Origin of the sequence: Streptomyces sp. CA-146814 (genome assembly GCF_050942385.1) — a bacterium.
Taxonomy (GTDB): domain Bacteria; phylum Actinomycetota; class Actinomycetes; order Streptomycetales; family Streptomycetaceae; genus Streptomyces.
In genome coordinates this window covers 6,049,699-6,105,160 of sequence record NZ_CP192068.1, presented here as the reverse complement: position 1 = coordinate 6,105,160, position 55,462 = coordinate 6,049,699, and the positions used below count along the sequence as shown (strand labels likewise).

The following is a 55,462-nucleotide window of genomic DNA, read 5'->3' as shown; positions in this document are numbered from 1 at the left end:
GGACTGCTTGGCGCCGCCGTACGGCATCTGGTCGGCGCGGTACGAGGGGACGTCGCCGATGATCACGCCCCCCACCTCCAGGGCGCGGTGCGCGCGGAAGGCCGTCTGGAGGTCATGGGTGAAGACGCCTGCCTGGAGGCCGTACTTGGAGGAGTTGACGGCGGCGAACGCCTCCGCCTCGCCGTTCACCTTCTGGAGGGACATGACCGGGCCGAAGACCTCTTCGCAGGCGAGCTGCACGTCGTCCGGGAGGCCCGCCAGGACCGTCGGGGCGTAGGTGGCGCCGTCGCGCTTGCCGCCGGTGAGGAGTTCGGCGCCGCCCTGGACCGCCTCGTCGACCCAGGACTCCACGCGCTTGGCCGCGTCCTCGCTGACCAGGGGGCCGACGTCCGTCGTCGCGTCGGCCGGGTCGCCGGTGGCCAGGGCCTCGACGGCGGCGACGATCTTGGGGACCAGCCGGTCGTAGACCGAGGCGTCGGCGATGACCCGCTGCACCGAGATGCAGGACTGGCCGCCCTGGTAGTTGGAGAACGTGGCGATCCGGGTCGCCGCCCAGTCCAGGTCCTCGTCGGAGGCGTAGTCGGACAGGACGACCGCCGCGCCGTTGCCGCCCAGCTCCAGGGTGCAGTGCTTGCGCGGCACCGACTCCATGATCGCGTAGCCGACCGGGCCCGAGCCGGTGAAGGAGATGACCGGCAGCCGCTCGTCCTGGACCAGGGCGGGCATCTTGTCGTTCGGGACCGTCAGGACGGACCAGGAGCCCGCCGGGAGGTCGGTCTCGGCCAGCAGCTCGCCGAGGATGAGCGAGGAGATCGGGGTCGCCGGGGCCGGCTTCAGGATGATCGGGGCGCCCACGGCGATGGCCGGGGCCACCTTGTGCGCGCTGAGGTTGAGGGGGAAGTTGAAAGGCGCGATGCCCAGGACCGCTCCGCGCGGGAAGCGGCGGGTCAGGCCGAGGCGGCCCGTTCCGCCGAGGTCGGTGTCCAGGCGCTGCGCCTCGCCGCCGTTGAAGCGGCGGGCCTCCTCGGCCGCGAACCGGAACACCGAGACCGCCCGGCCGACCTCGCCGCGCGCCCACTTGATCGGCTTGCCGTTCTCCGCCGAGATCAGCTGCGCGATCTCCTCGGTGCGCTCCCCCAGCCGCCGTACGACGTGGTCGAGCGCGGCCGCCCGTACGTGCGCCGGGGTCGCCGCGAACTCGTCGCGTACCGCGTGGGCGGCGGCGACGGCCTCCTCCACCTGGGCGTCGGTCGGGACGCTGACGGTGCCGACGAGGCGTCCGTCGTACGGGTTGGTGACGTCGAAGCTGTCGGCACCGGTGGCCTGGCGGCCGGCCACCCAGAAGGCGTGGGGCGAAGTCATGGAGGTTCCGGCCCTTCGGAGGTCGTGAGGAGGTCTTTGACCAGGAGGTCGTGTCGTAGGTCGTGGGTGCCCCTGAGGCTCCCCAACCGACTTCCACGGTAGGGCGAGGCTGCCGCGATCGCGTTTAGCCGGGGTGGAGTGGGATCGGCCTCCGCTGCTACGGATTGGCGAAGGAGGCCGCGGAAGCCAAGGAGGCCGAGGTAGCCAAGGAGGCCGCGGCCTACTCCTCCGGCGGGGTCGCCGCCTCCGTCGCCTTCAGCGCCAGCCACAGCTCCATCCGCACGTCCGGGTCGTCCAGCGAGCGGCCCAGGATCTCCTCCACCCGGCGCATCCGGTAGCGCAGGGTGTGCCGGTGTACGCCGAGGTCGGCGGCGGCCGCGTCCCACTGGCCGTGGCGGGAGAGCCAGGCGCGCAGGGAGGCCACGAGGTCGCCGCGGCCCTTGGCGTCGTGCTCGTACAGGGCGCGGAGCATGCCGTCGGCGAAGGCCCGTACGGCGTCGTCCGCGAGCAGCGGCAGCACCGAGCCGGCCGCCAGCTCCTCGTGCTCGACCAGGGCCCTGCCCCGGCGGCGGGCGACCGAGAGGGCCTGTTCGGCCTGCTTGTACGCGGCGGAGACGGCGATCGGGCCGCACGGGGCGGAGAGGCCCACGATCACGTCGCCGTCCTCGGCGGCTCCCTCGCGCGGCGCGCGGTCGTCCTGGGCCTCCGCGTAGGCCGCGCAGGCGGCGACCGCCGTGCCGCCGTCGGCCGCCAGGACCACCACGCGCTCGCCCTCGGGGACCATGAGCAGCGCCTCGCCGGAGCGGGCGGCGGCGGCCTCCATGGTCTCGGTGAGCAGTTCGTACGCGGCGGGCGCGGCCGTCTCCGCGATGATCAGCCGGAAAGGCGCGTCGAGCAGTTCGCCGTACAGGTCTCCGGCGACCGCGCGGGCGTGGTCGGGCTGGCCGGCCAGCAGCATGCGCAGGACGGCGGCGCCCAGGCGCTGTTCGGCGCCCTGGAGCGCGCCGGAGCGGGCGGTGGTGAGGGTGAGGAGGGCGACGGCGGAGTGGACCGCGTACCGCTCGGCGGTCCCGAGCGCCGCTCCCGTGCCGACGGCCAGCGCCCCGCGCGCCCGGCGGCCGGTGCCGAGCGACTGGAGTTCGACCCGGTCCTCGCTGTCGCCGACGACGACGCTGGCGGGCGCGGGTCTGTCCCGGAGGCGTTCGACGTCCGGCGTGAGGCGGGCGGCCCGGCGTGCGGCCCAGTCCGGGGCGGCGGCGAGCACCGCGCCGGAGGTGTCGTACAGCGCGGCCCACCCGTCGATGTGGGCGGCGAGGCGGGCGAGGAGGTCGGCGGGGCCGTCCCCGGCGAGCGCGGCCTTCGTCAGCTCGCGCTGGGCCTCGAAGCCGGCGGTGACCGCGCGGTACTGGTCGGCGGCGATGGCGCCGGATACGGCCTTGCTGATGGCGAGGAACGGCGTACGGCGCGGCACTTCGAGGAGGGGCAGGCCCGCTTCCTCGGCGGCGTCGAGGAGGGCGGTGGGGATGTCGTCGTAGTTGACCCCGACCGCGAAGCCGACGCCCGCGACGCCCGCTCCGGCCAGCCGCCGTACGTACCGGCGCATGGACTCCGCGTTCTCGGCGTCCAGGTTGGTGGCGGTCACCAGGAGCAGTTCGCCGCCGTCCATGTACGGGACGGGGTCGGCGAGCTCGCTGGCGTGGGCCCAGCGCACCGGGGTGTCGAGCCGGTCCGCGCCCGCCCGCACCGTGAGCTTGAGCGCCGAGTGCTGGACGAGCGAGGCGAGCGTGGGGGGCATGGGAGCGGGAACCCTCGGTGTCGGAGACGCGTGGCCGGCGAGGGGCTTCCCTGCCGGATCGGTGGTGGCTATCGGCGGTGGCTATTACGCCGTCCCGTATGAACGGCTGTCACCGATTCTGCCAGGGCGGCAGAGTTCCTGTAACCGCTCTCAGCCCTCAGGGGCCTTTCTCAGCCGCCCAGCTCCACCAGCAGCGGCGGTGCGTGCTCACCGTCGACCGTGGTCAGCCGGATCACCGCGTGGCCGGCCGGGACCGCGTACGCCAGCTCCGAGGCCGACCAGCGCTCCTTCTCCACCTGCCGTACGGTCACCGCGTCCGTCGTCACCGCCTTGCCGGTCACCAGCTTGCGCAGCGCGTGCAGGGCGCGGGTGAACGGCTGGTCGGCGAAGACGGTGTGCTGGGCGACCTCGCGGGTCTCCACCCACTCCTTGCCCCAGGCCTCGGCGAACCGCTTGCCGTCCCACGTGGTGATCCCGGAGAGGGCGGCCGTGCAGCCGACCGCGCCGAGGAGCGGGGTGTGCAGGGGTTCGGGGACGTCGTCGACGGTACGGAGGGTGAGGACGGCCCCCGCGTTGACGGAGCGCAGCCGGCGGATGCCGCGTACGGTCTCGGCGGTCACCGCGTGGGTCGCGTCGTCCAGGACCAGGCCGACGAAGAGCGTGGTGTCGGTGCGGGCGGCGGTGATCGCGGTGAACTGGGCGAGGAGAAGCCGGGTGAGGAGGCGGGAGGCCTCCGCGTGGCCGCGCTCCGGCAGGTCGACGCGGACCCGCAGCGGGTACTGGCCGAGCGAGCGCAGCGCGAACGGGCGGGCGTCGGGGCCGGTGGCGAAGAACCCGGCGAACGCGGGCCGGTCCAGCAGCGCGACCCGGTCGGCGAGGGCCGGTGCGGGGTCGCCGGGGCCGCCCGCCTGACGGGTCCGGGCCTCCAGCTCGCGGAGCATCGCGTGGTGACCGGCGGCTTCCAGCGTGGTACGCAGGGCGGTGAGCGCGGCCGGGGTCCCGTCGAGGAGTTCGCGCAGCTCCGGTACGGAGGGGAAGTGGCCGTGGGCCGTCCGGTACGGGCCGAGCAGCTGGGCCAGGACGGTGGCCGCGCGGCGGCTGTCCAGGCTGCCGACATCGCCGACGAGCCCCTCGGCGAGGACGGCGGCGGCCTCGTCGGGGTCGCTGGTCCCGCCGTAGAGGTCGAGGTCGTGGGCGGAGGCGGGGTTGCCGACGCGTACCACGACGTCGAAGGCCTCGTCCGGGCCGAGCGGTGCACCGGCGCCGCCGACGGCGAGGACGGCCGCCTGTCCGGCGAGGGCCCGCAGGCCGAGGGCCTCCACGACGGGGCGCACGAGGCGGGCGGACTTGCCGGAGCCGGGCGGGCCGACGGCCAGCAGCGAGGTGCCGAGCAGGGTGGGGTCCAGGGCGAGGCCGGTGGACCGGCGGGCGTAGGGGTTGTGCGGGTCCTCGGCGCAGCGGCCGATGCGGACCTGGCCGGTGAGCACGTCGTGGCGGGCGGTGCGGCGGGGCAGGTCGCGGTCGCCGGAGGGGTGCAGGGCGGCGGCTCCTCCGGTGCGCAGGACGGCCTCGGCGAGAGGCGCGAGGCGGTCGGGGCTGCGGGTGGCCTGCGTCCAGGCGTGGCGGAGGCGGGCCACGTCCACGTCGTTCATGCGGCCGGTGCGGACCTCTGCGGTGAGGGTCTCCGCCGCGTCGGTCCAGCCGGCCGCGCGCAGCTCGGGCCACTGGTCGGCGGAGGTCGCGGTGGCGGGGGCCGGGGCGGTGTCGGCCGGGGTGGGGGTGTCTTTGCGGGCGGCGAGAAGTTCGCGCCAGCGGCCGAGGCGGGCGAAGGGGTACAGGACGGCGGCGGCGATCAGCGCGTAGATGACGTTGACGACGGTCTGGCTCTGGTAGATCTCGCCGCCCGCGACGGCGGCGACCAGCACCAGGACCGGGCGGACGACCGGCAGGGTCTCCTTCCAGACCAGCAGCTGGGTGAGGCCCGCCGCCACGGCCGCCGCGAGGGCGAGGAAGGGCTGCCCGCGCTTGACGACATGGCGGCGGAAGAGCTCGGAGAAGTTGCCGATCCGGCCGCACCCGTAGGCGAGGAGCCCGAAGAGCAGTGCCTCGTACACGGTGAGCGCGTCGGAGCCCTCGATGGTGCGGGGGCCGCCGGAGGTGCCCGGGTTCCACCACTCGCCGGGGGTGAAGAGCTTGAGGGGGACGAGGCGGTACGGGAGGTAGCCGTTGCGCCAGAGCGACCAGAGGAGGAGGGCGGAGAGGAGGGCGATGACGGCGCCCACGAGGAGGGAGCGGTCGGAGACCTCCTCGCCCTGCTCGGCCGGGCGCGGTGTGAACCCGAACCGCCAGACGCCGGGGGCCTGGGGTGGGCGGGGCGTACGCAGCCAGGCGTCGAGGGCCGGGGCGCCGGCGGCGGGCTGGTCGACGGGGGGCGGTGGGGTGGTCGGGCGGCCGGGGGGCGGTCCGGGCGGGGGAGGCGGAGAGGTCCACGCGGAGGGTGGGCCGGTCGGCGGCCGGCCGGCCGAGGGCTGGTCGGCCGAGGGCTGGCCGGCCGAGGGCTGGCCCGTCCCCGGTGCCGGAAGCCTCCCAGGCTGCCCGGCCGGAGGCTGCCCGGACTGCGGGGCCGGAGGCCAGCCGGACTGCGGGGCCGGAGGCTGCCCGGGCGCCGACGCCCAAGGCTCTGCGGAAGGCCGCCCGGGCCGCGGTGCCGGAGGCCGGCCCGGCGACGGCACCGGCGACGGGCCGTCGGGCGTCCGGTCACCCCACGACTCCCCCGACGCGGGCTGCCCGAACCGCGGCGCACCGGGCTCCCCGGGCACGGGCTGCCCAGGCACGGACTCCCCGGACTCGGGCTGCCAGAACTGCGCCGCACCGGACTCCCCGGCCACGGGCTGCCCGGCCCACGGCTCCGGCGGCGCCCCCGCCGGAGGCAAGGGCACCGCCGGCCCGGGCACCCTGTCCGCGTTCGTGCCCCGTACGCCCCGCGTGCCCTCGTCGTCCATGAACCACTGCCCCCTTGACCTGCCGGTCCGTCCGCTGCCCCGGTCAATCTAGTGCGCGCACACGGGGAGTTCAGCAACCCGCCCGAAGAGTGACCGTCCCCGGGCCGCCCCGGACCGGCCCGTGTCCGCATCGCACCAGGTCGGCAGGGCCGTACACCGTCTTCTGTCCGCGACGGACAACGACACGCACCCACCACTCCCGATCGGAGCATGCCCGGGTCCGCCACCCACCCCTAGCCTGCGATGAGAAGAGCGTCCGAAACACCCCCAGGAGCCCCTCATGACCGCAATCCCGCAGGAGCGCCGCGTCGTCACTGCCATCCCCGGCCCGAAGTCCGTCGAGCTCCAGGCTCGCCGGCTCGCCGCCGTCGCCGCAGGTGTGGGCTCCACCCTGCCGGTGTTCACCGCCCGCGCGGGCGGCGGGATCATCGAGGACGTGGACGGCAACCGGCTGATCGACTTCGGCTCCGGCATCGCCGTGACCTCGGTCGGCGCCTCCGCCGAGGCCGTCGTACGCCGGGCCACCGCGCAGCTCGCGGACTTCACCCACACCTGTTTCATGGTCACGCCGTACGAGGGGTACGTCGAGGTCTGCGAGCAGCTCGCCGAGCTGACGCCGGGCGACCACGCGAAGAAGTCGGCGCTGTTCAACTCGGGTGCCGAGGCCGTCGAGAACGCGGTGAAGATCGCCCGCGCCTACACCAAGCGCACCGCCGTCGTCGTCTTCGACCACGGCTACCACGGCCGGACGAACCTCACCATGGGCATGACGGCGAAGAACATGCCGTACAAGCAGGGCTTCGGTCCGTTCGCGCCCGAGGTCTACCGTGTCCCGGTCGCCTACGGCTACCGCTGGCCGACCGGTGCCGAGAACGCCGGTGCCGAGGCGTCCGCGCAGGCCGTCGACGCGATCACCAAGCAGATCGGCGCGGAGAACGTCGCCGCCATCATCATCGAGCCGGTGCTCGGCGAGGGCGGCTTCATCGAGCCGGCCAAGGGCTTCCTCCCGGCGATCGCGCAGTTCGCCAAGGACAACGGCATCGTCTTCGTCGCGGACGAGATCCAGTCCGGCTTCTGCCGCACCGGCCAGTGGTTCGCCTGCGAGGACGAGGGCATCGTCCCGGACCTGATCACCACCGCCAAGGGCATCGCGGGCGGTCTGCCGCTCTCTGCCGTGACCGGCCGCGCCGAGATCATGGACGCCGCGCACGCGGGCGGTCTGGGCGGTACGTACGGTGGCAACCCGGTCGCCTGCGCGGGTGCGCTCGGCGCGATCGAGACGATGCGTGAGCTGGACCTGAACGCGAAGGCCAAGCGGATCGAGGAGGTCATGAAGGACCGCCTCGCGCAGATGCAGGCGAAGCTCCCGAACGGCGACATCATCGGTGACATCCGCGGCCGTGGCGCCATGATCGCGATCGAGCTGGTGAAGTCCGGCACGAAGGACCCGAACCCGGAGGCGGCCGGCGCGCTCGCCAAGGCCTGCCACGCCGAAGGCGTCATGGTCCTGACCTGCGGCACCTACGGCAACGTCCTGCGTTTCCTGCCGCCGCTGGTGATCGGCGAGGACCTCCTCAACGAGGGCCTCGACGTGATCGAGCAGGCTTTCGGCACGCTCTGATCCTTCGAAGACCCTTCGAACCCGGATGCCGTACGGCGGTGGTCCCGCGTCACCGCCGTACGGCATCCGGGTGAGGGCCTGTGAAGAAGGTGTGCGGGGGCGATGGCGGGTGGCGGCTGCGGCTGTCGGCCGCCCCTCCGCTGCCGTACGGTTTCTGCAGATGAGAGAAACACATCGCCCACGGGAAACCGCGGGTGATTCCGGGTCGGGGCTTCCCCAGCACGATCCCGGGCGTGCCCTCGGGCACGGCGCCGGAGCCTCGCGCTCCGGTACTCCTCACCGATCGGACGGCCGCCCGCCCCACACCCCCCGGGGCGCGCGGCGACCCGGTCCCGCCGGCCATCCCGGAACAACCCCCCCTGTTCCCGGGTGGCCGGCCTCTCTCGTTCCCGCCCTGCTCGTGGCCCTGTTCGGGCTGATCACCTGGCAGGTGGCGGCCGACGGCCCGCTGGTCCGGCTGGACGAACGCGTCGGCGAGAGCCTCTTCCGGCGCGGCCCGGCCGCTCTGACCCAGCTCTTCTCCGACCTCGGCGGGGTGCCGGTGGCGCTCCCGGTGCTCGTCTGCGCGATGGCGTACGCGCTCTGGCGCGGTGCCCGGCGGCTGCCGGTGTACGCGGCCCTCACCATGGCGGCCGTCCCGGCGCTGGTGATCCCGCTGAAGGTGGCCACCGCCCGGCAGGGCCCGCTGACCGAGGCCGTCAACTACTACCCGTCGGGCCATACGGCGACGGCGGCGGTGGCGTACGGGGCTTCGGCGCTGCTCCTCCTCGCGGTGGACCGGCCGGCGTGGCTGCGTACGTGGATGCCGCCCGCCGCCGCGGTGCTGCTGACGGCGGCGACCGGCGTCGGGCTGGTGCTGCACGGCTACCACTGGCCGCTGGACGTGCTGGCGAGCTGGTGCCTGGGGCCGGTGCTGCTCGCGCCGCTGTGGTGGGCGGGCCGCCGCCGGCCGTGAGCCGGACATGGATGATGCCCGTCGCCGCGATCCTCTTCACCCCGGCGACGGGCATCGGTCTGGTGGGCTGCCTCAGCAGAACCTCAGCGGTACTTCAGCGGTACTTCAGCTACCGAAGTACGCGTCGAAGTTGCGGCTGAACTCCCAGTTGTTGAACCGGTCCCAGTTGATGGACCAGGTCATCAGGCCGCGCAGGTCGGTCCAGGTGCCGTGCGTCTGGTAGGAGCCGCAATCGGTCTTCTTGATCAGGCAGTTGAGCGCCTTGTTGACCTCGGCCGGTGAGGTGTGGCCGTTGCCCGCGTGGGTGGAGGCCGGGAGGCCGATGGCGACCTGGTCGGGACGGAGGCCCGGGAAGACGCGGCTCGTGTTGCCCGCCACCGGGAAGCCGGCGAGCAGCATGTCGGTCATCGCGATGTGGAAGTCCGCGCCGCCCATCGAGTGGTACTGGTTGTCCAGTCCCATGATCGGGCCCGAGTTGTAGTCCTGGACGTGCAGCAGGGTCAGGTCGTCGCGCAGGGCGTGGATGACCGGGAGGTACGCGCCGGCGCGCGGGTCCTGGCCGCCCCAGGGGCCGGAGCCGTAGAACTGGTAGCCCAGCTGGACGAAGAAGGTCTCCGGCGCCATGGTCAGGATGAAGTCGGAGCCGTACTTCGCCTTGAGGGTCTTCACCGCCGAGATCAGGTTGACGATCACCGGTGAGGTGGGGGCGCGGAAGTCGGTGTCGCCGGTGTTCAGCGAGAGGGAGTGGCCCTCGAAGTCGATGTCCAGGCCGTCCAGGCCGTAGGTGTCGATGATCTTCGAGACCGAGGTGACGAAGGCGTCCCGGGCGGCAGTGGAGGCGAGCTGCACCTGGCCGTTCTGGCCGCCGATGGAGATCAGGACCTTCTTGCCCGCCGCCTGCTTGGCCTTGATGGCGGCCTTGAACTCCGCCTCGGACTCGACGTTCGGGCACTCGGTGACCGGGCAGAGCGAGAAGCGGATGTCGCCGGAGGTGACGGTGGTGGGCTCACCGAAGGCGAGGTTGATGATGTCCCAGGAGGCGGGGACGTCTGCCATGCGGGTGTAGCCGGAGCCGTTGGCGAAGCTGGAGTGGAGGTAGCCGACCAGCGCGCGGGCGGGGAGCTTGGTGTCGTCGCCGCCTCCGCCGCCCGGCGCGGTGGTCGCGGTGACGGCGGCCGACTTCGCGGACTCGCCGGCCGCGTTGGTGGCGGTTACCTGGAAGCTGTACGCGGTGGAGGCGGTCAGCCCGGTCACGGTGGCGGAGGGGCCGGTGGCCGAGGCCACCTTCGTACCGCCTCGGTAGACGTTGTAGCCGGTCGCGCCGGAGACGGCGTTCCAGGAGAGGGCCACCGAGGTGGCGGTCAGAGCGGTGGTGCGGAGGCCCGCGGGGACGGCCGGGAGGACCACGGGGTCGCCGCCGGGGCCGACGAGGGTGAGGTCGTCGACGTAGTGGGCGGGGGTGCCGTACCAGCCGTGGGTGTAGACGCTGACGGAGGTGGTGGAGGGGCCAGTGGTGAAGCTGGTGGTGAGCTGCTTCCAGGCGCCGGTGGACTGGGTCCAGGTGGAGACGTCGGTGGTGCCGGTGCCGGTGGCGCCGAGGTAGACCGGGCTGCCCTGCACCCAGGCGCTCAGCGTGTAGCGGGAGTTGGGCTTGACCGTGACCGCCTGGGAGCACCTGGCGTTGTCGTTGCCCGCCGGGGTCGCCTTCAGCGCCTTCGTACCGCCGCGTACGGGGGTGGAGACCGCCGCCCCGCTGCCTGCGGTGCAGCTCCAGCCGTCGAGACCGGCCTCGAAGCCGCCGTTGCGCGCCACGTCCACGTCCGCCGCGCTCGCCGCCGGTGCCGTGGCGACCAGGGCACCGGCGGCGAGCACTGCGGCCGTACAGGTGGCCAGAAGTCCGGAAAATCTGACGGTTGGTCCGGTGCGTTCCACAACAGCCTCCGTGCAGGGGGGAATTGGGTGTGGCGTGCGCACAACATGGTCCAGACCAATCAGGTTGTCAAGACCTCTGGCAGTGGGCTCACCCCCTGCGCGGCCTCCGGCGGTGCAGTGGCGTCACCCCCTGCACGGCCTGCGGCGGCGGGTCATCCTCCCTCCCGGCCGTCCTGGGCGGCGGCTCCGGCCGCCTCGTGCATCGCCAGCTCCAGCAGCGCCGCGTCCGTGAGGGTTCCCGAGCCGTCCGGCGGGATCAGCCAGCGCACTCCTCCGGCCGCGCGGCCCGGGTGCGGAACGACGATCCAGGTGCCGGGGCCCGCGCCGCGGATGCCGGTGCCGAGCCAGCGGGACGCGGTGCCGGGCGGGACGAAGAAGCCCATGCGGGACTCGCCGAAGTCGGCGAGGACCGGCCCGGGCCGGTCGATGAGGCGGGTGAGGACATCGAGCGTCGGATAGCCGAGCTCACCGGGGAGGATCAGCACGTCCCAGCGCCTGCCGGCGGGAAGAAGAGCGATCCCCTGGGGGTTGCGCTCCCATTCCCACCGGCAGGCGCTGGGATCCGGTGCCACCGATGTGAGCCACTCGATCGCGGCTTTCGCTTCCGGTCCCGTCATGACCAGCCTCCCGTTGACGTGAACACCGGCAGGGTTCTACCGGTGGGTACACGTGCGAGAGAGCGCTCAGCCCCGACTATGACGCGGGTTGGGGCCACGAATGACCGTGACGTGAGTCACATTGTTGGACAAGGTGTCAGCTGTCGAAGCCGAGCCCCAGCTTGTCCATGGTCTTCAGCCAGAGATTGCGGTGCCCGCCGTTGGCGTCGGCGTGGGCGAGGGACCGCTTGGTGATCTCGATCCCGGCCCAGGCGAACGGCTCCGGCGGGAACGGCATCGGCTTCGAGCGGACCATGTCCAGGCGGGTCCGCTCGGTCTCCTCACCGGCGAGCAGATCGAGCATCACATCGGCCCCGAAACGCGTGGAGCCGACGCCGAGTCCGGTATATCCGGCGGCATAGGCGACCCGTCCCTGATGAGCCGTTCCGAAGAAAGCAGTGAAGCGCGAACAGGTATCGATCGCACCGCCCCAGGCGTGCGAGAATTTCACTCCGGAAAGCTGCGGAAAACAGTCGAAGAACTGCTCCGCGAGCTTGAGGAACGTCTCCGGCCGCTGGTCCAGATCGGCGCTGAGCCGGCCTCCGTACGGATAGATCGCGTCGTATCCGCCCCACAGGATCCGGTTGTCCGCGGAGAGCCGGAAGTAATGGAACTGGTTCGCGCTGTCGCCGAGTCCCTGGCGGCCCTTCCAGCCGATGGATTCGAGCTGTTCGGGCGTGAGCGGTTCGGTCATCAGCGCGTAGTCGTAGACCGGAACGGTGTACGGGCGGACCCGCTTGACGAGCGACGGGAAGATGTTGGTGCCGAGCGCGACCCGGCGGGCGAAGATGCGACCGTACGGGGTGCGGACCGCCATCCCCTCCCCCGAGCGGACGAGGTCCAGGCCGCGCGTGGACTCGTAGATCCGTACGCCCAGCTCCTGGCAGGCCCGCTTCAGGCCCCAGGCGAGCTTGGCCGGGTGCAGCATCGCGACGCCGTTCCGGTCCCAGAGGCCGCCGAGGAAGGTGGGCGAGTCGACCTCGGCGCGCAGGGCGTCCCGGTCCAGGAAGTCCACGCCGGTGATGCCGAGCTTGACGATCTCCTCGTGCCATTCGCGCAGCTCTTCGAGCTGGTGCGGCTCGGTGGCGACGTCGATCTCGCCGGTCCGCTCGAACTCGCAGTCGATCCCGTAGCGGGCGACGGCGGCCTCGATGGCGTCGAGGTTCCGCTCCCCCAGCTCCTCCAGTTTCGCGATCTCGTCCGGCCACCGCTCGACGCCGTTGGCCAGGCCGTGGGTGAGGGAGGCGGCGCAGAAGCCGCCGTTGCGGCCCGAGGCGGCCCAGCCCACCTCGTGCCCCTCGATGAGGACGACGTCCCGGCCGGGGTCGCGCTCCTTGGCGATGAGCGCGGTCCACAGGCCGCTGTATCCGCCGCCGATGACCAGGAGGTCGGCGTGCTCGTCGCCGGTGAGGGCGGGCAGCGCGGCGGGTTTGGCCGGGTCGTCCAGCCAGTAGGAGACCGGCTTGGCGCCGGAGAGTGATTGGGCGGCGATACTCATGGCAGCTGGGGCCATGGTTTCCAACTCCTTCAGGACTTTCCGTTTCGAGCGTTGCTCTTTCGGCGGCTCGCGATGAGCTGGCCGCCGAGGACCATCAGTACCGCAATGATGAACATGGCGGTGCCGATGACGTTGATCTGCACGGGTGTGCCGCGCTGTGCCGAGCCCCAGACGAACATGGGGAACGTGACGGTGGAGCCCGCGTTGAAATTCGTGATGATGAAATCGTCGAACGAGAGCGCGAAGGCGAGCAGCGCGCCCGCCGCGATTCCGGGGGCGGCGATGGGAAGGGTCACCCTGAGGAAAGTCTGCACGGGTCCCGCGTAAAGGTCGCGGGCGGCTTCCTCCAGTCTCGGGTCCATCGACATCACGCGCGCCTTGACGGCCGTCACCACGAAGCTGAGGCAGAACATGATGTGCGCGATCAGCACGGTCCAGAAGCCGAGCTGGGCGCCCATGTTCAGGAAGAGCGTGAGCAGGGACGCGGCCATGACGACCTCGGGCATCGCCATCGGCAGGAAGATCAGCGAGCTGATCGCGCCGCGCGCCCGGAAGCGGTAGCGGACCAGCGCGAACGCGACCGCCGTGCCGAGCGCGGTGGCCCCGAGCGTCGCCCAGAAGGCGATCTGGAGCGAGAGGGAAAGGGAGCCGCAGAGATCGGCTACGCCGCAGGGGTCCTTCCAGGCGTCCAGCGAGAACCGCTGCCACGCGTAGTTGAACCGGCCGTTGGGCTTGTTGAACGAGAACACCATCACGACGAGGTTCGGCAGGATCATGTACGCGAGGGTCAGCAGACCCGCGATGACGATCAGGTTCCGGCGTATCCAGCGCAGTACGGGCATCAGACCAGGTCCTCCGTCCCGGAGCGGCGGATGTAGAAGGTGACCGTCAGCAGGACGATCGCCATGAGGATGAACGAGAGCGCGGCGGCCGTCGGATAGTCCAGGACCCGCAGGAACTGGCTCTGGATGACGGAGCCGACCATCTTGGTGTCGGTGGATCCGAGCAGCTCGGCGTTGACGTAGTCGCCGCTGGCCGGGATGAAGGTCAGCAGGGTGCCGGAGACGACGCCGGGCATGGAGAGCGGGAACGTCACCTTGCGGAAGGTGGTGGCGGGCGTGGCGTAGAGGTCGCCCGCCGCCTCGTGCAGCCGGCCGTCGATCCGCTCCAGCGAGGTGTAGAGCGGCAGGATCATGAACGGCAGGAAGTTGTACGTCAGACCGCAGACGACCGCCATCGGGGTGGCGAGGACCCGGTTGGACTCGGTCCAGCCGAGCCAGCTGGTGACGTCCAGGACGTGCAGCGTGTTGAGCACGTCCACGACCGCGCCGCCGTCGGCGAGGATCGTCTTCCAGGCCAGCGTACGGATGAGGAAGCTGGTGAAGAACGGGGCGATGACCAGCACCAGCACCAGGTTGCGCCAGCGGCCCGCCTTGAAGGCGATGAGGTAGGCGAGCGGGTAGCCGAGCAGCAGGCAGAGGATCGTGGCGGTGCCCGCGTACAGCAGGGACCGGATGAACTGCGGGTAGTAGTCGCGCAGCGCGTCCACGTACGTCTGGAAGTGCCAGGTGACCTCGAAGCCCTGCTCCAGCGAGCCGGTCTGTACGGAGGTGGAGGCCTGGTAGACGAGCGGCAGCGCGAAGAAGACGAGCAGCCAGAGGATGCCGGGGAGCAGCAGCCAGTACGGGATGAGCCGTTTACGGGTGGAGGGCTTGCGGAGCGTGAGCTCCCGCCCCTCAGAGGTCGGCGCGGGCGGCGCCTCGGTGGCGCTCATTCCGCGTCCTCCACGCTCGTCGCGCCCGCGTCGATGTCCTGCGCGGCGTCGAGGCCGAAGGTATGGGCGGGGTTCCAGTGCAGGACGACCTCGGCGCCGGGAGTGAGTCGCGTACGCCGGTCGACGTTCTGCTCGTAGACCTGGAGGGCGGTCCCGGCCGGGCTCTCGACCACGTACTGCGTGGAGACGCCGATGAAGCTGGAGTCGGTGATGCGGCCGGTGACCCGGTTACGGCCTGCGGCGATGTCATCGGCGTCGTCCGCGTGGGCCAGGGATATCTTCTCGGGCCGGATGCCGAGGAGGAGCCGGCCGCCGCTGGTGGTCGGCGCCGAACATCGCTCGCGGGGCAGCGTGAGCTTCCCGCCGCCCGCGGCCACCACCAGGTCCTCGCCGGTCGAGACGATCTCGCCCGCGATGAGGTTGGAGGTGCCGAGGAAGTTGGCGACGAACGTGGTGCGCGGGTTCTCGTACAGGTCGGCGGGGGCGCCGAGCTGCTCGACACGGCCCCCGTTCATCACCGCGACGGTGTCGGCCATGGTCATGGCCTCCTCCTGGTCGTGGGTGACGTGCACGAAGGTGATGCCGACCTCGGTCTGGATGCGCTTGAGCTCCAGCTGCATCTGGCGGCGGAGCTTGAGGTCGAGGGCGCCGAGCGGTTCGTCGAGCAGCAGGACCTGCGGGTGGTTGATGAGCGCGCGGGCCACGGCGACGCGCTGCTGCTGGCCACCGGAGAGCTGGTGCGGTTTGCGGCGGGCGAAGTCGCCGAGCTGGACCAGCTCCAGCATCTCGTCGACCTGCTTCTTCACCGACTTGATGCCGCGCCGGCGCAGCCCGAAGGCGACGTTCTCGGTGATGTCCAGGTGCGGGAAGAGCGCGTAGCTCTGGAAGACGGTGTTGACCGGCCGCTTGTACGGGGGCAGGTCGGTGATGTCCTTGCCGCCGAGGTGGACCGTGCCGGTGGTGGCCTCCTCCAGCCCCGCGATCATCCGCAGGGTGGTGGTCTTGCCGCAGCCGGAGGCGCCGAGCAGGGCGAAGAAGGAGCCCTCGGGGACGGTCAGGTCGAGCGGCTGTACGGCGGTGAAGGAGCCGTAGGTCTTGCTGATCCCGACGAGGCGGACATCGCCGCCCGCGGTCTGCTGCTGCTGTGTCATGGGTCGCGGTCCCAGTGTGTTCGGGGGAGTTCGGAGAGGGCGGAGCCAGTGGGCGGTTGCCGGGTCAGGCGCCGATGAGTTTGGCGAACTTCTCTTCGTACGCCGTCTCTTCCTCCGTGGTCAGGGAGCGGAAGGAGCGGGACTTCGCCGCCATCTCCCGGTCGGGGAGGATCAGCGTGTTGGAGGCCATCGACTTGTCGATCTTGGCGAGTTCGTCGCGTACGCCGTCGACCGGGCAGACGTAGTTGATGTACGCGGCGAGCTGGGCGGCGACCGGCGGCTCGTAGTAGTAGTCGATGAGCTTCTCGGCGTTGGTCTTGTGCCGGGCCTGGGCGGGGACCAGGAGGTTGTCGCTGGAGGTGATGTAACCGGCGGCCGGGATCGCGAACTTGATGTCCGGGTTGTCGGCCTGGAGCTGGATGATGTCCCCGGCCCAGCCGACGCAGGCGGCGATGTCGCCCTTGCTGAGGTCGGCGGTGTAGTCGTTGCCGGTGAAGCGGCGGATCTGCTTCTTGTCGACGGCCTTCTGGAGCCGGCCGATCGCCCCGTCGAAGTCGGTGTCGGTGAACTTCCCCGGGTCCTTGCCCTGGTCGAGCAGGGTCATGCCGATGGTGTCGCGCATCTCGGAGAGGAAGGAGACGCGGCCCTTGAGCTTCGGGTCGTCGAGGAGTTGGGAGACCGAGTCGACCTTCCGGCCGCCGGTCGCCTTCACGTTGTAGGCGATGACCGTGGGGATGCCGGTCCAGGGGTAGGAGTAGGCGCGGCCGGGGTCCCAGTCGGGGGTGCGGAACTGGGCGGAGACGTTGGCGAAGGCGTGCGGCAGGTTCGAGGGGTCGAGCTTCTGCGCCCAGCCGAGCCGGATGATGCGGGCGGCCAGCCAGTCGGTGACGCAGATGAGGTCTCGGCCGGTGTTCTGGCCGGCGGCGAGCTGCGGTTTGATCTTCCCGAAGAACTCGACGTTGTCGTTGATGTCCTCGGTGTACTTGACCCTGATCCCGGTGCGCTTGGTGAACGCGGCAAGGGTGGGACGGGTCTTCTCGTCGTCGCTGACGTCCATGTACTCGGTCCAGTTGGAGAAGGCGACTTCCTTCTCCTTCTCCGAGTGGTCGTCGGCGGCCGCTGCTCCCTCGGCGCGTCCGGCGGGCGGGATGCCGCAGGCGCCGAGGGTGGCTATCCCGCCCAGCGCGAGGGCGCCCATACCGGAGGCGCGCAGCAGGGAGCGGCGGGTGAGGGCTCCCCTGCCGCTGGTCAGGGAACGCCTCATGGCCGCCAGCTGGACCGGCGAGAGGCGCTCGGGCTCGTAACTCTCCATACGCGTGTGCCCTTTCGGGTGGGAGGCCGCTGGGGCCCTCGGGCCCCGGTCACGCGGCAGCTGCTATCGGTCCCCGAAGATCGTGCGGTGCCAGTCCTTCCGGGCGACCGCGGTGTTGTCGTACATGACGTGCTTGACCTGCGTGTACTCCTCGAAGGAGTACGCCGACATGTCCTTGCCGAAGCCGCTGGCCTTGTATCCGCCGTGCGGCATCTCGGAGAGGATCGGGATGTGGTCGTTCACCCACACACAGCCCGCCTGGATCTCGCGGGTGGCGCGGTTCGCGCGGTACAGGTCGCGGGTCCAGGCGGAGGCGGCCAGTCCGTACGGGGTGTCGTTGGCGAGCGCGATGCCCTCGTCGTCGGTGTCGAAGGGGAGGACCACGAGGACCGGGCCGAAGATCTCCGACTGGACGATCTCGCTGTCCTGGGCGGCGCCCGCGACGAGGGTCGGCCGGTAGTACGCACCGTCCGCGAGGTCGCCGCCGGGCGCCTCGCCGCCGGTGACGACCTGGGCGTAGCCGCGGGCCCGCTCGACGAAGGCGGCGACGCGGTCGCGCTGGGCGTGGCTGATGAGGGGGCCGAGGTCGGTGGTGGCGTCAAAGGGCGAGCCGAGGCGGACGGTCTCCATGAGCGCGGCGACGTCGCGGACGAAGGCGTCGTAGAGCGGGCGCTGGACGTAGGCGCGGGTGGCGGCGGTGCAGTCCTGGCCGGTGTTGATGAGCGATCCGGCGACCGCCCCGTGGACGGCGGCCTCCAGGTCGGCGTCGTCGAAGACCACGAAGGGGGCCTTGCCGCCGAGCTCCAGGTGGAGGCGCTTGACGGTGGCGGTGGCGACCTCGGCGACCCTCTTACCGACGGCGGTGGAGCCGGTGAAGGAGGTCATCACGACGTCCGGGTGGCCGACGAGGTGCTCGCCGGCCTCCTTGCCTGCGCCGGTGACGATGTTGATCACGCCGTCCGGGATGCCCGCCTCGGTGGCGGCCTGGGCGAACATCAGCGAGGTGAGCGGGGTCAGCTCGGCGGGCTTGAGGACGATGGTGTTGCCCGCGGCGACGGCCGGGAGGATCTTCCAGGCGGCCATCTGGAGCGGATAGTTCCAGGGCGCGATGGAGCCGACGACACCGATCGCCTCACGGCGTACGTACGAGGTGTGGTCGCCGTCGTACTCGGCGGCGGCCTTGCCCTCCAGGTGGCGGGCCGCGCCCGCGAAGAAGGCGGCGTTGTCGACGGTGCCGGGCACGTCGAACTCGGTGGAGAGCTTGAGCGGCTTGCCGCACTGGAGGGACTCGGCGTACGCGAAGTCGTCGGCCTGCTCGGCGAGGACGGCGGCGAACCGGTGCAGGGCCTCGGAGCGCTCGCCGGGGGTGGCGCCCGACCAGCCGGGGAAGGCGGCGCGGGCGGCGGCGACGGCCGCGTCCACGTCCTCGGTGCCCGCCAGCTCGTACCGCAGGACGCTCTCGCCGGTCGCGGGGTTCACCACGTCGTGGTGGTGGCCGGACGTGCCCGGGAGCAGCTTGCCGCCGATGTACTGCGCACCTTCCGCGAAGCGGTCCTGAACCTGGAAGCCGTTGCTCATGACGCTCTCCTCCGCCGCTGTACCCGCTGCGCGGGGTCGGCGTAGCCTCTTCGTGAATTGAGTGCCGATCCTGACAGAGGGGTCCAGGCCCAACAAGTGATTCCGTTGTTGCCTTTTGGTTACGCGACGGAATCTGTCGACCATGTGTCGTGTCGGTGCGGAAATCCCCGTACGGAGTGTCAGTGGCGGATGCCACACTCACATGTCATGGGACCGATCGATGAGCTTGTGGCCGACGTGGCGCGGGGCAAGCGGGTGAAGTATCTGCCGTTCTGGGGCCACCGCCCGCGCCCGGACGGGCGGATCGGCGCGAGCTGCCTGAGCCAGTGGTGGCCGTCGCCGTTCACGGTGGACGGGGTCACCTATGCGAGCGCGGAGCACTGGATGATGGCCGGCAAGGCCCGCCTCTTCGGTGATGCGGAGGCGGAGGAGGCGGCCGTCACGGCGTCGAGCCCGGCGGCGGCGAAGAAGGCCGGGCGGCTGGTGCGCGGCTTCGACGAGGACCGGTGGATACGGGAGCGGTTCGCCCTGGTCGTGGCGGGCAGCGTCCACAAGTTCGGGCAGAGCCCTGAGCTGGCCGGCTATCTGCTGTCCACGGGCGACCGGGTGCTGGTGGAGGCGTCCCCGCTGGACCGGATCTGGGGCATCGGGCTGGCGGCGGACGACGAGCGGGTGGAGCGGCCGCAGGAGTGGGAGGGGCTGAATCTGCTGGGGTTCGCGCTGATGGAGGCGCGGGAGCGGCTGCGGGCGGCTTAGCCCCCCCCCCTGATACGACAGCGCCGCCCGGTCCGGCGGGAGTGGTTCCCTGCCGGACCGGGCGGCGGATGCGGTACGTCCCGGTGGCTAGCCGCGGCCCTCGATGACCAGCGACGTGGCGAACGGGTCGTCGTCGTAGGTGTCGTCGAAGCTGGAGTCGCCGTTGGCGATGGCCCAGATGATGAAGCCGAGGAGCACGGATCCGACCACGATGCCGACCGATCCCGTGATGATCCCGGCGATCGCCATGCCCCGGTTGGTGGCCTCGCCGCGCTTGGCCCGGCCGAGGCCGATGAGACCGAAGATCAGCGCCAGGATGCCGAGGATGATGTTCACCCCGTACATGCAGAACCCGACGATCGAGATGATGCCGAGCACCAGCGCGGCCGTGCCGAGGCCGTTCGAGGGCTGGGGGCCCCAGGGCTGCTGGCCGCCGTAGGCGTCATAGCCCGGGTAGCCGCCGTACGGCTGCGCCGGCGGGGCCGGGTAGCCGTAGTGCCCGGTGGTCGGGGGCGGCGGTGCCTGGTGGCCGGGGCCGCCCGGGCCGATCGGCGGCGGCGGTACGGACGAAGGCGGCGGTACGGCCGAGGGCGGCGGGCCGAAGCCGCCACCCGTCGGTATCGGGCCGGTGCTCTCCGGCGCCGGACCCGCGCTCGGCATCGACGTCACGGTCTGCTGGTCGTGGACGGCGGGCGGCGGCGGAGCGGCGTCCTGCTTGCCCAGCTCCACCCTGCTGTCCGGCGGTGCCCACGGATCGCGCGGCGCGGCCCCGCCCCCGGGCTGCTCTGTGTTGTCTGACATGGGCCTCCCCCATCGTGGTCCCGTCATGCTACGGCCCGGTTCCGCGCCACCTCACCCCGCCTACGATGATCGGTGCAGCCGGCAGGACACCCCTGGGGGCGCCGCCGACGTACACGCCGAATTGTGGGAGAGACACATGACCGATCCGCACCCCTTCATCGCCGGGCTGCCCAAGGCCGAGCTCCACGTCCACCACGTCGGGTCCGCCTCGCCGCGGATCGTCGCCGAACTGGCCGCCCGGCACCCGGACTCCAAGGTGCCGACCGACCCGGAGGCGCTGGCGGACTATTTCACCTTCACCGACTTCGCGCACTTCATCGAGGTCTACCTCTCGGTGGTGGACCTGATCCGCACCCCGGAGGACGTCCGGCTGCTCACCTTCGAGGTGGCGCGGGACATGGCCCGGCAGAACATCCGGTACGCGGAGCTGACCGTGACCCCGTTCAGCTCGACCCGGCGCGGCATCCCGGAGGTGGCCTTCATGGAGGCCATCGAGGACGCCCGCAAGTCCGCCGAGGCCGAGCTGGGCGTCATCCTGCGCTGGTGCTTCGACATCCCGGGCGAGGCCGGGCTCCAGGCCGCCGAGGAGACCGCGCGGCTGGCGGTGGAGCGGCGGCCCGAGGGGCTGGTCTCGTTCGGGCTCGGCGGGCCGGAGATCGGGGTGGACCGGCCGCAGTTCAAGCCGTACTTCGACCGGGCGATCGCCGAGGGCCTCCACTCGGTGCCGCACGCCGGGGAGACCACGGGACCGCAGACCATCTGGGACGCGCTCACCGAGCTGCGCGCCGAGCGCATCGGCCACGGCACCAGCTCCGTCCAGGACCCGAAGCTGCTGGAGCACCTCGCCGAGCACCGTATCGCCCTGGAGGTCTGCCCGACGTCGAACATCGCCACGCGCGCGGTCACCGACATCGAGCTGCACCCGATCCGCGAGATGGTCCAGGCGGGCGTGCTGGTCACCGTCAACAGCGACGACCCGCCGATGTTCGGCACCGACCTGAACAACGAGTACGGCGTCGCCGCCCGGCTGCTGAACCTGGACGAGCAGGGGATCGCGGGCCTCGCCAAGAACGCGGTGGAGGCTTCGTTCCTGGACCCGGCCGGCAAGCGGCGGCTGGCCGAGGAGATCGACACGTACACGGCGAACTGGCTCCGGGGCCCCGCCCGCTGACCCGGACACGTAACCGGAGAACCGCCTCCGGCGCCCCGCACGCCCGCCCCGGTCGTCACAATGGCCCCATGGCCGACACCACCACCCGCTTCACCGCCGTCGCGCACCGCGGCGATCCGTACCGGGCCCGCGAGAACACCCTGCCCTCGATCCGCTCCGCCCTCGACCGGGGGGCGGACGCGGTCGAGATCGATGTACGGGTGACCCGCGACGGCGTACCCGTCCTGCTCCACGACACGACGCTGGAGCGGCTGTGGGGCCATGACCGGCGCGTCGACCGGCTGACCCACCAGGAGGTGCTGGAGCTGACCGGCGGCGGGGTGCCGACCCTGCGCGACGCGCTGGAGGCCACCGAGGGGCACCGGGTGATGGTGGATCTGCCCGGCTCCACGGACGCCTCGGTGAAGAAGGTCGTCGGTACGGTCCTGGAGTGCGGGGCGGGTGACCGGGCGTACTACTGCGCTGGCGCGGACGCGATGCTGCGGGTGCGCGCCGCGGACCCGGCCGCGGAGATCGCGCTGACCTGGAACACGCTCGCCCCGCCGCGCCCGGTCCTGCTGGCGGCGGTGAAGCCGCGCTGGCTGAATTACCGCTTCGGGCTCGTCAGCCGCGAACTGGCCGAGAGGGCGCACCGGGACGGGTTCCTCGTCTCCGCGTGGACGGCCGACACCAAGCGCACGATGCGCCGGCTGATCGAGCGGGGCGTCGACTCGATCACCACGAACCGGATCGACGCGCTGCACAAACTGCGCTCCAACTCCCCTGCTCTGAGGGGTTCTTGATCGGTCCGGCATGATGGTCGGTGCCGTGACGAGCCGGACGGGTACCGAGGAGCAGCAGACGTGAGTGAGAGCCGACAGCAGGCCGAGGCCCCGGCCCGGATACGTTCCGACGTCGCGCACAACGCCCGGGTGTGGAACTACTGGCTGGGCGGCAAGGACCACTACCCGGTGGACCGGGCGGTGGGCGACCAGGTGACCGGGATGTACCCGAGCATCGGCGAAGTGGCCCGCGCCGACCGGGCGTTCCTCGGCCGGGCGGTGCGGCACCTGGCCGGGGACGTGGGCGTCGACCAGTTCCTGGACATCGGCACCGGCCTGCCGACGGCCGACAACACCCACGAGATCGCCCAGCACACCGCGCCGCACGCCCGGGTCGTCTACGTCGACAACGACCCGATCGTGCTGGCCCACGCGCGGGCCCTGCTCAGCGGTTCGCTGGAGGGCGCGACGGAGTACGTCGACGCGGACGCGCACGATCCGGAGCGGATCCTGAAGGCGGCCGAACCCACGCTGGACCTGGGCCGGCCGGTCGCGGTGATGATGCTCGGCATCCTCAACTTCGTACTGGACACGGACGAGGCGCGCTCCATCGTCCGCACGCTGATGGCCGCCGTCCCGTCCGGCAGCCACCTGGTGCTCACCCACCCGACGCTGGAGTTGGGCGGCGAGGGCAACGAGGCGGCGATGCGCTTCTGGAACGAGAACGCCACTCCGCCGATCACCGCCCGCACCCGTGAAGAGTTCGCATCGTTCCTGGACGGCCTCGACCTGCTGGAGCCGGGCATCGTCTCCTGCTCCCGCTGGCGTACGAACCCGCGGGAGCCGGAGGTGGCGCAGTTCGGCGTGGTGGCCCGGAAGCCGTGACGTCCGGCGTGGTGGCCGGTGCCCGCTCCAGCACCTCCAACCGCTTGATCATGCGCCGCGTGACAGCGGTTCACAACCCGACGATGGCGTTCCACTTCTTGGCGAAGTCCGTCCGCTCCTCGGCGGTGATGTCGCGCGCGATGGCGAGCCGTTCGCGCATCGCGTCGTCGGGGAAGATCAGCGGGTCCTCGGCGAGCGCGGCGGTCTCCTCGTCCTTGGACGAGGCGAGGATGTCACGGGCGGCGGGCACCGGGCAGACGTAGTTGACCCAGGTGGCGAGTTCGGCGGCGATCTCGGGGTCGTAGTAGTGGTCGACGAGCCGTTCCGCGTTGCGCTTGTGGCGGGCGAGGTTGGGGATCATCAGCGACTCGGCCCAGAGTTCGGCGCCCTCCTCGGGCACGAGGAACTCGATGTCCGGGTTGTCCGCCTGGAGTTGGATGACGTCGCCGGAGTACGCCTGACAGGCCAGCACATCGCCGGTGGAGAGGTCCTTGATGTAGTCGTTGCCGGTGAAGCGGCGGATGTGCTTGGACCGGACCCGCTTCTCGATGTGCTCGCACATGGTGTGGAAGTCGTCGGCGGTCCACCGGGCGATGTCGACGCCGTCGCCCTGCATCAGCAGTGCGAACGACTCGTCGAGCCCGGACAGCAGCGTCACCTTGCCGCGCAGGTCGTCGGCCCACAGGTCGTTGGTGGAGCGGAGCTCGCGGCCGAGGCGCTTGCGGTTGTACGCGATGCCGGTGATCCCGGACTGCCACGGGACGCTGTGGCGCCGCCCCTCGTCGAACGCGGGCGAACGCAGCTGCGGGTCCAGGTACTTGGCGACGTTCGGCTGCTTGGCCCGGTCCATCTCCTGGACCCAGCCGAGCCGAACGAAGCGGGCGGCCATCCAGTCGCTGATGACGATCAGGTCCCGGCCGGTCTGCTGGCGGTTCATCAGGGCCGGGCTGACCTTCCCGAAGAACTCGTCGTTGTCGTTGATCTCCTCGGTGTACGTGACGGAGATCCCGGTCCGCTCGGTGAAGGCGTCCAGCGTGGGCCGCTTCGAGGTGTTCTCGTCGTCGGTGTCGATGTAGAGCGGCCAGTTGGCGAAGTGCAGGGTGTGGTCGGTCGCGGAGCTGTCGCGTCCGGCCCGGTCCCCCGGCTCGACATAGGCGGCGGGCACCCCGCAGCCGGCCAGGGAAGCCCCCGCGGCCCCGGCCCCGAGGGCGCGCAGCAGGGAACGGCGGGACATGGGGTTCTTCGGGATCACTGGCACCCGCGCAGAATGCCCCTCGGCCACGGCGGCGGGCAATGGACCAAGCGTCCAGCGGGACGGGACCGTTCCGCACACGTTGTCCAGATGCGTGTACGGCCCCGGGCCGGAGCCCGGGGCCGTACGCGTGACGACGGTCCGTGGATCAGTCCTCGATGGACGTCATGACGTGCTTGACGCGGGTGTAGTCCTCGAAGCCGTACGCGGAGAGGTCCTTGCCGTAGCCGGACTTCTTGAACCCGCCGTGCGGCATCTCCGCGACGAGCGGGATGTGGGTGTTGATCCACACGCAGCCGAAGTCGAGGTTCTTGGACATGCGCATGGCGCGGGAGTGGTTCTGCGTCCAGACCGAGGAGGCGAGCGCGTACTCGACGCCGTTGGCGTACGAGACGGCCTGGTCCTCGTCGGTGAAGGACTGGACGGTGATGACGGGGCCGAAGACCTCGTTCTGGATGATCTCGTCGTCCTGCTTGAGGCCGGAGACGACGGTCGGGGCGTAGAAGTAGCCCTTCTCGCCGACCCGGTGGCCGCCCGCCTCGACCTTGGCGTGAGCCGGGAGCCGCTCGATGAAGCCGCTGACCTGCTTCAGCTGGTTGGCGTTGTTGAGCGGGCCGTACGCCACGTCCTCGTCGTCCGGCTGCCCGGTCTTCGTGTCGGCGGCGGCCTTGGCGAGCGCGGTCACGAACTCGTCGTGGATGGACTCGTGGACCAGGACGCGGGTCGCGGCCGTACAGTCCTGGCCCGCGTTGAAGAAGCCCGCCTCCGAGACGCCCGAGACGGTCTTGGCGATGTCGGCGTCCTCGAAGACCACGACCGGCGCCTTGCCGCCGAGCTCCAGGTGGACGCGCTTGACGTCCTTGGCGGCGGACTCGGCGACCTGGATGCCGGCCCGGACCGAACCGGTGATGGAGGCCATCGCCGGGGTCGGGTGCTCGACCATCGCGCGGCCGGTGTCCCGGTCGCCGCACAGGACGTTGAAGACGCCCTTGGGCAGGATCTGGCCCATGATCTCGGCCATCAGCACGGTCGACGCCGGGGTGGTGTCGGACGGCTTGATCACGACGGTGTTGCCCGCGGCGAGCGCCGGGGCGAACTTCCAGACGGCCATCATCATCGGGTAGTTCCACGGCGCGACCTGCGCGCATACGCCGACGGGCTCGCGGCGCACGATGGAGGTCAGGCCCTCCATGTACTCGCCGGCCGAGCGGCCTTCCAGCAGCCGGGCGGCGCCCGCGAAGAAGCGGATCTGGTCCACCATCGGCGGGATCTCTTCGCTGCGGGTGAGGCCGATCGGCTTGCCGGTGTTCTCCGACTCGGCCGCGATCAGGTCCTCCGCGCGCTCCTCGAACGCGTCCGCGATCTTGAGCAGGGCCTTCTGGCGCTCGGCGGGCGTCGTGTCACGCCAGGCCGGGAAGGCGGCCGCGGCGGCCTCCATGGCGGCATCGACATCGGCCTGGCCGGAGAGCGGCGAGGTCGCGTAGACCTCTTCCGTCACCGGGCTGACCACATCGATGGTCCGCCCGTCCGCGGCGTCCCGGAACTCCCCGTTGATGTAGTTGCGCAGACGGCGCACCTCGGTGGTCATGACCACCCCTCCTGTCGGCTGTCCGATGGGTGAGACACCCACCCTAATCGTTCCGGTGACGCTTTCGACATAGGCAACCACCCCCAGCTTCGGATTCAGTCGGTTCTGTGCACTCACTCAACGAATTTCATCGATCTGGGGTTGCGAGACAGACGAGTGCGGTGCACAGTGGATGTGTGGCCAGTCGCAGCGCAGACTCCAGGAACGGGAACGGATCACCGCCAGCGGTCGATGCCGTCTCCCTCGCGATCATCGAGCAGCTCCAGGAGGACGGACGCCGTCCGTACGCCGCGATCGGCAAGGCCGTCGGCCTCTCCGAAGCGGCTGTGCGCCAGCGCGTCCAGAAGCTGCTCGACCAGGGCGTGATGCAGATCGTCGCCGTCACGGACCCGCTCACCGTGGGGTTCCGGCGCCAGGCGATGGTCGGCATCAATGTCGAGGGCGACCTCGATCCGGTGGCCGAAGCCCTGTCGGCCATGGCCGAGTGCGAGTACGTGGTGATGACCGCGGGCTCCTTCGACCTGATGGTGGAGATCGTCTGCGAGGACGACGACCACCTGCTGGAGACGATCAACAAACGCATCCGGACCCTTCCCGGCGTGCGCTCCACCGAGAGCTTTGTTTACCTCAAGCTCAAGAAGCAGACCTATATGTGGGGAACCCGATAGCCGTGAGCAAGGACCTCAGCCGAACCGCGTACGACCACCTGTGGATGCACTTCACCCGCATGTCGGACTACGAGAACGCGCCCGTTCCCACCATCGTGCGTGGCGAGGGAACGTACATCTTCGACGACAAGGGCAAGCGCTACCTGGACGGCCTCTCCGGCCTGTTCGTGGTCAACGCCGGCCACGGCCGTCACGAGCTCGCCGAGACGGCGTACAAGCAGGGCCAGGAGCTCGCCTTCTTCCCGGTGTGGTCCTACGCCCACCCGAAGGCCGTCGAGCTGGCCGAGCGTCTCGCCGACTACGCGCCGGGCGACCTCAACAAGGTCTTCTTCACCACCGGTGGCGGCGAGGCCGTCGAGACCGCCTGGAAGCTGGCCAAGCAGTACTTCAAGCTCAAGGGCCAGCCGACCAAGTACAAGGTCATCTCGCGTGCGGTCGCCTACCACGGCACCCCGCAGGGCGCGCTCTCCATCACCGGCCTTCCGGCTCTGAAGGCCCCCTTCGAGCCGCTGGTCCCCGGCGCGCACAAGGTGCCGAACACCAACATCTACCGCGCCCCGCTCTTCGGCGACGACCCGGAGGCCTTCGGCCGCTGGGCCGCCGACCAGATCGAGCAGGAGATCCTCTTCGAGGGCCCGGAGACCGTCGCGGCCGTCTTCCTGGAGCCCGTGCAGAACGCCGGCGGCTGTTTCCCGCCGCCGCCCGGGTACTTCCAGCGGGTCCGTGAGATCTGTGACCAGTACGACGTGCTGCTCGTCTCCGACGAGGTCATCTGCGCCTTCGGCCGCCTCGGCACGATCTTCGCCTGCGACAAGTTCGGCTACGTACCGGACATGATCACCTGCGCGAAGGGCATGACCTCCGGCTACTCCCCGATCGGTGCCTGCATCGTCTCGGACAAGATCGCCGAGCCGTTCTACAAGGGCGGCAACACCTTCCTGCACGGCTACACCTTCGGCGGCCACCCGGTCTCCGCGGCGGTCGGCCTCGCCAACCTGGACATCTTCGAGCGTGAGAACCTCACGCAGCACGTCCTGGACAACGAGAACGCCTTCCTCACCACGCTGCAGAAGCTGCACGACCTGCCGATCGTCGGCGACGTCCGCGGCAACGGGTACTTCTACGGCATCGAGCTGGTGAAGGACAAGGCCACCAAGGAGACGTTCACCGACGAGGAGACCGAGCGCGTCCTGTACGGCTTCCTCTCCAAGGCGCTGTACGAGAACGGCCTGTACTGCCGGGCCGACGACCGCGGCGACCCGGTCGTCCAGCTCGCGCCGCCGCTGATCTCGGACCAGTCGACGTTCGACGAGATCGAGGGGATCCTGCGGGCCGTGCTGACGGAAGCGTGGACGAAGCTCTGACCTTCGCGGCTCTCGCGACCCGCCTGACCCTCGTGACCTTCTCTGGATGATCATCATTCAGCGGTCATTTCATACGGTCCACCCGGCCCGGATGCGCCCTTTCGAGTGAGAAGGGGAGCGTCCGGGCCGTGTGCTGTGCGTACTTTCCGGTCCGACTATCTACGGTGCCCAGTGACCGATCGGCCGCGTCCTCGTTCCCCCGTACGGGGGAACGGGAAAACTCATCCGAACCGAGGTGTACGCCATGGTGGCCCCGCCGGACAACGACGTGATCTGGGCGCGTTCCCTGCACCACTCCCACAACGGATCGCCCGGTCTCGGCGGTGTCTCCGTCTCCGTCCGCGACGCCGAGATCCTGGCCGTGACCGGCCCGCGCGGCAGCGGGAAGACCACGCTGCTCCACTGCCTGTCGGGCCGGCTGGTGCCCGAACAGGGCGAGGTCTGGTTCAACAGCGTCCCCGTGCACACGATGGCTCCCCGGGTGCGCGAACAGCTGCGGAGGGAACGGTTCGGCTGGATCGGCGCCGACCCGGAGCTCGTCCCCGAGCTGACCACCTGGGAGAACGCGGCGCTGCCGCTGCTGCTGCGCGGCGTCTCGCACCGGGCCGCGAAGAAGGCCGCCACCGAGTGGCTGGAGCGCATGGACATCGCGCCGCTCGCCAAGAAGCGCCCGCACGCGCTCCTCCAGGCCGAACGCCAGCGCGTCTCCGTCGCCCGGGCCCTCTGCGCGCAGCCGACGGTCATCTTTGCCGACGAGCCCACCGCGACCCTGCACCGCGCCGAGCGCTCGCAGCTCCTGCGCACCCTGACCGCCGCGGCCCGCTCGCACGGCATCACGATGGTCCTGGCCACCCATGACGCCGAGGTCGCCGCCCTCGCCGACCGGACCGTCCCGCTGCTGGACGGCCGCCGCGTCTCCACCGTCGCCCTCCCCGCCGAACCCGATGCGGAGGGCAGCGCGGCGTGCTCGCTCTCCGTCTGACCCGCGGTACGCATCCCCTCGTCCTGGTCCGGCGGCTGCTCGTCGCCGCCGCGTCGGCCGGTGTCGGCTTCCTCCTCCTCTGCTCGCTCGGATACGCCTCCGCGCATCCCGCCTCCGCCGGTTCGGTGCTGCGGCTGCTGTGGTGCTTCGTCCCGCTCGCCGCCACCGTGATGTTCGCCGTGGCGGTGGCCCGTACGGATCCGAGCACCCGGCCCCGGCCCGGGCTCTCCTCACTGGGCCTCGGTCCGGTGCGGCTCTCGGTGCTGGCCGCGGTCTCGACGGCCGTCTCCACCACGCTCGGCTCGATGGTGGCGCTGCTCTTCTTCCTGCACCTGCGGGGCGATCTGACCGGGATGCCGTTCGACGGCGGCGCGGCGGAGTTCCTCGGCGCGGGCACCCCGCTGCCGCTGGCCGCCGCGTTGATGCTGCTCGCTCTCGTACCGGTGGTGTCGGCGACGGCGAGCGCGCTGGCCTTGCGTTCCCGGCCCGACCCTGCTCGGGCCACCTTCGGCTCCGAGGAGCTGCCGGAGCCCGCTCCCGTGCCGAGCGGACTGCCGTGGGGCGTGGCGCTGGTGGCCGCCGGGCTGGCGGTCGAGGCGTACGCGTCCCGGGACGGGTCGGGGAGCGCGTTCCCGCTGCCGGGCCGGTTCGACGCCACTCCGGTGGCGGTACTGGCCGGCTGGACGCTGGCCGCGGCCGGCCTGGCCATGGCGGGTCCGGGGCTGACCTACCTGTGCGGGAAGGCGCTCCAGGCCGTGCGTCCCGGTGCCGTACGTCTGCTGGCGGGCCGGGTCCTGATGGACGAGGCGCGCCGGATCGGCCGCCCGCTCGGCATCGTCTGCGCGGTGGTCGCCGCGGTGATCGCCGCCTCGGCGCTGTACGGAGGCGACGAGCGCCCTTACGGCCCGCTCACCGCGCTCGGTGCGGTGCTGGTCCTCGGCTGCACGGTGGCGACGCTGCTGACCTCGGCCCTGGAGGCGAAGCAGGCCCGCGCCCACACGGCTCAGGCACTGCTGCGCATGGGCGCCCCGGCCTCCACCCTGCGCTCCGCGACCGCGCTACGGGCCGCCGCGCTGCTGGCCCTGTTCGCCCCGCTGACCTGGGTGATCGCGGAACTGGCGGCGCTACCGCTGGCTGGGTAGGCGGGTGGGGGGTGCGAGGGCGGGGCTCAGGGGCGGGCGGCTCACGGGTGGACGCAGCTCGTGAAGGCCCCGTCACTCCCCCGCAAGCACCACCGTCTCCGCCGCGTCGAACCGGACACCCACCACCGCCCCCTCGTCCGGGGTGTCCCGCAGGGCGCACTCGGCCTCCAGCACCGGGGCGTTCTCCGGGGTCAGCCGCACGGTCACGTGGTTCCCGCGGAAGGTGCGGACGCCGACCGTGGAGCGCAGCCCGTCCTCCGGGGCGCCGATCAGCACCCCGGCCGGGCGGACCAGCAGGTCCACCTCGCCCTGCGGCGAGCCCTCCGGGACCGGCACCTTGCCCCAGGCGGTCGCGGCGGCCCGGCCGGTCACCGTCGCCGGGGTCACGTTGTCGAAGCCGAGGAAGCGGGCGACGAACGCGGAGGCGGGGTGCTGCCAGACGTCCAGCGGGCTGCCTTCCTGGGCGATCCGGCCGTCCCGCATCACGACGACCCGGTCGGCGAGTGCGAACGCCTCACCCTGGTCGTGGGTGACGGCCAGCACCGTCGTACCCAACTCCTGGAACAGGGTGCGCAGTTCGATGACGAGCCGTTCGCGCAGGCTGCGGTCGAGCTGGCCGAGGGGTTCGTCCAGCATCAGGAGCTTGGGGCGCGGGGCGAGCGCCCGGGCCAGGGCGACGCGCTGCTGCTCGCCGCCGGAGAGGGCGGCGACGGCACGGCGTTCGGCGCCGGGGAGGCCGACCAGCTCCAGGAGTTCACGGACCCGGCGCTCGGACTCCGCTCGGCCGGTGCCGTGCATCCGCAGCCCGAAGGCGACGTTGGCGCCGACATCGCGGTGCGGGAAGAGCTGGTGGTCCTGGAACATCAGGCCGAGGCCGCGCCGGTGGACCGGGACGCCCGCCTGGTCCTGCCCGGCCAGCAGCACCCGGCCGCCGTCCATGGGCTGGAGTCCGGCGACGGCCCTCAGCAGGGTGGACTTGCCGCTGCCGCTGGGGCCGAGCACGCAGACGATGCGGTGGTCGGCGACCTCCAGGTCGACGGCGTCGAGCGCGGCCCGCTGCCCGAACCGTACGGTGGCTGCCTGCAGGCTCAGCATGGTGGTCAGAACTCCCCGGATCGGTCGGTACGGATGCGTTCGAGGAGCAGCAGCGAGACCGCGCACACCAGCATCAGGATGGTGCTGAGGGCCATCGCCTGCCCGTAGTTCAGCTCGCCGGAGCGACCCAGCAGCCGGGCGACAGCGACCGGCAGGGTCGGGTTGTCGGGCCGGGCGATGAAGACGGTGGCGCCGAACTCCCCGAGCGACACGGCGAACGCGAAGCCCGCCGCGACCAGCACCGCCCGCCGCACCAACGGCAGATCGACCTCGCGCCAGGCCCGCAGCGGCGAGGCCCCCAGTACGGCCGCGGCCTCGCGCAGCCGGTCGTCCACCGCGCGGAGGACGGGAAGCATGGTCCGTACGACGAAGGGGACGCCCACCAGCGCCTGGGCCAGCGGGACCAGGATCCAGGAGGTCCGCAGGTCCAGCGGCGGCTCGTCGAGGGTGATGAGGAAGCCGAAGCCGACGGTGACGGCGGAGACCCCGAGCGGCAGCATGAGCAGCGCGTCGAAGCCGCGTACGAGCCGTCCGGCCCGGCGGGTCAGGGCGGCCGCCGCCAGACCTCCGACGACCAGGGCGATGAGGGTGGCGACGAACGCGTACTGAAGGGAGTTGCCGACGGCCTCCAGCGGCGGTACGAGGAAGGTCGAGCCGCTGCCGTCGGCCGTCTGGAGGGCCTCGTAGTAGCCGAGGCCGTACCCCTGCGGCCCGTCGAACGACCGCTCCACCAGCACGCCGAGCGGCAGCAGGATCAGCAGCAGCGCGGTGAGCAGCACCCCGCCGAGCAGCGCCCACTGTCCGGCGCCGTGCGGCCGGCGGGAGGTCTGGGCCGGGTCGACGAGCTTCAGTGCCCGCTCCCGGCGGCGTACGGTCACGGCGTGCACGGCGAGGATCCCGCCGACCGCCACGAACTGGACCATGGTCAGCACGGCGGCCGTCGGCAGGTCGAGGAGCTGGGCGGTCTGGCGGTAGACCTCCACCTCCAGGGTGGAGTAGGCGGGGCCGCCGAGGATCTGCACGACACCGAACGAGGTGAACGTGAAGAGGAAGACCATCAGCGCGGCCGCCGCCACCGCCGGGCCGAGCGCGGGCAGCGTCACCCGCCGCCAGGCGGCGAACCGTCCGGCGCCGAGGACCCGGGCGGCCTCCTCCTGACGCGGGTCGAGCTGCGACCAGAGTCCGCCGACCGTCCGCACGACGACGGCGTAGTTGAAGAAGACGTGCGCGAGCAGAATCGCCCACACCGTGGTGTCGAGCCGCAGCCCCCACAGCTCGTCCAGGAGACCGCCGCGCCCGAGCAGCGCCAGGAACGCGGTGCCGACGACGACCGTGGGCAGCACGAACGGCACGGTGACGACCGCGCGCAGCACCTGCTTTCCCGGGAAGTCGAAGCGCGCGAAGACGTACGCGCCGGGCAGCGCGATCAGCAGGGTGAGCGCGGTGGAGGCGAGGGCCTGCCAGGTGGTGAACCAGAGGACGTCGAGGATGTCCGGGCGGGACAGCACCTCGCCGATCCGCCCGAACTGCCAGACACCGTCCGCCTTCAGCCCGCGTCCGACGATCGCGGAGACGGGGTAGGCGAAGAAGACGGCGAAGAACGCGACGGGCGCGGCCATCAGGCCGAGCCGCACCGCCGCTCCGCGCCGCCCACCGCCGGTCCCGCCCTTGGACCCGGCGGCGGGCTCGGCGGCTTCGGCGGCCTTGGTGGGGCCGTCTACTTCACGGCGATCGAGTGCCACGCCTGGACCCACTGCTCACGGTTGGCGGCGATCTTGTCCGGGGCCACCGTGGCCGGCTTGTCGACGGTCTCACCGAACTCGGTGAAGATCTCCGGCAGCTTCGCGTCGGTGACGACCGGGTTGACGAACATGTTCAGCGGCACGTCCTCCTGGAACGTCTTGCTGATCAGGAAGTCGAGCAGCGCCTTGCCGCCCGCCTCGTTCTTAGCACCCTTCAGCAGCCCGGCGTACTCGGTCTGCCGGAAGCAGGTCCCGGCGGAGACGCCGGTGGGGGCCTCCTTGGGCTGCGGGTCGGCGTAGAGGACCTCGACGGGCGGGCTGGAGGCGTAACTGACGACGAGCGGGCGGTCCGCCTTGGCCTTCCTGCCGCCTGCGGAGCCCGAGAACTCCTCGTTGTAGGCCTGCTCCCAGCCGTCGACGACCTTGACGCCGTTGGCCTTCAGCTTCTTCCAGTAGTCCTGGTAGCCGTCCTCGCCCTGGGAGGCGATGGTGCCGAGGAGGAAGCCGAGGCCGGGCGAGGAGCCGGCCGCGTTCTCGGTGACGAGGAGGTTCTTGTACGCGGGCTTGAGCAGGTCCTCGAAGGTCTGCGGCGGGTCGAGCTTCTTGTCGGCGAAGTACTTCTTGTCGTAGTTGACACAGATGTCACCGGTGTCGACGGGCGTGACGCGGTGCTGGTCGTCCTGCTCGGTGCCCTTCGCGACCCGGTCCAGGCCCTTGGCCTCGTACGCGGTGAAGAGGCCGTTGTCGAGAGCGCGGGAGAGCAGGGTGTTGTCGACGCCGAAGAACACATCGCCGCGCGGGGAGCCCTTGGTGAGGATCTCCTGGTTGAGGGCCGCGCCGGCGTCGCCGCTCTTGAGGAGCTCGACGGTGTAGCCGCTCTCCTTGGTGAACTGCTTCAGCACGTCTTCCGAGGCGTTGAAGGAGTCGTGGGTGACCAGGGTGACGGTCTTGGAGCCGCTGCCCTTCGACGCGCCGGAGCCCGCCGAGGTGTCGTCACCGGAGTCGCCGCAGCCCGCGAGGACGGTGACGCCGAGCGCCGCGGCGAGCGCGGTCGCGGCGTACTTCTTGGTGGTGTTCATGTGATTCCTCCTGGAGGTGACCAGGAAGAGACGCGGCCCCGCCCGCCCCCGGAGACGTGACAGACGTACCGGAAGCGGGCAGGGCGCAACAGCTTGAGTAAGGTCCGAACTTCCTACCCGGAATGACCCGGGCGAGGTTCAGAGGGTCTGCGGCCAACCTGTCCTTGGTGCCGCACTCTCAGCGCTGTGGCGCTCCCCTGTCGGAATATGAAGTTGATTTCGCGCCCAGGCTACACCGGCGGATTTCGGCCGGTCGCCGTGAGGCCGCTATGTGATCAGCGCTCGGAAGCCGCTGTGTGATCAGCGCTCGGAGGCCGCCAGCTGCCCGCAGGCCCCGTCGATCTCCTGGCCGCGGGTGTCCCGGACGGTGACGGGCACTCCGTGGGCCGCGATGGCCTCGACGAACGCCTTCTCGTCCTCGGGCCGCGAGGCGGTCCACTTGGAGCCGGGCGTGGGGTTCAGCGGGATCAGGTTGACGTGCACCCGCTTGCCCTTGAGCAGCCTGCCGAGCAGGTCGCCGCGCCAGGCCTGGTCGTTGATGTCCCGGATCAGGGCGTACTCGATGGAGATGCGGCGGCCGGACTTCTCCGCGTACTCCCAGGCGGCGTCGAGCACCTCGCGTACGTTCCACCGGGTGTTGACCGGGACGAGGGTGTCGCGCAGCTCGTCGTCCGGGGCGTGCAGCGAGACGGCGAGACGGCACTTGAAGCCCTCGTCGGAGAAGCGCAGCATGGCCGGGACGAGCCCGACCGTGGAGACGGTGATCCCGCGCTGGGAGAGGCCGAGGCCGTCCGGCTCGGGGTCGGTGAGCCGGCGGATGGCCCCGACGACCCGGTTGTAGTTGGCGAGCGGCTCGCCCATGCCCATGAAGACGATGTTGGAGAGCCGGGCCGGACCGCCGGGCACCTCGCCGTCGCGCAGGGCGCGCATGCCGTCGACGATCTGGTGCACGATCTCGGCGGTCGACAGGTTGCGGTCGAGCCCGGCCTGCCCGGTGGCGCAGAACGGGCAGTTCATCCCGCAGCCCGCCTGCGAGGAGATGCACATCGTGACGCGCTCCGGGTAGCGCATCAGGACGGACTCGACGAGCGTCCCGTCGTGCAACTTCCACAGCGTCTTACGGGTGGTGTCGTCGTCGCAGCTGATGTGCCGCACCACGGACATCAGGTCGGGGAACAGCGCCTCGGCGAGCTTCTCCCGGGACCCGGCGGGGATGTTGGTCCACTGCTCCGGGTCGTGCGCGTACCGCGCGAAGTAGTGCTGCGAGAGCTGCTGGGCGCGGAACGGCTTCTCGCCGGTCGCGGCTACCGCTTCCTTGCGCTCGGCGGGCGTGAGGTCGGCGAGGTGCCGCGGCGGCTTCTTGGCTCCGCGGGGCGCGACGAAAGTGAGTTCTCCGGGCTTAGGCATGGTTCATCCAGTGTCGCAGACAGACGGGTGAGGGCCCGCCGCCCTGTGGACGACGGACCCTCACTCGTGGAACGTGCAGGTGGGACGTGGTGCGCGCCCTCGAAAGGACGCTCAGCCGGAGCCGACGAACAGCACCAGCAGCAGCCAGACCACCGGCGCGGTCGGCAGCAGCGAGTCCAGCCGGTCCATGATGCCGCCGTGGCCGGGGAGCAGGGTGCCCATGTCCTTGATCCCGAGGTCCCGCTTGATCATGGACTCGCCCAGGTCGCCGAGGGTGGCGCTGACGGCGACCGCGAGGCCGAGGAGCAGGCCCTGCCACCAGGCGCCGCCGTCGATGAGGAACTCCATGCACAGCGCACCGGCCACCATCGCGAAGGAGACGGCGCCGAGCAGGCCCTCGCGGGTCTTGCCGGGGCTGATGCGGGGGGCGAGCTTGTGGGTGCCGTAGCGCCAGCCCACCGCGTACGCCCCGGTGTCGCTGACGACCGTGAGGACGAGGAAGACGAGGACCCGCCAGTGCCCGTCGTCCGCCGTCAGCATCATGGCGACGAAGGTGGCCAGGAACGGGACGTAGAACGCGGCGAAGACGCCCGCCGTGACGTCCTTGAGGTACCCCTCCGGCGGCTCGATCATCCGCCAGACCAACACCGCCAGGGCCGTCAGGGCCATGGCGACCCACGCGCCCTCCGCACCGCGCGCGTAGCCGGCGACGACCATCGCGGCCCCGCCGACGGCCAGCGGGATCAGGGGCGCCTTGATGCCCTTCTGCTCCTGGAGCCGGGAGATGAGCTCCCAGAGGCCGACGACGACGGCGACGGCGACGACACCCACGAAGACGGCCTTCACGATGAACAGCGAGGCGACGATGACGGCGCCGAGCCCCACGCCGACCCCTATGGCGGCGCGCAGATCACGCCCCGCACGCTTCTTCTGCGGCGGGGACGGCAGCGGGGTGGACATGGGCTCCTGCGGCATCTCGTCACGGAACAGGGGGCCGCCGACGTGCGCGGCGTCCCCGTTCCGGTTGGCGCGGCTCTGTGCGTCTCTACCTGCGTCGGGGACGTCCGGCACGTTGGGCATGGGCCGAGTCTGCTGGGCTTCATGCGCATCGTAGGCGGGACCCGCCGGAGCGACCCCCATCTCGGGGGCACCCCGGTAACCGGCTCCCTGCGGTGCACCCCAGGAAGAGTCGTTCATCAGACTTCGAGCAGCTCGGCTTCCTTGTGCTTGAGCAGCTCGTCCACCTGCGCCACGTACTTCGCGGTGGTGTCGTCGAGCTCCTTCTCGGCGCGGCGCACCTCGTCCTCGCCGGACTCCTTGTCCTTGACGAGCTTGTCGAGCGCTTCCTTGGCCTTGCGGCGGATGGAGCGGATCGAGATCTTGGAGTCCTCGGCCTTGGTCTTGGCGACCTTGATGTACTCCTTGCGGCGGTCCTGGGTGAGCTCGGGGAACGTCACCCGGATGATGTTGCCGTCGTTGCTCGGGTTGACGCCGAGGTCGGAGTCACGGATCGCCTGCTCGATGTTGCGCAGCGCGGTCTTGTCGAACGGCGTCACGACGGCCATCCGCGCCTCGGGAACCGAGAACGAGGCCAGCTGGTTGATCGGGGTCAGCGCGCCGTAGTAGTCGGCGACGATCTTGTTGAACATCGCCGGGTGCGCACGGCCGGTACGGATCGCGGCGAAGTCCTCTTTCGCGACGACGACGGCCTTCTCCATCTTCTCCTCGGCCTCGAGGAGGATTTCTTCGATCACCACGTGCTCCTGCGTGTCTTGAGCGGACCCGTCATCGACGGGCCCTGCGGGTCCTGCGTCGCGTCCTCACCTGCACGGTGTCCGACCGGCAGGCCGTTGTCCATCCTGGGGGGCCGTCAGGCCCGGGTGCTCTCGTCGCTGACGAGCGTGCCGATCTTCTCACCCTTGACGGCCCGGGCGATATTGCCCTCGGCGGTCAGCTCGAAGACGAGGATCGGCAGCTTGTTGTCACGGCACAGCGTGATGGCGGTGGCGTCGGCGACCTTCAGGTCGCGCGTGATCACCTCGCTGTACTCCAGCGCGTCGAACTTCACCGCGTCGGGGTTGGCCTTGGGGTCGGAGTCGTAGACCCCGTCCACGCCGTTCTTCCCCATGAGCAGCGCCTCGGCGTCGATCTCCAGGGCGCGCTGGGCGGCGGTGGTGTCGGTGGAGAAGTACGGCATGCCCATGCCGGCGCCGAAGATGACGACGCGCCCCTTCTCCAGGTGCCGTACGGCGCGGAGCGGGATGTACGGCTCGGCGACCTGGCCCATGGTGATGGCGGTCTGGACGCGCGAGTCGATGCCTTCCTTCTCCAGGAAGTCCTGGAGCGCCAGGCAGTTCATGACGGTGCCGAGCATGCCCATGTAGTCGGACCGGGCCCGGTCCATGCCGCGCTGCTGGAGCTCGGCACCGCGGAAGAAGTTGCCTCCCCCGATGACCACCGCGATCTGGGCGCCGTCGCGTACGACGGCGGCGATCTCGCGGGCGATGGTGTGCACGACGTCGGGGTCGACGCCGAGGCCGCCACCGCCGGCGAAGGCCTCGCCGGAGAGCTTCAGCATGAAGCGCCCGGAAAACGTGTCGTCGCGCTTGTCGTCGGCCTGAGTGGCGTCCGCGCCCATGTCCATGAAAATTCTCCTCGTGCACATACGAAGAAGGCCATTGCCGGTGGGTCTGGTGTCCCTACAGCGGCAATGGCCTCCTCGTCAGATCTGCGGTCGTCCGGCGTGGGTGCGGCCGTCGACTGCACCAGACCCTATCGGGTCCGGCGCTGTTCGCCCGGACGGACTCAGATGCCGACCTTGATGCGCGAGAAGCGCTTCAGGGTGACACCGGCCTCGTCCAGGACCTTCTGGACGGACTTCTTGGCGTCCAGCGCGTACGGCTGGCCGAGGAGCGTGGCCTCCTTGAAGAAGCCGTTGACGCGACCCTCGACGATCTTCGGGAGGGCGGCCTCGGGCTTGCCCTCGGCGCGGGTGGTCTCCTCGGCGACGCGGCGCTCGGCCTCGACGACCTCGGCCGGGACGTCCTCGCGGGAGAGGTACTTCGGCGCGAAGGCGGCGATGTGCTGGGCGATGCCCTTGGCCAGCTCGGCGTCGGCCTTGTCCAGCTCGACCAGGACACCGATCTGCGGGGGCAGGTCGGGCATGGTGCGGTGCATGTACACGGAGACGAAGTCGCCGGTGAACTGCGCGAAGCGGTCCAGGACGATCTTCTCGCCGAGGTTGGCGTTGGCCTCGTCCACGTACGCCTGGACGGTCTTGCCGGGCTCGATCTCGGAGACGAGGAGCGCGGCGATGTCGGCCGGGGAGGTCGCGGCGACGTGCGCGGCGAGCGTGTTGGCGACGGTCTGGAACTTGTCACCCTTGGCGACGAAGTCCGTCTCGCACTTCAGCTCGAGGAGGACGCCGGACGTCTTGTCCTCGGAGATGAGGGAGACGACGGCACCGTTCTCGGCGGAACGGCCCTCGCGCTTGGCGACGCCCTTCTGGCCCTTGATACGGAGCGCCTCGACGGCCTTGTCGACGTTGCCGTCGGCCTCGTCGAGCGCCTTCTTGCAGTCCATCATGCCGGCGCCGGTGAGCTCGCGGAGCTTCTTGACGTCAGCGGCGGTGTAGTTCGCCATGAGTCTGTATGTCTCTCTCGAAGTCTGAAAGATCTACGGGTGAACGGCGGGGGCCGCGCTGGTGGCGCCGGCCCCCGCCGTCAGCAGCCGTGACGGGTGTCAGGCCTGCTCGGCGTCCGCGTCGGCGGCCGGAGCGTCGGCAGCGGCCTCGGCCTCGGCGACGGCCTCGGCCGGCTTCTCGGCGTCGGCGACCTTCTCGGTCTCGGCGGAGGACTGGACCTCGGCGGCAGCCGCGGTCTCGTCCTTCTTGTCGCCCTCGAGCAGGTCGCGCTCCCACTCGGCCAGCGGCTCGCCGGCGGCCTTCTCGCCCGGCTTCGAGTCACCGGTGGCGGCACCGGAGCGGGCGATGAGGCCCTCGGCGACGGCGTCGGCGATCACGCGGGTGAGCAGGGTGACGGAGCGGATCGCGTCGTCGTTGCCCGGAATCTTGTAGTCGACCTCGTCGGGGTCGCAGTTGGTGTCGAGGATCGCGACGACCGGGATGTGGAGCTTGCGCGCCTCACCGACGGCGATGTGCTCCTTCTTGGTGTCGACGATCCAGACGGCGCTGGGCACCTTCTGCATCTCGCGGATACCACCGAGGGTCTTCTCCAGCTTGGCCTTCTCACGCGAGAGGACCAGGAGCTCCTTCTTGGTGAGGCCGGAGGCGGCCACGTCCTCGAAGTCGATGAGCTCGAGCTCCTTCAGACGCTGAAGGCGCTTGTAGACGGTGGAGAAGTTGGTGAGCATGCCACCGAGCCAACGCTGGTTGACGTACGGCATGCCGACGCGCGTCGCCTGCTCGGCGATGGCCTCCTGGGCCTGCTTCTTCGTACCCACGAACATGATGGAGCCGCCGTGCGCGACGGTCTCCTTGACGAACTCGTAGGCGCGGTCGATGTACGACAGCGACTGGAGCAGGTCGATGATGTAGATGCCGTTGCGCTCGGTGAAGATGAAGCGCTTCATCTTCGGGTTCCAGCGACGGGTCTGGTGACCGAAGTGGACGCCGCTTTCCAGCAGCTCCCGCATCGTGACGACGGCCATGGCCGTACTCCTTGAGGTGCTCGGTTATCGCGACCGCAGGTTTGCGTTCGCGCCTGACGCCCCGATCGCGCCGTGCCACAAGGGACCGAGGGGCGCGGCCACCGTCCCGGAAGAGGGAGGTGGCGGGGCGTGCGAAGTCGACCCGGTGACCCGGATCGCCGTAAGAAGTGTACGGGACCCGCCGGGTGCCGGGTGACGGCGATATCCACAACCGGTGGGTAGTCCACAGGCGCGGACCAAGATCCCCGGAATCCGGGCCTCCGGGGGAGCGTTGATCCATGCGATTCCAGCGATTTCTGCGATTGCCGCGACGCTTGCGGCTCCCGTCCCGCTCGGCCGGCCCGCGTCGGTGGGGCCTGCCGATGGTGCTGCTGGCCGTTGTGCTGTCGGCGGCCGCGTTGCCGCCGCCCTCGGTGGGGCTGTCCGCCGGGGCGCGGCTTCTTCCGGCGGTCCGGGGCGGGGAGGAGGTACCGCCGGAGGCGGAGGTGTCCTCGTCGACAGAGGAGACGGGCGGGGGCGCGGACGGCTTCGAGGGGACATACGCCGAGCTGGACGGTGGGCCGGTCTGGCCGCTGGCCGGAAGGCCTGCGGTGTTACGGGGGTGGGAGCCGCCCGCCGACCCGTACGGGCCCGGCCACCGCGGCGTCGACCTGGCGGCTCGGCCGGGCGACGCGGTACTGGCCGCCGCCACCGGCCGGGTCTCCTTCGCGGGGCGGGTGGCCGGGCGCGGGGTGGTCGTCGTCGAGCTGGCCGGGAGCGGGGCTCCAGCGCTGCGCACGACGTACGAGCCGGTGCGGGCGCTGGCGGCCAAGGGGGACGAGGTGGCCGCGGGGCAGACGGTCGGTCTGCTGGAGGCGGGGCCGTTCCACTGCGCGGCAGGCTGTCTGCACTGGGGGCTGCGGCAGGGCGACGCCTACCTCGACCCGCTCTCCTTGCTGCCACCGGCCCTGCTACGACGCGGCCCGTCGCGGCTGCTGCCGGTGTTCGGGGTGCCGGAGCCGGAAGAGGCGGCGGCGCCGGGACCGGGAGCGGCGCCGGGGACCGACGCGTTCAGCCGCGTACGCCGCGCAGGATCATCGCGACGGCGGTGTCCGCGATGACGCCGGGCTCCTCCGCCACGCTCAGCTCGATACGGCGCACCGCGGCGTCCACCGAGCCCTGGAGGAGCATCGCGGCGAGCCTCGGCTGGGTGTGGCCGAGGTCGCCGAGCGCCTCGACGATCATGGCGATCAGCCCGCCGTGCGCGGCCCGGATCTTCTCCCGGGCTCCGGCGTCCAGTTCGCTCGCGGAGATCGCGACGACCGCGCGGTGGCGGCGGTCGCCGACGAGATCGAGCTGGCGGCGCACATACGCCTCGATCTTCGCCTCGGGGGTCTCGGCGCGCTCCATCGCGTTCTCGACCTCGGCCGCCCAGACGGGGAAGTCGACGGCGCAGAGCTCCTCGACGACGGCGGCGCGGGAGCGGAAGTACTCGTACACGGAGGACCGGGCGAGGCCCGTGCGCTCGGCGAGTGCGGGGAAGGTCAGCGCCTCCGTACCGCCCTCGGACAGCAGGGAGCGCGCGGCGTCCAGGAGGGCGCCGCGCTGCATGGTCCGGTGCTCGGCCACGGAGGCCGCTCGAATCCTGGGCACGCATCCACTCTACGGCGGCAGCTGCCGGAGGGAAGGGCTCAGCCTCTCTCCGGGTGGCCGGAGGGGACGGTTTCAGCGTCCGGCGTCGGCCAGTTTGGCCCGGAGCTGGAGGACGGATTTGGTGTGGATCTGGCTGACGCGGCTCTCGGTGACGCCGAGAACGTTGCCGATCTCCGCGAGGGTCAGGCCCTCGTAGTAGTAGAGGGTCACGACCGTCTTCTCACGGTCGGGGAGCGTGTTGATGGCGCGTGCGAGCAGCCGTCTGAGCTCGCGGTCCTCGGCGACCTCCACCGGATTGTCGGCGGCGGTGTCCTCCAGGGTGTCCATCAGGCTCAGCCGGTCGCCCCCCTCGCCGCCGACGTGCAGCAGCTCCTCCAGGGCGACCACGTTGGCCAGGGACAACTGGCTGAAAACCGCGTGCAGTTCCTCCAAGGCGATGCCCATCTCCGCGGCGACCTCGGACTCGGACGGGGTACGCCGCAGCTGCGCCTCCAGCGTGGCGTAGGCGCGCTCCACGTTCCGCGCCTTCTGCCGCACGGAGCGCGGAATCCAGTCGAGCGCGCGCAGTTCGTCGATCATCGCGCCGCGGATCCGCGTGATCGCGTACGTCTCGAACTTGATGGCCCGCTCGATGTCGAACTTCTCGATGGCGTCGATCAGTCCGAAGACCCCGGAGGAGACGAAGTCCGCCTGCTCGACGTTGGACGGCAGCCCCACACTCACCCGGCCCGCGACGTACTTGACGAGCGGCGAGTAGTGCAGGATCAGCTGTTCCCGCAGCCGCTCGTCGCCGGTGGTCTTGTACGAACGCCACAGTTCGTCGAGCGAGGAGGGGGCGGGAGGGCGCACAGTGCCACGCGCAACCGGTGGTACTGCCGCGCGGTCAGACCCGGAGGTGTGCTGGGGCATGTGGTGCCTTGAGCCGTTCTGCCGTGAAGTGCTGGGGGACTTCTGTCTGGGGCGGAATCCTTGTGAGCGTAGCGTGACTGCGGTGTCGCAGTCCGCACAGGAGCGGAGATCGGGGCCGCGTGATGGCGTTCTGCCGTTCATGCCGCCCGCGCCTGCCGGGAGCCGGGGCCATCGCGACGGGCGACGGCCCCAGCAGGTCACCGATCGATCGTGCGAGGTCATCGGCCTTACCTTTTCACCCGAATGCTCCAGGTCAAGAACCGCCTCGCCGTGCGTCGCCGTCGCGGGGTGACGGAGGCGTCAACCGCCAGTGGTCGCCCTCGCGTTCGACGAACCCCAGTGAGTGCAGTTCGTACAGCCGCCCGAGCGTCTCATCGACGGAGGTCCCCGCGCCGCGAGCGAGGTCACGGGGGCTGATCAGACCGTGGTACGGGAGGGCGTCGAGGACCCTCGCCGCCACCGGGTCCAGCCGGTCCCGCGGCAGTACCGGGCCGCGGCGGTCCGGTGCCAGGTCGCCGATGTCGCCGATCAGCTCGGCGACTTCGGACGCGTCGGTGACCAGCACCCCCTCGCCGCGGAGGAGTTCATGGACTCCGGCCGACAGTCCGCTGGTGGCGGGCCCCGGCACGCCCATCACGAACCGGCCGAGGCGCTGGGCCTGACGGGCGGTGACGAGGGAGCCGCTGCGGTACTCGGCCTCCACCACGACCGTTCCTCTGGTCAGCGCGGCGATCACCCGGTTGCGGAGGACGAACCGGCTGCGGGTGGGGTGGGAGCCCGGCGGCAACTCCGCGACCACCAAGCCCTGTTGGGCCACCCGGCCGATCAACTCCGCGTGGCCGCGCGGGTAAGGGACATCAACCCCGCAGGCCAGCACCGCTGCCGTCGCGCCGCCCACCGCCAGGACCCCGCGGTGCGCCGCCCCGTCCACGCCGAACGCGGCGCCCGACACCACCACCCAGCCGCGCTCCGCGAGCCCGGCGCCGAGGGTCGCCGCCATGTGGGCCCCGTACGGCGTGCAGGCCCGCGCACCGACCACCGCGACCGAGCGCAGGGCCCACAGCCGCAGGTCGGGCCGGCCCCGCACCCAGAGCCCGACGGGCCGAGCGTCCCCCAGGTCGTCGAGCTGGCTCGGCCACTCCCGGTCCCCCGGGCAGACGAGGCGCCCGCCCAGGGCTGCCACCGCCGCCAGGTCCCGCTCGGGTTCGGCCGCCGCCGCCCGGAGCCGGCAGCCCTCCAGCCGTACGGCGGTCATCCCCGGCAGCTTCTCCGCCGTGCCGTCCGCGACGCGCAGCGCCCGCAGCAGCGCGACAGGCCCCACCTGCCGCAACCACGCCCCGGCCCGCTCGTCACCCGGCTCCAACACGCGGGTCAAGGCGGCCCGCGCCACCCGCTCAGGTTCGAGGACCGGCTCCCCCGGCGACTCCGGCCCCTGCACCGGCCGGCCCAGGTCCGCACCGGAGCCCGGCCCCGGCAACTCCGAACCAGCCCCGTCAAGCTCCGCGACCTGCCCCCGCACCGAAACCCCCCTCACAGCGCCCCCGCCTCCATCGCGACCCCCCGCTGGATGCCGGTCCGCAGCTCCAGGGCCACCGCGATGTCGCGGGCCTCCGGCCGGGGAGCGCCTCTCAGGTCGGCCACCGTCCACGCCACCCTCAGCACCCGGTCCAGGCCCCGGGCGGTGAGGATTCCGCGCTCCAGGTCCCGTTCCGCCGCGGCCAGCGCTCCGGGGGCCGCCAGGAGACGGGTCCGCAGCTCGTGGCCGGGCACCTCGCTGTTCGTCGTCCACGGTGTCCCGGTCAGCCGCTCCGCCGCCCGCGCCCTGGCCTCCCGTACCCGTGCCGCCACCACCGCCGTCGGCTCGCCCCGGCCACCCTGCTCCAGCAGGTCCGCCCGGTCGACCGGCTCCACCTCGACCCGGAGGTCGACCCGGTCGAGAAGCGGGCCGGACAGCCGGGCCTGGTAGCGGCGGACCACCGAGGGCGGGCACTCGCAGCCCGCACCGGAGAGGGTGTGCCGGCCGCACGGGCACGGGTTGGCGGCCAGCACCATCAGGAACCGGGCCGGCAACCGCACCACCCCCGCCGCCCGCGCCACCACCACATGGCCCGACTCCAGCGGTTGCCGCAGCGCGTCCAGCGCCTTGCCCGAGAATTCGGGAGCCTCGTCAAGAAAAAGAATCCCGCGGTGAGCGAGCGACACCGCTCCCGGCCTCGGCATCCCGTTGCCGCCGCCCACCAGGGACTGCATGGTCGCCGAGTGGTGCGGGGCGCAGTAGGGCGGCCGGGAGACGAGCGGTTCACCCGGCGGGAGGATGCCCGCCACGGAGTGGACCGCCGTCACTTCGAGGGACTCCTGCCGGGTCAGCGGCGGCAGGACCGCCGGGAGGCGCTCGGCCAGCATCGTCTTGCCCGCGCCCGGCGGACCCGAGAGGAGCAGATGGTGTCCCCCGGCCGCCGCCACCTCCAGGGCCTTGCGCGGGCGCGGCTGTCCCGCCACGTCCGCCAGGTCCGGCGCGTGGCCCTCGCCGCGCACCGAGGCCGGGGCCAGGCCCGCGCCGAGGCCGGTGCCCGGAACCATGAGCCCCGCGAGCATGGCGTCGGGGCGCCCCCGGTCGTCCAGGGGCTCGTCCGGGACCGGTTCGTCGCAGAGGATCGCGATGAGCTGGCGCAGGCTCCGGACGCCGCGGACCGAGACGCCCGGCACCAGGGCCGCCTCACCGGCCGTCTGCTCGGGGACGACGACCTGCTGGTATCCGGCCTCGGCCGCCGCGAGGACGGCCGGCAGCACTCCCCGTACGGGACGGACCCGGCCGTCGAGCCCCAGCTCGCCGATCATCACCACGTCGGCGATCGCGGCGGGGTCGATCCGCTCCGCCGCGCCGAGCACCGCACACGCCACGGCGAGATCGAAACCCGATCCACTCTTGGGGACCGAGGCCGGGGAGAGCCCCACCGTGAGCTTCTTCTGCGGCCACTCGGCCCCGGAGTTGACCACCGCCGCCCGCACCCGGTCCCGGCTCTCGATCAGGCTCTTGTCCGGCAGCCCGACCAGCGTGAAGGCCGCCACCCCGGGCTCCAGGTCCGCCTGGACCTCCACCACCACGCCCTCGACACCCACCAGCGCCACGGAACACGCCCGTGCGTACCCCATCAGGACACCCCCCGTGCGTGCTCGGTGACAGGCGCCCCCCGCCGGGGCACGATCACCCCGATCAGATCGATCCGGACCCCGCCGTCCGGTGGTCCGCCGTGCCGCTCCAGCCAGATCTCGGCGAGCCGGCGCAGCCGGTCCGCCTTGACCGGCGTGACCGCGGCCATCGGATGTTCGAACGCGCCCGACCTGCGGGTCTTCACCTCGCAGAAGACCAGTGCGTCACCGTCCCTGGCGATGATGTCGACCTCTCCGGCGCGACACCGCCAGTTGCGCTCGACCACGGCCATTCCGGCGTCGGTCAGCAGCCGTGCCGCCAGATCCTCGCCGTACCGCCCGAGTGCCCCCCGTGCGTTCATATCGGCACCACCTCCGCCACCGACTCTGACCCGGCCGGACGGAAGTTGTGGATCTTGGTGGATAACCCTCCCGATGTGGAAAACCCGGCCACCCTCACGGGTGACCGGGTCTGTTCCGCATCTCGCACGAGTCGGCGGCCCCAGGACGTGCGGGCCGCGCGGGGTCAGCCTCCCGGAAGTTCCAGATCGCTCTTGTTGAGCTCTTCGATGTTGACGTCCTTGAAGGTCAGCACGCGGACCTGCTTGACGAACCTCGCGGGCCGGTACATGTCCCAGACCCAGGCGTCCGCCATGGACACCTCGAAGAAAACCTCACCCTGGACGGAGTGCACCTGCATCTCGTAGTCGTTGGTGAGGTAGAAGCGCCGTTCGGTCTCGATCACATATTTGAACAGACCGACGACATCGCGGTACTCCCGGTAGAGCTTCAGCTCCATCTCGGTCTCGTACTTCTCGAGGTCCTCGGCGCTCATGGCATGTTTCCCCTTCAGCCGTGCGTCCCCCCATTGTGCGTCAGCCTCCGGCGCCCCTGGACGATCAGGCGATCTCGGCGGCGAGGACCAACGGAACACTCGGGGGACCCTCGTCGAGGAGCGTGCGCAGCAGCTCGGCGAGTCTGGTCGGGTACACCGTCTCACGCGCCGCGAGAAGTTCGGCGGAAGTCCACCACCTCAGACCGGAGACGCTGCGCAATTCGAGCTCGGTGAGGCCCTGCGGCGCGGTGGCGGTCTGTGCCGTACGGGCGAGGAAGTACCACTCGTCCTGGTGCCAGCGCCGCCCGTCGAACGGGAAGGAGCAGGTCCGCTTCCAGAGCACCGGGCCCAGCTCGATGTCGGTGATCCCGGTTTCCTCGGCCAGCTCGCGGCGGGCGGCCTCCTCATGGGTCTCCTCGCCCTCCAGGCCGCCGCCGGGGGTGAACCACCAGTCGTTCCCGAGGTCGCCCGGCTCATGGCCGTGGAGCAGGAGGATGCGGTCGTCGGGGTCCAGGAGCACCACCCGGGCGACCCGGCGCGCAGTCACCGGGTGGTTCCGGCGGTCCGCCGACGGCGGGCGGAGCGGGCGGCGACGGGTCCGTACGCCGCTCCGCCCAGGATGAGGACCACGCCGACCAGCACCGCCCCCACCTGGAGCGGGAGCGGGCCGTCGGCGGAGACTCCGCCGGGCAGCGCGGCGAACGAGGCGGGGCGGCCGATCATGCCGCTCATCGGCCAGGCCACCGCGTCGACCCGGGCCTGGACGGCGCTCAGGGGTACGGAGCCCTGCCCGGCGTCCTCCAGATGGACCCGGGAGTCCAGCGAGGTGGACCGCTCGTCGCCGAGCAGGAAGATCTGGCCCTTCGGCACCTTGGCGGAGAAGTCCTGCGGCGAGGCGGGCGCACGTGTCCCCGCGGCGGCGGGCCCGCGGTCGATGTACGGCTCCTCCACCGGGGTCCCGCCGACGGTGAGGCGGCCGTCCTGGTCGCAGCAGGCGACCGTGTCCCCGCCGACGCCGACCACGCGCTTCACCATCGGGGTGTCGCCCCAGACGCTGTCGGTGAAGACCACCACGTCACCGCGCCGGACGTCGGCACCGTCTATCCGCTCCGCGAGTATCCGGTCGCCGGCGTTGACCGTGGGAGACATGGAGTCGGTCGGGACGGCGTACGGCTTGTACACCACCGCCGCCCAGAGGAAACCTCCGAGGAAGAGGACACAGCCGACGGCCACGGCCAGGCCCGACACCATGGTGCCGGTCCGGCCGCGGCCGTCGTCCTCACGTTGCGTACGGCTCATCCCAGCGCTCCCCCATCGGAGATCGACAATCGCTGATCCGAGTCGGCACCCTACCCGGCGGTACGCCCGGCGGTCAGTCTCCGGCGCCGCCAGAACACGAGGGGCAGCGCTCCGGCCACTCCCAGTGCGGCCGGGGCCATCGCGGCGGCGGCGTTCAGCCCGGGCTGGTCGAACGTGCTGGGGATCGGCAGCGTCGCCCAGCGGCCCACGGGCCAGGCGACGCCGATGGCGCGGCCGACGACCTCGTCGTTGGAGACGGTGCCCTGGCCGGGGAGCTCCTGGTGGTAGCGGGAGTCCAGGGAGTTCTGCCGGTGGTCGCCCATGACGAAGATCCGGCCCTCCTCGACCTTGATCGGGCCGAAGGGCTCGTCGTTGCACGGGGTGTTGCCCGGGAAGATGAACGACTTCTCGTCGAGCACCTTGCCGTTGACCGTGACCGGCCCGTTCTCCTTGCACTCGACGGTGTCGCCGCCGACCGCGATGACCCGCTTGATCAGGTCCTTGTCCTCGGAGGAGGGCATCAGACCGATGAAGCTGAGGAACTTCTGCGCGATGTTGGGTTCCGGAGTCGCGGTGTCCTGCAGCCAGCCGCCCGGGTCGTGGAAGACCACGACCTCGCCGCGCTCCGGCTCGGAGCCGAACCAGGGTGTCAGCTTGTCGACCAGCACCCGGTCGCCACGCTGCAGCGTGTTCTGCATCGAGTCCGAGGGGATCGAGAACGCCTGGATCAGGAAGGTCTTGATCAACAGCGCCAGAATCAGCGCGATCCCGATGAGCAGCGGCAGCTCCATCCAGAAGGAGCGCTGCTTCCGGGGAGGCCTGCCACCGCCCGGAGTGCCGCCGTCACCGCCCGGATCACCACCGCCGTCACCGTCCGGCGGGACCGCCGCCCCGCCCGCGGGAGAGTCGTCGCGCTCCGGCCGGTCCTCGGGTTCGTCGTGTCCGGATCGTGCGCCGACCGCCAAATCCCCCACATCCACTCCTCAGTACGTGCCACTGCCCGCGACCGGTCCGGTGCAGGCCCACCACTCCCATAACGAGCGGGAGTTCCGCAGGGGTCGGGAGCCGGACCATTCCGTCGCGATCCAGAGTGGCAACCCTATGCGACGGCCCCGGAATCGCGGCCTCCGATCCGCTCGCCCGCGCCACGGCGGCGAAGGTCTCGCGCTCCTCCAGAGTGGTCCAGTTGGAGAACGGCCAGGCGATCACGACGGCCCGTCCCACCACCTCTTCCTCGGAGACCGTGCCCTTGCCCGGCTCGTCGAGATGGAAGCGGGAGTCGGCGGAGTTGGACCGGTGGTCGCCCATCATGAAGAGGCGGCCCGCCGGAACCTCCACCTCGAACTGGACGGTCGAGGGCCGGTCGTCCGGGTGCAGATAGGCCTCGTTCAGCGGTACGCCGTTGACGGTGACGCGGCCGTCGGTGCCGCAGCACTTCACGGTGTCGCCGCCGACGGCCACCACGCGCTTGATCAGGTCCTGCTCGTCGTCGGAGGGCAGCAGCCCGATGAACTTGAGCGCCTCGGTGGCCTGCTTGACGCCGATGGGCGGGTCCTCCTTGCCGGCCGCGTTCTCCTGCTGGAGCCAGCCGCCGGGGTCCTTGAAGACGACGACGTCCCCGCGCTGCGGCTTCGCCCCGAAGTTCGGAGTCAGCTTGTCGACCAGGACGCGGTCGCCGATCTTGATGGTCTGTTCCATCGATCCGGACGGGATCACGAACGCCTGGACGAGGAAGGTCTTCAGGACGAGCGCGATCAGCAGCGCCATCACGATGAGGACCGGTATCTCCTTCACCGCGGACCTGCGCCGCTTGCGCCGGACCTTCTTGGCGAGCCTGCGGCGCTCGGCCCGGGTGGGCAGCGAGCGGGGCGTGGTGGGCCGGCTCCCGGTCGGCAGGGACGCGTCGGGGGCCGGGGCGCCGCGCGGGCGCCCGCGGTTACCCATGCGCCCTGCCGGGCTCCCGTACGCCGTCGAAGGCGCCGGTCCCCTCCAGGCCGCCGGTCCGGGCGGGCGGCCAGCCCAGCCAGTCCACCCGGCCGATCACGCGCTCGACGGGAACCATCCCGCCGCCGGGCGATCCGAGGTGGTCGCGGGAGTCGCTGGAGCGGCTGCGGTGGTCGCCCAGCATCCAGAGCGTGCCCTGCGGAACGACGATGTCGAACGGCGCGCCGGAGGCGGTGTCCCCGGGATGGAGGTACGTCTCGTCCACCGCCACCCCGTTCACCCGGAGCCTCCCCCGCGCGTCGCAGCAGACGACCCGGTCGCCGCCCACGCCCACCACACGCTTCACGAAGTCGGTGTCAGGAGGCTCCGCGAGGCCCAGGGAGGCCACCGCCCAGCGTGCCGGCGCGGCCACCGGGTTGGCGTCCAGGTCCTCCCGTACGAAGGAACCGGTCCCGTCGAAGACCACGACGTCCCCGCGCTCGGGCTCGGCGCCGAAGCGGTACGCCAGCTTGTTGACGAGCACCCGGTCCCCGACCCGCAGCGTGGGCTCCATCGAGCCGCTCGGGATCAGAAAGGGCTGGACCACGAAGGCGCTGAACAGCAGCAGCCCGGTCACACCCGCCACCCCTGCAACAAGGACGCGCCGCCGCCAGGGCCGTACGGAGACGACAGCGCCCCGGAAACGCGAGAAGCGCGACCCCTCCTCGGACCCGGTGCGGGGTTCCGAGGAGCGGTCGCGCTCCGAGTGCTCTGCTTGCGTCTCCATCGGGGCCGAATCCTATCCGGCCGCGCTGTGGACGCCAGAGGGTGCCTTGCCGGTCACCCGCTGGAGGCAGATCAGTTGTCGCGCTTCTCCTTGATCTTCGCGGCCTTGCCGCGGAGCTCACGGAGGAAGTACAGCTTGGCGCGACGGACGTCACCGCGACTGACGAGCTCGATCTTCTCGAAGATCGGGCTGTGGACCGGGAAGGTGCGCTCGACGCCGACGCTGAAGGAGACCTTGCGGACCGTGAAGGTCTCGCTGACGCCCGAGCCCTGACGGCGGATGACGATGCCCTTGAACTGCTGGATACGGGAGCGGTTGCCCTCGATCACTCGCACGTGGACGTTGACGGTGTCACCGGGGCGGAACGCCGGGACGTCCGACCGGAGGGTGGCGGCGTTGACGCCATCGAGCAGGGAAGTCATGAGTTCTGCTTTCTTCGCCGATGCCACAGGTCATCGACGGGATGTCGAGAGGAGTGAAGGAGTGCTGATCGCGTCGGGCGGGCGTCTTTCCCCCTGTGGCAGGGGCGCACACCGGACGTACAGCAGCGGCCTATTCTTCCACGGCCGGTGGCCTGCGCCAAAATCGGCCGCCGGGCTCCGGGGAGAAGCCCAGGATGGAGAGGATCTCGCGGTCCTTCTTGTCGAAGGCGGCCGCCTCGCACCGCTCGATCAGATCGGGCCGGTTGAGGGCGGTCCGGGCGAAGGCCTGGTCCCGCCGCCAGCGCGCGATCTTCCCGTGGTGGCCGCTGAGCAGGACGTCCGGGATCCCCCGGCCGCGCCACTCGGGCGGCTTGGTGTAGACGGGGCCCTCCAGGAGGTCGGCCATGGCGCCGGGCGCGAAGGAGTCGTCGCGGTGGGATTCGGCGTTGCCGAGGACGCCGGGCAGCAGCCGGGCCACGGCCTCCGTGATCACCAGGACGGCGGCCTCCCCGCCGGCCAGCACGTAGTCGCCGATGGAGACCTCGACGACCGGGACGCGGGTGCCGTACTCGTCGATCACCCGGCGGTCGATGCCCTCGTACCGGGCCGGGGTGAAGACCAGCCAGGGCCGCGCGGAGAGCTCGACGGCCAGCTCCTGGGTGAACGGGCGGCCGCTGGGCGTGGGCACGACGAGGACCGGGGTGTGCGCGCCGGACTCGTACCCGTCGGCCAGCACCTCGTCCAGCGCGTCGCCCCAGGGCTCGGTCTTCATGACCATGCCGGGGCCGCCGCCGTAGGGGGTGTCGTCGACCGTGTTGTGCCGGTCGTACGTCCACTCCCGCAGGTCGTGGACGTGGACGTCCAGCACCCCGCGGGCGCGGGCCTTGCCGACCAGGGAGACGTTCAGCGGGTCCAGGTACTCGGGGAAGATCGTGACGACGTCGAGCCGCATCAGGCGTCGCCCTTCGGCGCCTCGTCGGACTCCTCCGACGCCTGCTCCTCGTCGCGGGAGGAGGCCACCACGGCCTCACTCTCGTCGATCAGGCCGGGCGGCGGGGTGATGACCGCGCGCTGCTCCTCCAGGTCGATCTCGGTGACGATCTCCTCCACGAAGGGGATCATCACCTCGCTGCCGTCGGGGCGCTCCACGATGAAGAGGTCCTGCGAGGGCAGGTGGGAGATCTCGGTGATCCGGCCGATCTCGGTGCCGTCGGCGAGCACCACGTCCAGGTCGATGAGCTGGTGGTCGTAGAACTCGTCCTCGTCCTCCGGCAGCTCCTCCGGGTCCACGTCGGCGATCAGCAGGGTGTTGCGCAGCGCCTCGGCGCCCGTACGGTCGCTCACGCCCTCGAAGCGCAGCAGCAGCCTGCCGCTGTGCACCCGGCCCGTCGCGATGGTGAGCGGTCCGGTGGCCGCCGGGTCGGTGGCCAGGACGGCACCGGGCCCGAGCCGCAGCTCCGGCTCGTCCGTTCGTACCTCGACGGTGACCTCGCCCTTGATGCCATGGGCGCGGCCGATCCGCGCAACTACCAACTGCACGCTGTTCTCCGATTGATGGGGTGGGGCCTTGAGGAGCCGACCGGTCGGGGTGGTCCACGACGTCGTGGTGGCCTACGACAAAGGCCGGGGACGGCCCGAAGGCCCTCCCCGGCCCTGGCCGGTGTTCAACTGCGGTCAGCGGACCTGGTCCACGTCGACGAGGTCGACCCGGATGCCACGGCCGCCGATGGCGCCCACGACGGTCCGCAGAGCGCGGGCGGTACGGCCGTTACGGCCGATCACCTTGCCGAGGTCCTCGGGGTGGACCCGGACCTCCAGCACGCGCCCGCGGCGCAGGGTGCGCGAGGCCACCTGCACGTCGTCGGGGTTGTCGACGATGCCCTTCACGAGGTGCTCGAGAGCCTCCTCGAGCATGCTCAGGCCTCGGTCGACTCGGTGGACGCGGCAGCGTCAGCAGCCTCGTCCGCCTTCTTGTCGGACTTCTTGGCCTTGGGGGTGATGGCCTCACCCTTGGCCTCGTCGCCGTCCGAGGTCAGCGCCTCGAACAGCGCGCGCTTGTCGGCCTTGGGCTCCGGCTGCAGCAGCGGCGCGGGGGCCGGGAGGCCCTTGTGGGCCTGCCAGTCACCGGTGAGCTTCAGGATCGCGAGGACCGGCTCGGTCGGCTGGGCGCCGACGGACAGCCAGTACTGCGCGCGCTCCGAGTTGACCTCGATGCGCGAGGGGTTCTGCACCGGGTGGTACAGGCCGATCTCCTCGATGGCCCGGCCGTCACGGCGGGTACGGGAGTCGGCGACGACGATGCGGTAGTGAGGCGAACGGATCTTGCCCAGACGCTTCAGCTTGATCTTGACTGCCACGGAAGTGGTGTCTCCTGGTCTCTGACGTGGTTGGGCACAACTAGATGCCACGTGGGGTTGCGGTACTCGGAGTGCCCGATGGACGCGTCAGCCGGAGGAGAGAGGGGTCCTGTGCGACTGTCGAGTACAGCTGACCATTCTGCCACACCACTTCGGCTCACCCCACCGCGACCGCGGCTTCCGGGATCTGGAACGGCTTGCCGCAGCCACCGCAGACGATCGGGGCCTGGGCCAGGACCGACGGGACGACGCGGACGTTGCGTCCGCAGTCGCAGACGGCCTTGACCCGGACGCCGCCCCCGGAGGAACCGTGCCGGGCGGCCGGACCTCTGAAGGAGCGCTTGGTGTCGGCGGCGGTGGCGACCGTGTGCGCCTTGAGGGCGCGCTGCAGCCGTTCGGTGGTCGGGCGGTACCGGCGCTTGGCTTCGGGATTCAGCGTGACCAGGGAGAATCCGCTGCTGGGGTGGGGCTCCTCGGCATGGTCGAGGCCCAGCTCCTCGGCGATCGCGAGGAAGCGTCGGTTGTGGTAGCGGCCGGCGCGGGAAGTGTCACGGACTCCTCTCGCGGCAGCGATGCCGTGGACTGCCTCGTGGAGCAGTCGCTCGAAGGAGAGCTCGGCGCCACAGGCGGACGAGGACTCTCCGATCAGGGACTCGGGCGCGGCTAGATCGGGCAGCTCGGGGTGGTACCGCTGAATGTCGGCCCACGCCTGTGCCAGCTCTGCGGCAAGTACAGGTGGTGTCGTGCTCACGTCGTGACAACGAGTCCGAGTGCCGTGGTGTTCCTATTCCGGGGCATCCCAAATAATTTGCACGTACCAGTCAGTTGCCCGTGATGTGTCCTGGATGCGTCCGGAGGCGGGCGGGTGCGCCGAACTGCGGAGAAGCCGCACAGCTCGCACCAAGGTGGTGCACAGCGTGCGGTGCGCCCGGCGCGTGGATGTGCGGTGCGCCGGCGCGCGGCACCACTTACGGGTCTGCCGGTGAGCGTACCCGGAGGGCCGTTCGACGTGCCTGGTGCCCGGTGTCGGGTAAGACTGATGCGGAGAGGCGCACGACCGGGGCACGCAAACAGTGCCCCACGCCCCCTGGACGGAACGGCGGATGCGCAGTTCTCTGGCATACGGGGGTGCGGGCATACGCACGCGGGGGCCATCCACTCGGGCAAGATCGACCTCTTGGCGGATTGGGGCATTTTCCATGACACCAACGCTCGTCCGGAACCTCTGGGACGCGGATCCCTCCGCGCCGGCGGACGCCGGTACCCGTGCCCGCGACTGGGCCGAGATCCAGGAACGCATGCTGGCACCGCTCTACGAGGCGGTGTACGACCGGCTCGAAGTCGGACCCGCCACCCGGATGCTGTCGCTCGGCTGCGGCTCCGGGCTCGCCCTGCTCGTCGCGGCGGCCCGGGGGGCGCAGGTGACGGGTGTGGACTCCGACCGGGAGCGGCTGGCGCTGGCGCGTGAGCGGCTGCTACCCGACGAGAGCACGGAAGGCGCGCCCGCGCACCGGGCCCGGCTGCACGACGCCGGGTTCCCCTCGGGCGCCGACGGGGCACCGTACGACCTGATCACCGTGTTCGAGCCGATCGGCTGTGCGGCCGGTGACTCCGAAGGGCTGGTGCCGGCGCTGGAGGCGGCGCTGCCGCTGACGGCCCGGGGCGCGACCGTGGTGCTGACCGGGTGGGGCCCGCCGGAGCGGTGTGCCACGGCGCCGGTGCTGCGGGTCGCGGCCCGGCTGACGGAGTCCGCGCGTCCGCAGCGGCCCGGCGGGTGGCGGCCCACGCTCCGGGACGACCTGGAGGACGTGGCGGGGCGGGCGGGGCTGAAGCCGGACGGTTCGGGACGGGTCTCCTGCCCGTTCGGGTACGCGGATCCGGACAGCGCGGTACGCGGGCTGCTGTCGACCGGGCTCTTCGACGCCGCCGTACGGGCCACCGACCGCTCCCAGGTGGAGAAGGAGGTCGCGGAGGCGCTGCATCCCTACCGGCGCCCGGACGGCACGGTGTGGATGCCGAACGTCTTCCGCTACCTGGTCTGCACGACGTGAGCTGAAAGAAGCCGCCGCGAAACGCGCGTAAGGGGCGCCCTCTCCCAAGGGCACCCCTTACGCATACGTCCGGCGGGCCGGTCAGCCCATGAACTTCTTG

Annotated in this window: 52 protein-coding genes and 1 pseudogene (2 of these 53 running past the window's edge); 12 read left to right on the top strand and 41 right to left on the bottom strand. The window is 71.2% G+C overall.

The genetic code is table 11. The annotated features are described in order from the left end of the window. From ACQP09_RS27445 to ACQP09_RS27435, 3 genes are all read right to left on the bottom strand, one after another. Nucleotides 1-1,362: the 5' portion of an aldehyde dehydrogenase family protein gene (locus ACQP09_RS27445; RefSeq protein WP_433404259.1), read on the bottom strand. It extends 84 nt beyond the left edge of the window; 1,362 of the gene's 1,446 nt are visible here — the first part of the coding sequence; the start codon lies at nucleotides 1,360-1,362; its stop codon lies off the left edge, out of view. Nucleotides 1,363-1,582: 220 nt separating this feature from the next. Further along, the gene (locus tag ACQP09_RS27440; RefSeq protein ID WP_433404256.1) at nucleotides 1,583-3,157 is read right to left on the bottom strand and encodes a PucR family transcriptional regulator; all 1,575 of its coding nucleotides are present in this window, start codon (nucleotides 3,155-3,157) and stop codon (nucleotides 1,583-1,585) included. A gap of 170 nt (nucleotides 3,158-3,327) precedes the next feature. Further along, nucleotides 3,328-5,439, bottom strand: coding sequence for an ATP/GTP-binding protein (locus ACQP09_RS27435; protein WP_433406782.1), 2,112 nt, complete (start codon nucleotides 5,437-5,439; stop codon nucleotides 3,328-3,330). A gap of 1,000 nt (nucleotides 5,440-6,439) precedes the next feature. Here ACQP09_RS27435 and gabT point away from each other — a divergent pair. Together gabT and ACQP09_RS27425 are read left to right on the top strand one after the other, a co-directional pair. Then, nucleotides 6,440-7,780 (top strand): 4-aminobutyrate--2-oxoglutarate transaminase, encoded by a 1,341-nt coding sequence (gene gabT / locus ACQP09_RS27430; RefSeq protein ID WP_433404253.1) that lies wholly within the window; start codon nucleotides 6,440-6,442, stop codon nucleotides 7,778-7,780. 160 nt (nucleotides 7,781-7,940) lie between these two features. Further along, nucleotides 7,941-8,735, top strand: coding sequence for a phosphatase PAP2 family protein (locus tag ACQP09_RS27425; RefSeq protein WP_433404250.1), 795 nt, complete (start codon nucleotides 7,941-7,943; stop codon nucleotides 8,733-8,735). Nucleotides 8,736-8,840: 105 nt separating this feature from the next. Here ACQP09_RS27425 and ACQP09_RS27420 read toward each other — a convergent pair whose 3' ends face one another. From ACQP09_RS27420 to ACQP09_RS27385, 8 genes are all read right to left on the bottom strand, one after another. Next, complete coding sequence (locus tag ACQP09_RS27420) at nucleotides 8,841-10,667, bottom strand: chitinase (protein ID WP_433404247.1); 1,827 nt, start codon at nucleotides 10,665-10,667, stop codon at nucleotides 8,841-8,843. A 152-nt stretch (nucleotides 10,668-10,819) separates the two neighbouring features. Further along, the gene (locus ACQP09_RS27415) at nucleotides 10,820-11,284 is read right to left on the bottom strand and encodes a hypothetical protein (RefSeq protein WP_433404245.1); all 465 of its coding nucleotides are present in this window, start codon (nucleotides 11,282-11,284) and stop codon (nucleotides 10,820-10,822) included. 136 nt (nucleotides 11,285-11,420) lie between these two features. After that, nucleotides 11,421-12,836, bottom strand: coding sequence for an NAD(P)/FAD-dependent oxidoreductase (locus ACQP09_RS27410; RefSeq protein ID WP_433404242.1), 1,416 nt, complete (start codon nucleotides 12,834-12,836; stop codon nucleotides 11,421-11,423). A 14-nt stretch (nucleotides 12,837-12,850) separates the two neighbouring features. Then, the gene (locus ACQP09_RS27405) at nucleotides 12,851-13,663 is read right to left on the bottom strand and encodes an ABC transporter permease (RefSeq protein ID WP_433404239.1); all 813 of its coding nucleotides are present in this window, start codon (nucleotides 13,661-13,663) and stop codon (nucleotides 12,851-12,853) included. Beyond that, entirely contained in the window at nucleotides 13,663-14,595 is a 933-nt protein-coding gene (locus ACQP09_RS27400) for an ABC transporter permease (protein WP_433404236.1), read from the bottom strand. The genes ACQP09_RS27405 and ACQP09_RS27400 overlap by 1 nt, the downstream gene beginning before the upstream one ends. Then, nucleotides 14,592-15,746, bottom strand: a complete 1,155-nt coding sequence (locus ACQP09_RS27395; protein ID WP_433404233.1) for an ABC transporter ATP-binding protein — start codon at nucleotides 15,744-15,746, stop codon at nucleotides 14,592-14,594. Before ACQP09_RS27395 ends, ACQP09_RS27400 begins: the two co-directional genes overlap by 4 nt. Nucleotides 15,747-15,810: 64 nt before the next feature. Further along, nucleotides 15,811-17,058 carry an ABC transporter substrate-binding protein gene (locus tag ACQP09_RS27390; RefSeq protein WP_433404230.1) on the bottom strand — a complete coding sequence of 416 codons (1,248 nt, stop codon included), beginning with the start codon at nucleotides 17,056-17,058 and terminating at the stop codon, nucleotides 15,811-15,813. 63 nt (nucleotides 17,059-17,121) lie between these two features. Then, nucleotides 17,122-18,636 carry a gamma-aminobutyraldehyde dehydrogenase gene (locus ACQP09_RS27385; protein WP_433404227.1) on the bottom strand — a complete coding sequence of 505 codons (1,515 nt, stop codon included), beginning with the start codon at nucleotides 18,634-18,636 and terminating at the stop codon, nucleotides 17,122-17,124. 207 nt (nucleotides 18,637-18,843) lie between these two features. On the opposite strand from ACQP09_RS27385, the gene ACQP09_RS27380 reads away from it, so the two are divergent. Then, a complete protein-coding gene (locus tag ACQP09_RS27380) occupies nucleotides 18,844-19,392 on the top strand; it encodes an NADAR family protein (protein WP_433404224.1) in 549 nt (182 codons plus the stop codon). 87 nt (nucleotides 19,393-19,479) lie between these two features. On the opposite strand, the gene ACQP09_RS27375 is transcribed toward ACQP09_RS27380, so the two are convergent. Further along, complete coding sequence (locus ACQP09_RS27375) at nucleotides 19,480-20,193, bottom strand: DUF4190 domain-containing protein (RefSeq protein WP_433404221.1); 714 nt, start codon at nucleotides 20,191-20,193, stop codon at nucleotides 19,480-19,482. 136 nt (nucleotides 20,194-20,329) lie between these two features. On the opposite strand from ACQP09_RS27375, the gene ACQP09_RS27370 reads away from it, so the two are divergent. From ACQP09_RS27370 to ACQP09_RS27360, 3 genes are all read left to right on the top strand, one after another. After that, on the top strand, nucleotides 20,330-21,364 hold the full coding sequence (locus ACQP09_RS27370; RefSeq protein ID WP_433404219.1) for an adenosine deaminase: 1,035 nt from the start codon (nucleotides 20,330-20,332) through the stop codon (nucleotides 21,362-21,364). A gap of 68 nt (nucleotides 21,365-21,432) precedes the next feature. Further along, nucleotides 21,433-22,146 carry a glycerophosphodiester phosphodiesterase gene (locus tag ACQP09_RS27365; RefSeq protein ID WP_433404216.1) on the top strand — a complete coding sequence of 238 codons (714 nt, stop codon included), beginning with the start codon at nucleotides 21,433-21,435 and terminating at the stop codon, nucleotides 22,144-22,146. A 60-nt stretch (nucleotides 22,147-22,206) separates the two neighbouring features. Continuing rightward, a complete protein-coding gene (locus ACQP09_RS27360) occupies nucleotides 22,207-23,010 on the top strand; it encodes an SAM-dependent methyltransferase (RefSeq protein WP_433404213.1) in 804 nt (267 codons plus the stop codon). 70 nt (nucleotides 23,011-23,080) lie between these two features. On the opposite strand, the gene ACQP09_RS27355 is transcribed toward ACQP09_RS27360, so the two are convergent. Then, complete coding sequence (locus ACQP09_RS27355; RefSeq protein WP_433404210.1) at nucleotides 23,081-24,244, bottom strand: polyamine ABC transporter substrate-binding protein; 1,164 nt, start codon at nucleotides 24,242-24,244, stop codon at nucleotides 23,081-23,083. Between the two features lie 166 nt (nucleotides 24,245-24,410). Further along, a complete protein-coding gene (locus ACQP09_RS27350; RefSeq protein ID WP_433404207.1) occupies nucleotides 24,411-25,850 on the bottom strand; it encodes a gamma-aminobutyraldehyde dehydrogenase in 1,440 nt (479 codons plus the stop codon). A 161-nt stretch (nucleotides 25,851-26,011) separates the two neighbouring features. Here ACQP09_RS27350 and ACQP09_RS27345 point away from each other — a divergent pair, with 161 nt between their 5' ends. The 4 genes from ACQP09_RS27345 to ACQP09_RS27330 all read left to right on the top strand — a co-directional run bounded on the left by ACQP09_RS27345 (nucleotide 26,012) and on the right by ACQP09_RS27330 (nucleotide 30,006). Continuing rightward, entirely contained in the window at nucleotides 26,012-26,518 is a 507-nt protein-coding gene (locus ACQP09_RS27345) for an Lrp/AsnC family transcriptional regulator (RefSeq protein ID WP_432151053.1), read from the top strand. Continuing rightward, on the top strand, nucleotides 26,503-27,882 hold the full coding sequence (locus ACQP09_RS27340) for an aspartate aminotransferase family protein (protein WP_237328176.1): 1,380 nt from the start codon (nucleotides 26,503-26,505) through the stop codon (nucleotides 27,880-27,882). Before ACQP09_RS27345 ends, ACQP09_RS27340 begins: the two co-directional genes overlap by 16 nt. A 244-nt stretch (nucleotides 27,883-28,126) precedes the next feature. After that, nucleotides 28,127-28,864, top strand: a complete 738-nt coding sequence (locus ACQP09_RS27335) for an ABC transporter ATP-binding protein (RefSeq protein ID WP_433404203.1) — start codon at nucleotides 28,127-28,129, stop codon at nucleotides 28,862-28,864. Then, nucleotides 28,846-30,006 carry a hypothetical protein gene (locus ACQP09_RS27330; RefSeq protein ID WP_433404200.1) on the top strand — a complete coding sequence of 387 codons (1,161 nt, stop codon included), beginning with the start codon at nucleotides 28,846-28,848 and terminating at the stop codon, nucleotides 30,004-30,006. Before ACQP09_RS27335 ends, ACQP09_RS27330 begins: the two co-directional genes overlap by 19 nt. A 72-nt stretch (nucleotides 30,007-30,078) precedes the next feature. Here the strand turns inward: ACQP09_RS27330 and ACQP09_RS27325 are convergent, their stop codons facing one another. The 9 genes from ACQP09_RS27325 to rpsB form a co-directional block, all read right to left on the bottom strand. Then, the gene (locus ACQP09_RS27325) at nucleotides 30,079-31,101 is read right to left on the bottom strand and encodes an ABC transporter ATP-binding protein (protein ID WP_433404197.1); all 1,023 of its coding nucleotides are present in this window, start codon (nucleotides 31,099-31,101) and stop codon (nucleotides 30,079-30,081) included. A 5-nt stretch (nucleotides 31,102-31,106) separates the two neighbouring features. After that, a complete protein-coding gene (locus ACQP09_RS27320) occupies nucleotides 31,107-32,720 on the bottom strand; it encodes an ABC transporter permease (RefSeq protein WP_433406781.1) in 1,614 nt (537 codons plus the stop codon). Nucleotides 32,721-32,818: 98 nt separating this feature from the next. Then, nucleotides 32,819-33,922, bottom strand: a complete 1,104-nt coding sequence (locus tag ACQP09_RS27315; RefSeq protein WP_433404194.1) for a thiamine ABC transporter substrate-binding protein — start codon at nucleotides 33,920-33,922, stop codon at nucleotides 32,819-32,821. Nucleotides 33,923-34,222: 300 nt separating this feature from the next. Next, nucleotides 34,223-35,329 carry a 23S rRNA (adenine(2503)-C(2))-methyltransferase RlmN gene (gene rlmN / locus ACQP09_RS27310; RefSeq protein WP_030569530.1) on the bottom strand — a complete coding sequence of 369 codons (1,107 nt, stop codon included), beginning with the start codon at nucleotides 35,327-35,329 and terminating at the stop codon, nucleotides 34,223-34,225. Between the two features lie 111 nt (nucleotides 35,330-35,440). Further along, nucleotides 35,441-36,526, bottom strand: a complete 1,086-nt coding sequence (locus ACQP09_RS27305) for a phosphatidate cytidylyltransferase (protein ID WP_433404190.1) — start codon at nucleotides 36,524-36,526, stop codon at nucleotides 35,441-35,443. After that, entirely contained in the window at nucleotides 36,526-37,083 is a 558-nt protein-coding gene (frr, locus tag ACQP09_RS27300; RefSeq protein WP_403249253.1) for a ribosome recycling factor, read from the bottom strand. Before frr ends, ACQP09_RS27305 begins: the two co-directional genes overlap by 1 nt. Before the next feature lie 116 nt (nucleotides 37,084-37,199). Continuing rightward, nucleotides 37,200-37,973, bottom strand: coding sequence for a UMP kinase (gene pyrH, locus ACQP09_RS27295; RefSeq protein ID WP_356752740.1), 774 nt, complete (start codon nucleotides 37,971-37,973; stop codon nucleotides 37,200-37,202). A gap of 161 nt (nucleotides 37,974-38,134) precedes the next feature. Continuing rightward, a complete protein-coding gene (gene tsf / locus ACQP09_RS27290) occupies nucleotides 38,135-38,971 on the bottom strand; it encodes a translation elongation factor Ts (protein WP_433404187.1) in 837 nt (278 codons plus the stop codon). A 99-nt stretch (nucleotides 38,972-39,070) separates the two neighbouring features. After that, complete coding sequence (gene rpsB, locus ACQP09_RS27285) at nucleotides 39,071-39,997, bottom strand: 30S ribosomal protein S2 (RefSeq protein ID WP_433404184.1); 927 nt, start codon at nucleotides 39,995-39,997, stop codon at nucleotides 39,071-39,073. 362 nt (nucleotides 39,998-40,359) lie between these two features. On the opposite strand from rpsB, the gene ACQP09_RS27280 reads away from it, so the two are divergent. Continuing rightward, complete coding sequence (locus ACQP09_RS27280; RefSeq protein WP_433404181.1) at nucleotides 40,360-41,097, top strand: peptidoglycan DD-metalloendopeptidase family protein; 738 nt, start codon at nucleotides 40,360-40,362, stop codon at nucleotides 41,095-41,097. On the opposite strand, the gene ACQP09_RS27275 is transcribed toward ACQP09_RS27280, so the two are convergent. The 17 genes and pseudogenes from ACQP09_RS27275 to ACQP09_RS27195 form a co-directional block, all read right to left on the bottom strand. Next, nucleotides 41,048-41,605, bottom strand: coding sequence for a TetR/AcrR family transcriptional regulator (locus ACQP09_RS27275; protein WP_018488723.1), 558 nt, complete (start codon nucleotides 41,603-41,605; stop codon nucleotides 41,048-41,050). The genes ACQP09_RS27280 and ACQP09_RS27275 overlap by 50 nt on opposite strands. 96 nt (nucleotides 41,606-41,701) lie before the next feature. Beyond that, a complete protein-coding gene (gene whiG, locus ACQP09_RS27270; RefSeq protein ID WP_356752733.1) occupies nucleotides 41,702-42,538 on the bottom strand; it encodes an RNA polymerase sigma factor WhiG in 837 nt (278 codons plus the stop codon). 253 nt (nucleotides 42,539-42,791) lie between these two features. Then, a complete protein-coding gene (dprA, locus tag ACQP09_RS27265; protein ID WP_433406779.1) occupies nucleotides 42,792-43,904 on the bottom strand; it encodes a DNA-processing protein DprA in 1,113 nt (370 codons plus the stop codon). 164 nt (nucleotides 43,905-44,068) lie between these two features. Beyond that, nucleotides 44,069-45,691, bottom strand: coding sequence for a YifB family Mg chelatase-like AAA ATPase (locus ACQP09_RS27260; RefSeq protein ID WP_433404177.1), 1,623 nt, complete (start codon nucleotides 45,689-45,691; stop codon nucleotides 44,069-44,071). Next, nucleotides 45,691-46,050 (bottom strand): YraN family protein, encoded by a 360-nt coding sequence (locus ACQP09_RS27255; RefSeq protein WP_433404174.1) that lies wholly within the window; start codon nucleotides 46,048-46,050, stop codon nucleotides 45,691-45,693. Before ACQP09_RS27255 ends, ACQP09_RS27260 begins: the two co-directional genes overlap by 1 nt. Nucleotides 46,051-46,214: 164 nt before the next feature. Continuing rightward, nucleotides 46,215-46,523 (bottom strand): DUF2469 domain-containing protein, encoded by a 309-nt coding sequence (locus ACQP09_RS27250; RefSeq protein ID WP_003965949.1) that lies wholly within the window; start codon nucleotides 46,521-46,523, stop codon nucleotides 46,215-46,217. 64 nt (nucleotides 46,524-46,587) lie between these two features. Continuing rightward, complete coding sequence (locus ACQP09_RS27245) at nucleotides 46,588-47,070, bottom strand: NUDIX hydrolase (RefSeq protein ID WP_433404171.1); 483 nt, start codon at nucleotides 47,068-47,070, stop codon at nucleotides 46,588-46,590. Beyond that, complete coding sequence (gene lepB, locus ACQP09_RS27240) at nucleotides 47,067-47,822, bottom strand: signal peptidase I (protein WP_433404168.1); 756 nt, start codon at nucleotides 47,820-47,822, stop codon at nucleotides 47,067-47,069. The genes ACQP09_RS27245 and lepB (ACQP09_RS27240) overlap by 4 nt, the downstream gene beginning before the upstream one ends. 50 nt (nucleotides 47,823-47,872) lie before the next feature. Then, nucleotides 47,873-48,787 carry a signal peptidase I gene (lepB, locus tag ACQP09_RS27235; RefSeq protein WP_433406778.1) on the bottom strand — a complete coding sequence of 305 codons (915 nt, stop codon included), beginning with the start codon at nucleotides 48,785-48,787 and terminating at the stop codon, nucleotides 47,873-47,875. Beyond that, nucleotides 48,690-49,766 (bottom strand): annotated as a pseudogene (gene lepB, locus ACQP09_RS27230) (signal peptidase I); the annotation flags it as partial. The gene lepB (ACQP09_RS27235) and the pseudogene lepB (ACQP09_RS27230), both read right to left, overlap by 98 nt. Next, nucleotides 49,759-50,532 (bottom strand): signal peptidase I, encoded by a 774-nt coding sequence (lepB, locus tag ACQP09_RS27225; RefSeq protein WP_433404167.1) that lies wholly within the window; start codon nucleotides 50,530-50,532, stop codon nucleotides 49,759-49,761. The gene lepB (ACQP09_RS27225) and the pseudogene lepB (ACQP09_RS27230), both read right to left, overlap by 8 nt. Nucleotides 50,533-50,603: 71 nt before the next feature. Then, nucleotides 50,604-50,954, bottom strand: a complete 351-nt coding sequence (gene rplS / locus ACQP09_RS27220) for a 50S ribosomal protein L19 (RefSeq protein WP_073882311.1) — start codon at nucleotides 50,952-50,954, stop codon at nucleotides 50,604-50,606. Between the two features lie 130 nt (nucleotides 50,955-51,084). Continuing rightward, entirely contained in the window at nucleotides 51,085-51,906 is an 822-nt protein-coding gene (gene trmD, locus ACQP09_RS27215) for a tRNA (guanosine(37)-N1)-methyltransferase TrmD (protein ID WP_433404163.1), read from the bottom strand. Next, entirely contained in the window at nucleotides 51,906-52,493 is a 588-nt protein-coding gene (rimM, locus tag ACQP09_RS27210) for a ribosome maturation factor RimM (RefSeq protein WP_433404161.1), read from the bottom strand. The genes trmD and rimM overlap by 1 nt, the downstream gene beginning before the upstream one ends. Before the next feature lie 135 nt (nucleotides 52,494-52,628). Beyond that, nucleotides 52,629-52,868 (bottom strand): RNA-binding protein, encoded by a 240-nt coding sequence (locus ACQP09_RS27205; protein ID WP_066978740.1) that lies wholly within the window; start codon nucleotides 52,866-52,868, stop codon nucleotides 52,629-52,631. Nucleotides 52,869-52,870: 2 nt separating this feature from the next. Continuing rightward, the gene (gene rpsP, locus ACQP09_RS27200) at nucleotides 52,871-53,311 is read right to left on the bottom strand and encodes a 30S ribosomal protein S16 (protein WP_404058944.1); all 441 of its coding nucleotides are present in this window, start codon (nucleotides 53,309-53,311) and stop codon (nucleotides 52,871-52,873) included. 157 nt (nucleotides 53,312-53,468) lie between these two features. After that, nucleotides 53,469-54,062, bottom strand: coding sequence for a hypothetical protein (locus ACQP09_RS27195; protein WP_018509633.1), 594 nt, complete (start codon nucleotides 54,060-54,062; stop codon nucleotides 53,469-53,471). A 448-nt stretch (nucleotides 54,063-54,510) separates the two neighbouring features. On the opposite strand from ACQP09_RS27195, the gene ACQP09_RS27190 reads away from it, so the two are divergent. Continuing rightward, nucleotides 54,511-55,362 (top strand): class I SAM-dependent methyltransferase, encoded by an 852-nt coding sequence (locus ACQP09_RS27190; protein ID WP_433404157.1) that lies wholly within the window; start codon nucleotides 54,511-54,513, stop codon nucleotides 55,360-55,362. An 81-nt stretch (nucleotides 55,363-55,443) separates the two neighbouring features. Here the strand turns inward: ACQP09_RS27190 and ffh are convergent, their stop codons facing one another. Next, nucleotides 55,444-55,462, bottom strand: the final stretch of a protein-coding gene (gene ffh / locus ACQP09_RS27185) for a signal recognition particle protein (protein WP_404058950.1). The gene runs 1,535 nt beyond the window's last position; 19 of the gene's 1,554 nt are visible here — the last part of the coding sequence; its start codon lies off the right edge, out of view — the gene reads right to left on this strand; it ends in the stop codon at nucleotides 55,444-55,446.

Bases quoted from the DNA above. Each gene is read 5' to 3' on its own strand.
- rplS (WP_073882311.1), bottom strand. From the start codon at position 50,954: ATGACTTCCCTGCTCGATGGCGTCAACGCCGCCACCCTCCGGTCGGAC.
- lepB (WP_433404167.1), bottom strand. From the start codon at position 50,532: ATGGAGACGCAAGCAGAGCACTCGGAGCGCGACCGCTCCTCGGAACCC.
- ACQP09_RS27255 (WP_433404174.1), bottom strand. From the start codon at position 46,050: ATGAACGCACGGGGGGCACTCGGGCGGTACGGCGAGGATCTGGCGGCA.
- ACQP09_RS27350 (WP_433404207.1), bottom strand. From the start codon at position 25,850: ATGACCACCGAGGTGCGCCGTCTGCGCAACTACATCAACGGGGAGTTC.
- rlmN (WP_030569530.1), bottom strand. From the start codon at position 35,329: ATGCCTAAGCCCGGAGAACTCACTTTCGTCGCGCCCCGCGGAGCCAAG.
- ACQP09_RS27395 (WP_433404233.1), bottom strand. From the start codon at position 15,746: ATGACACAGCAGCAGCAGACCGCGGGCGGCGATGTCCGCCTCGTCGGG.
- ACQP09_RS27355 (WP_433404210.1), bottom strand. From the start codon at position 24,244: ATGTCCCGCCGTTCCCTGCTGCGCGCCCTCGGGGCCGGGGCCGCGGGG.
- ACQP09_RS27205 (WP_066978740.1), bottom strand. From the start codon at position 52,868: ATGCTCGAGGAGGCTCTCGAGCACCTCGTGAAGGGCATCGTCGACAAC.
- ACQP09_RS27305 (WP_433404190.1), bottom strand. From the start codon at position 36,526: ATGAACGACTCTTCCTGGGGTGCACCGCAGGGAGCCGGTTACCGGGGT.
- gabT (WP_433404253.1), top strand. From the start codon at position 6,440: ATGACCGCAATCCCGCAGGAGCGCCGCGTCGTCACTGCCATCCCCGGC.
- ACQP09_RS27280 (WP_433404181.1), top strand. From the start codon at position 40,360: ATGGTGCTGCTGGCCGTTGTGCTGTCGGCGGCCGCGTTGCCGCCGCCC.
- ACQP09_RS27415 (WP_433404245.1), bottom strand. From the start codon at position 11,284: ATGACGGGACCGGAAGCGAAAGCCGCGATCGAGTGGCTCACATCGGTG.
- ACQP09_RS27385 (WP_433404227.1), bottom strand. From the start codon at position 18,636: ATGAGCAACGGCTTCCAGGTTCAGGACCGCTTCGCGGAAGGTGCGCAG.
- ACQP09_RS27260 (WP_433404177.1), bottom strand. From the start codon at position 45,691: ATGGGGTACGCACGGGCGTGTTCCGTGGCGCTGGTGGGTGTCGAGGGC.
- ACQP09_RS27315 (WP_433404194.1), bottom strand. From the start codon at position 33,922: ATGAACACCACCAAGAAGTACGCCGCGACCGCGCTCGCCGCGGCGCTC.
- ACQP09_RS27370 (WP_433404219.1), top strand. From the start codon at position 20,330: ATGACCGATCCGCACCCCTTCATCGCCGGGCTGCCCAAGGCCGAGCTC.
- ACQP09_RS27390 (WP_433404230.1), bottom strand. From the start codon at position 17,058: ATGGAGAGTTACGAGCCCGAGCGCCTCTCGCCGGTCCAGCTGGCGGCC.
- rpsB (WP_433404184.1), bottom strand. From the start codon at position 39,997: ATGGCCGTCGTCACGATGCGGGAGCTGCTGGAAAGCGGCGTCCACTTC.
- ACQP09_RS27250 (WP_003965949.1), bottom strand. From the start codon at position 46,523: ATGAGCGCCGAGGACCTCGAGAAGTACGAGACCGAGATGGAGCTGAAG.
- ACQP09_RS27425 (WP_433404250.1), top strand. From the start codon at position 7,941: ATGAGAGAAACACATCGCCCACGGGAAACCGCGGGTGATTCCGGGTCG.
- ACQP09_RS27335 (WP_433404203.1), top strand. From the start codon at position 28,127: ATGGTGGCCCCGCCGGACAACGACGTGATCTGGGCGCGTTCCCTGCAC.
- ACQP09_RS27440 (WP_433404256.1), bottom strand. From the start codon at position 3,157: ATGCCCCCCACGCTCGCCTCGCTCGTCCAGCACTCGGCGCTCAAGCTC.
- ACQP09_RS27325 (WP_433404197.1), bottom strand. From the start codon at position 31,101: ATGCTGAGCCTGCAGGCAGCCACCGTACGGTTCGGGCAGCGGGCCGCG.
- ACQP09_RS27365 (WP_433404216.1), top strand. From the start codon at position 21,433: ATGGCCGACACCACCACCCGCTTCACCGCCGTCGCGCACCGCGGCGAT.
- ACQP09_RS27405 (WP_433404239.1), bottom strand. From the start codon at position 13,663: ATGCCCGTACTGCGCTGGATACGCCGGAACCTGATCGTCATCGCGGGT.
- tsf (WP_433404187.1), bottom strand. From the start codon at position 38,971: ATGGCGAACTACACCGCCGCTGACGTCAAGAAGCTCCGCGAGCTCACC.
- lepB (WP_433404168.1), bottom strand. From the start codon at position 47,822: ATGAGCCGTACGCAACGTGAGGACGACGGCCGCGGCCGGACCGGCACC.
- ACQP09_RS27320 (WP_433406781.1), bottom strand. From the start codon at position 32,720: ATGGCCGCGCCCGTCGCGTTCTTCGCCGTCTTCTTCGCCTACCCCGTC.
- pyrH (WP_356752740.1), bottom strand. From the start codon at position 37,973: ATGGACATGGGCGCGGACGCCACTCAGGCCGACGACAAGCGCGACGAC.
- ACQP09_RS27190 (WP_433404157.1), top strand. From the start codon at position 54,511: ATGACACCAACGCTCGTCCGGAACCTCTGGGACGCGGATCCCTCCGCG.
- ACQP09_RS27400 (WP_433404236.1), bottom strand. From the start codon at position 14,595: ATGAGCGCCACCGAGGCGCCGCCCGCGCCGACCTCTGAGGGGCGGGAG.
- ACQP09_RS27375 (WP_433404221.1), bottom strand. From the start codon at position 20,193: ATGTCAGACAACACAGAGCAGCCCGGGGGCGGGGCCGCGCCGCGCGAT.
- whiG (WP_356752733.1), bottom strand. From the start codon at position 42,538: ATGCCCCAGCACACCTCCGGGTCTGACCGCGCGGCAGTACCACCGGTT.
- trmD (WP_433404163.1), bottom strand. From the start codon at position 51,906: ATGCGGCTCGACGTCGTCACGATCTTCCCCGAGTACCTGGACCCGCTG.
- ACQP09_RS27380 (WP_433404224.1), top strand. From the start codon at position 18,844: ATGGGACCGATCGATGAGCTTGTGGCCGACGTGGCGCGGGGCAAGCGG.
- ACQP09_RS27410 (WP_433404242.1), bottom strand. From the start codon at position 12,836: ATGGCCCCAGCTGCCATGAGTATCGCCGCCCAATCACTCTCCGGCGCC.